Source organism: Pseudohalocynthiibacter aestuariivivens (genome assembly GCF_018457175.1).
Classification (GTDB): Bacteria; Pseudomonadota; Alphaproteobacteria; order Rhodobacterales; family Rhodobacteraceae; genus Pseudohalocynthiibacter; species Pseudohalocynthiibacter aestuariivivens.
The window spans coordinates 56,608-110,200 of sequence record NZ_JAGFNU010000013.1; the positions used below are offsets into that span (position 1 = coordinate 56,608).

At 51.3% G+C, this 53,593-nt stretch carries 55 protein-coding genes, 1 tRNA gene and 2 pseudogenes (1 of these 58 cut by a window edge); 31 read left to right on the plus strand and 27 right to left on the minus strand.

What is annotated here, in order from left to right:
* The 3 genes in view from mnhG to J4E70_RS16185 are tightly spaced (each overlapping or abutting the next) and all read right to left on the minus strand, a layout consistent with a single transcriptional unit that may run on beyond the window.
* A protein-coding gene (gene mnhG / locus J4E70_RS16175) for a monovalent cation/H(+) antiporter subunit G (RefSeq protein ID WP_213890688.1) crosses the window boundary here: on the minus strand, positions 1-34 show its 5' portion. Its footprint begins 332 nt before the window's first position; only the first 34 of its 366 coding nucleotides appear in the window; the start codon lies at positions 32-34; its stop codon lies beyond the left edge, outside the window.
* Positions 31-327, minus strand: a complete 297-nt coding sequence (locus J4E70_RS16180; RefSeq protein WP_246531808.1) for an MrpF/PhaF family protein — start codon at positions 325-327, stop codon at positions 31-33. The genes mnhG and J4E70_RS16180 overlap by 4 nt, the downstream gene beginning before the upstream one ends.
* Positions 324-806 carry a Na+/H+ antiporter subunit E gene (locus tag J4E70_RS16185; protein ID WP_246531809.1) on the minus strand — a complete coding sequence of 161 codons (483 nt, stop codon included), beginning with the start codon at positions 804-806 and terminating at the stop codon, positions 324-326. Before J4E70_RS16185 ends, J4E70_RS16180 begins: the two co-directional genes overlap by 4 nt.
* A gap of 390 nt (positions 807-1,196) precedes the next feature.
* Here J4E70_RS16185 and J4E70_RS16190 point away from each other — a divergent pair, with 390 nt between their 5' ends.
* From J4E70_RS16190 to J4E70_RS16215, 6 genes are all read left to right on the plus strand, one after another.
* Complete coding sequence (locus J4E70_RS16190) at positions 1,197-1,856, plus strand: ABC transporter ATP-binding protein (RefSeq protein WP_213890689.1); 660 nt, start codon at positions 1,197-1,199, stop codon at positions 1,854-1,856.
* Entirely contained in the window at positions 1,834-3,432 is a 1,599-nt protein-coding gene (locus tag J4E70_RS16195) for a KpsE/RkpR family capsule polysaccharide export protein (protein WP_213890690.1), read from the plus strand. Before J4E70_RS16190 ends, J4E70_RS16195 begins: the two co-directional genes overlap by 23 nt.
* Before the next feature lie 145 nt (positions 3,433-3,577).
* Positions 3,578-5,086, plus strand: coding sequence for a phosphomannomutase/phosphoglucomutase (locus tag J4E70_RS16200; RefSeq protein ID WP_246531810.1), 1,509 nt, complete (start codon positions 3,578-3,580; stop codon positions 5,084-5,086).
* Between the two features lie 92 nt (positions 5,087-5,178).
* Positions 5,179-5,253 (plus strand) — tRNA-Gln (locus J4E70_RS16205).
* A 465-nt stretch (positions 5,254-5,718) separates the two neighbouring features.
* Complete coding sequence (locus tag J4E70_RS16210) at positions 5,719-5,970, plus strand: hypothetical protein (protein WP_213890691.1); 252 nt, start codon at positions 5,719-5,721, stop codon at positions 5,968-5,970.
* A gap of 40 nt (positions 5,971-6,010) precedes the next feature.
* Positions 6,011-7,453 carry a hypothetical protein gene (locus J4E70_RS16215; RefSeq protein WP_213890692.1) on the plus strand — a complete coding sequence of 481 codons (1,443 nt, stop codon included), beginning with the start codon at positions 6,011-6,013 and terminating at the stop codon, positions 7,451-7,453.
* 466 nt (positions 7,454-7,919) lie between these two features.
* On the opposite strand, the gene J4E70_RS16220 is transcribed toward J4E70_RS16215, so the two are convergent.
* The 3 genes from J4E70_RS16220 to J4E70_RS16230 form a co-directional block, all read right to left on the minus strand.
* Positions 7,920-8,765 (minus strand): hypothetical protein, encoded by an 846-nt coding sequence (locus J4E70_RS16220; protein ID WP_213890693.1) that lies wholly within the window; start codon positions 8,763-8,765, stop codon positions 7,920-7,922.
* Positions 8,731-9,465: a hypothetical protein gene (locus J4E70_RS16225; protein WP_213890694.1), complete on the minus strand. Its 735-nt coding sequence runs from the start codon at positions 9,463-9,465 to the stop codon at positions 8,731-8,733. Before J4E70_RS16225 ends, J4E70_RS16220 begins: the two co-directional genes overlap by 35 nt.
* A 215-nt stretch (positions 9,466-9,680) precedes the next feature.
* On the minus strand, positions 9,681-10,133 hold the full coding sequence (locus tag J4E70_RS16230) for a hypothetical protein (protein ID WP_246531811.1): 453 nt from the start codon (positions 10,131-10,133) through the stop codon (positions 9,681-9,683).
* Between the two features lie 189 nt (positions 10,134-10,322).
* Here J4E70_RS16230 and J4E70_RS16235 point away from each other — a divergent pair, with 189 nt between their 5' ends.
* The 3 genes from J4E70_RS16235 (at position 10,323) to J4E70_RS16245 (ending at position 13,034) form a co-directional block, all read left to right on the plus strand.
* The gene (locus J4E70_RS16235) at positions 10,323-11,768 is read left to right on the plus strand and encodes a DUF2779 domain-containing protein (protein ID WP_213890695.1); all 1,446 of its coding nucleotides are present in this window, start codon (positions 10,323-10,325) and stop codon (positions 11,766-11,768) included.
* Positions 11,769-11,777: 9 nt separating this feature from the next.
* Complete coding sequence (locus J4E70_RS16240) at positions 11,778-12,305, plus strand: hypothetical protein (RefSeq protein WP_213890696.1); 528 nt, start codon at positions 11,778-11,780, stop codon at positions 12,303-12,305.
* A 225-nt stretch (positions 12,306-12,530) separates the two neighbouring features.
* Positions 12,531-13,034 carry a hypothetical protein gene (locus J4E70_RS16245; RefSeq protein WP_213890697.1) on the plus strand — a complete coding sequence of 168 codons (504 nt, stop codon included), beginning with the start codon at positions 12,531-12,533 and terminating at the stop codon, positions 13,032-13,034.
* Positions 13,035-13,159: 125 nt separating this feature from the next.
* Here J4E70_RS16245 and J4E70_RS16250 read toward each other — a convergent pair whose 3' ends face one another.
* The 4 genes from J4E70_RS16250 to J4E70_RS16265 all read right to left on the minus strand — a co-directional run bounded on the left by J4E70_RS16250 (position 13,160) and on the right by J4E70_RS16265 (position 15,082).
* A complete protein-coding gene (locus tag J4E70_RS16250; RefSeq protein ID WP_213890698.1) occupies positions 13,160-13,330 on the minus strand; it encodes a hypothetical protein in 171 nt (56 codons plus the stop codon).
* The gene (locus J4E70_RS16255; RefSeq protein WP_213890699.1) at positions 13,327-14,652 is read right to left on the minus strand and encodes a DUF6538 domain-containing protein; all 1,326 of its coding nucleotides are present in this window, start codon (positions 14,650-14,652) and stop codon (positions 13,327-13,329) included. Before J4E70_RS16255 ends, J4E70_RS16250 begins: the two co-directional genes overlap by 4 nt.
* Positions 14,653-14,734: 82 nt before the next feature.
* Positions 14,735-14,920, minus strand: a complete 186-nt coding sequence (locus J4E70_RS16260; RefSeq protein ID WP_213890700.1) for a hypothetical protein — start codon at positions 14,918-14,920, stop codon at positions 14,735-14,737.
* A gap of 3 nt (positions 14,921-14,923) precedes the next feature.
* Positions 14,924-15,082, minus strand: coding sequence for a hypothetical protein (locus J4E70_RS16265; protein ID WP_213890701.1), 159 nt, complete (start codon positions 15,080-15,082; stop codon positions 14,924-14,926).
* A gap of 316 nt (positions 15,083-15,398) precedes the next feature.
* Between J4E70_RS16265 and J4E70_RS16270 the strand changes: the two genes are divergently transcribed.
* The 4 genes from J4E70_RS16270 to J4E70_RS16285 all read left to right on the plus strand — a co-directional run bounded on the left by J4E70_RS16270 (position 15,399) and on the right by J4E70_RS16285 (position 19,059).
* Positions 15,399-16,325, plus strand: coding sequence for a hypothetical protein (locus J4E70_RS16270; RefSeq protein ID WP_213890702.1), 927 nt, complete (start codon positions 15,399-15,401; stop codon positions 16,323-16,325).
* A gap of 346 nt (positions 16,326-16,671) precedes the next feature.
* Entirely contained in the window at positions 16,672-17,331 is a 660-nt protein-coding gene (locus J4E70_RS16275; RefSeq protein WP_213890703.1) for a hypothetical protein, read from the plus strand.
* A 96-nt stretch (positions 17,332-17,427) separates the two neighbouring features.
* Complete coding sequence (locus tag J4E70_RS16280; RefSeq protein WP_213890704.1) at positions 17,428-18,363, plus strand: hypothetical protein; 936 nt, start codon at positions 17,428-17,430, stop codon at positions 18,361-18,363.
* 66 nt (positions 18,364-18,429) lie between these two features.
* A complete protein-coding gene (locus tag J4E70_RS16285; protein ID WP_213890705.1) occupies positions 18,430-19,059 on the plus strand; it encodes a hypothetical protein in 630 nt (209 codons plus the stop codon).
* 504 nt (positions 19,060-19,563) lie between these two features.
* Here J4E70_RS16285 and J4E70_RS16290 read toward each other — a convergent pair.
* Genes J4E70_RS16290 through J4E70_RS16300 form a run of 3 tightly spaced genes read right to left on the minus strand, consistent with a single transcriptional unit; the run spans position 19,564 to position 21,979 of the window.
* Positions 19,564-21,240: a recombinase family protein gene (locus J4E70_RS16290; RefSeq protein WP_213890706.1), complete on the minus strand. Its 1,677-nt coding sequence runs from the start codon at positions 21,238-21,240 to the stop codon at positions 19,564-19,566.
* Positions 21,237-21,674: a DUF2924 domain-containing protein gene (locus J4E70_RS16295; protein WP_213890707.1), complete on the minus strand. Its 438-nt coding sequence runs from the start codon at positions 21,672-21,674 to the stop codon at positions 21,237-21,239. The genes J4E70_RS16290 and J4E70_RS16295 overlap by 4 nt, the downstream gene beginning before the upstream one ends.
* Positions 21,674-21,979: a DUF3489 domain-containing protein gene (locus J4E70_RS16300; protein WP_213890708.1), complete on the minus strand. Its 306-nt coding sequence runs from the start codon at positions 21,977-21,979 to the stop codon at positions 21,674-21,676. Before J4E70_RS16300 ends, J4E70_RS16295 begins: the two co-directional genes overlap by 1 nt.
* Before the next feature lie 295 nt (positions 21,980-22,274).
* Between J4E70_RS16300 and J4E70_RS16305 the strand changes: the two genes are divergently transcribed.
* A complete protein-coding gene (locus J4E70_RS16305) occupies positions 22,275-22,454 on the plus strand; it encodes a hypothetical protein (RefSeq protein WP_213890709.1) in 180 nt (59 codons plus the stop codon).
* A gap of 8 nt (positions 22,455-22,462) precedes the next feature.
* Here the strand turns inward: J4E70_RS16305 and J4E70_RS16310 are convergent, their stop codons facing one another.
* On the minus strand, positions 22,463-23,785 hold the full coding sequence (locus tag J4E70_RS16310; RefSeq protein WP_213890710.1) for a hypothetical protein: 1,323 nt from the start codon (positions 23,783-23,785) through the stop codon (positions 22,463-22,465).
* Positions 23,782-24,834, minus strand: coding sequence for a hypothetical protein (locus tag J4E70_RS16315; RefSeq protein ID WP_213890711.1), 1,053 nt, complete (start codon positions 24,832-24,834; stop codon positions 23,782-23,784). The genes J4E70_RS16310 and J4E70_RS16315 overlap by 4 nt, the downstream gene beginning before the upstream one ends.
* A gap of 295 nt (positions 24,835-25,129) precedes the next feature.
* Between J4E70_RS16315 and J4E70_RS16320 the strand changes: the two genes are divergently transcribed.
* From J4E70_RS16320 to J4E70_RS16335, 4 genes are read left to right on the plus strand one after another with little or no spacing between them, the layout of a single operon-like run.
* Positions 25,130-25,696, plus strand: a complete 567-nt coding sequence (locus J4E70_RS16320; RefSeq protein WP_213890712.1) for a hypothetical protein — start codon at positions 25,130-25,132, stop codon at positions 25,694-25,696.
* Positions 25,693-27,060 (plus strand): 7-cyano-7-deazaguanine synthase, encoded by a 1,368-nt coding sequence (locus J4E70_RS16325; protein ID WP_213890713.1) that lies wholly within the window; start codon positions 25,693-25,695, stop codon positions 27,058-27,060. The genes J4E70_RS16320 and J4E70_RS16325 overlap by 4 nt, the downstream gene beginning before the upstream one ends.
* On the plus strand, positions 27,057-28,241 hold the full coding sequence (locus J4E70_RS16330; RefSeq protein ID WP_213890714.1) for an XRE family transcriptional regulator: 1,185 nt from the start codon (positions 27,057-27,059) through the stop codon (positions 28,239-28,241). Before J4E70_RS16325 ends, J4E70_RS16330 begins: the two co-directional genes overlap by 4 nt.
* Positions 28,219-28,836: a PIN domain-containing protein gene (locus J4E70_RS16335; RefSeq protein ID WP_213890715.1), complete on the plus strand. Its 618-nt coding sequence runs from the start codon at positions 28,219-28,221 to the stop codon at positions 28,834-28,836. Before J4E70_RS16330 ends, J4E70_RS16335 begins: the two co-directional genes overlap by 23 nt.
* 449 nt (positions 28,837-29,285) lie before the next feature.
* Here J4E70_RS16335 and J4E70_RS16340 read toward each other — a convergent pair whose 3' ends face one another.
* A complete protein-coding gene (locus tag J4E70_RS16340; RefSeq protein ID WP_213890716.1) occupies positions 29,286-29,519 on the minus strand; it encodes a hypothetical protein in 234 nt (77 codons plus the stop codon).
* Between the two features lie 83 nt (positions 29,520-29,602).
* Complete coding sequence (locus J4E70_RS16345) at positions 29,603-30,487, minus strand: LysR family transcriptional regulator (protein WP_213890717.1); 885 nt, start codon at positions 30,485-30,487, stop codon at positions 29,603-29,605.
* Between the two features lie 98 nt (positions 30,488-30,585).
* On the opposite strand from J4E70_RS16345, the gene J4E70_RS16350 reads away from it, so the two are divergent.
* From J4E70_RS16350 to J4E70_RS16375, 6 genes are all read left to right on the plus strand, one after another.
* Positions 30,586-31,341: a class I SAM-dependent methyltransferase gene (locus J4E70_RS16350; RefSeq protein WP_213890718.1), complete on the plus strand. Its 756-nt coding sequence runs from the start codon at positions 30,586-30,588 to the stop codon at positions 31,339-31,341.
* On the plus strand, positions 31,338-32,066 hold the full coding sequence (locus J4E70_RS16355; protein ID WP_246531812.1) for a DUF2306 domain-containing protein: 729 nt from the start codon (positions 31,338-31,340) through the stop codon (positions 32,064-32,066). The genes J4E70_RS16350 and J4E70_RS16355 overlap by 4 nt, the downstream gene beginning before the upstream one ends.
* A 1-nt stretch (position 32,067) precedes the next feature.
* Positions 32,068-32,484 (plus strand): DUF6326 family protein, encoded by a 417-nt coding sequence (locus J4E70_RS16360; protein ID WP_213890719.1) that lies wholly within the window; start codon positions 32,068-32,070, stop codon positions 32,482-32,484.
* Between the two features lie 82 nt (positions 32,485-32,566).
* A complete protein-coding gene (locus J4E70_RS16365; protein WP_213890720.1) occupies positions 32,567-33,817 on the plus strand; it encodes an MFS transporter in 1,251 nt (416 codons plus the stop codon).
* Between the two features lie 70 nt (positions 33,818-33,887).
* A complete protein-coding gene (locus tag J4E70_RS16370; protein ID WP_213890721.1) occupies positions 33,888-34,529 on the plus strand; it encodes a class I SAM-dependent methyltransferase in 642 nt (213 codons plus the stop codon).
* 384 nt (positions 34,530-34,913) lie between these two features.
* Positions 34,914-35,423: a hypothetical protein gene (locus tag J4E70_RS16375; protein WP_213890722.1), complete on the plus strand. Its 510-nt coding sequence runs from the start codon at positions 34,914-34,916 to the stop codon at positions 35,421-35,423.
* Between the two features lie 226 nt (positions 35,424-35,649).
* On the opposite strand, the gene J4E70_RS16380 is transcribed toward J4E70_RS16375, so the two are convergent.
* From J4E70_RS16380 to J4E70_RS16420, 9 genes and pseudogenes are all read right to left on the minus strand, one after another.
* Positions 35,650-36,948: an MvaI/BcnI family restriction endonuclease gene (locus J4E70_RS16380; protein ID WP_213890723.1), complete on the minus strand. Its 1,299-nt coding sequence runs from the start codon at positions 36,946-36,948 to the stop codon at positions 35,650-35,652.
* Positions 36,949-36,970: 22 nt separating this feature from the next.
* Positions 36,971-37,459 carry a very short patch repair endonuclease gene (locus tag J4E70_RS16385; RefSeq protein ID WP_343229472.1) on the minus strand — a complete coding sequence of 163 codons (489 nt, stop codon included), beginning with the start codon at positions 37,457-37,459 and terminating at the stop codon, positions 36,971-36,973.
* A complete protein-coding gene (gene dcm / locus J4E70_RS16390) occupies positions 37,425-38,654 on the minus strand; it encodes a DNA (cytosine-5-)-methyltransferase (RefSeq protein ID WP_213890724.1) in 1,230 nt (409 codons plus the stop codon). The genes J4E70_RS16385 and dcm overlap by 35 nt, the downstream gene beginning before the upstream one ends.
* Positions 38,655-39,068: 414 nt before the next feature.
* Entirely contained in the window at positions 39,069-40,481 is a 1,413-nt protein-coding gene (terL, locus tag J4E70_RS16395; RefSeq protein ID WP_213890725.1) for a phage terminase large subunit, read from the minus strand.
* Entirely contained in the window at positions 40,471-40,899 is a 429-nt protein-coding gene (locus J4E70_RS16400; RefSeq protein WP_213890726.1) for a DUF5681 domain-containing protein, read from the minus strand. The genes terL and J4E70_RS16400 overlap by 11 nt, the downstream gene beginning before the upstream one ends.
* On the minus strand, positions 40,896-42,209 hold the full coding sequence (locus tag J4E70_RS16405; protein WP_213890727.1) for a site-specific DNA-methyltransferase: 1,314 nt from the start codon (positions 42,207-42,209) through the stop codon (positions 40,896-40,898). The genes J4E70_RS16400 and J4E70_RS16405 overlap by 4 nt, the downstream gene beginning before the upstream one ends.
* A 472-nt stretch (positions 42,210-42,681) precedes the next feature.
* Positions 42,682-44,160 carry a 3'-5' exonuclease gene (locus J4E70_RS16410; protein ID WP_213890728.1) on the minus strand — a complete coding sequence of 493 codons (1,479 nt, stop codon included), beginning with the start codon at positions 44,158-44,160 and terminating at the stop codon, positions 42,682-42,684.
* Positions 44,148-44,444: pseudogene (locus J4E70_RS16415) on the minus strand (IS6 family transposase); the annotation flags it as partial. The pseudogene J4E70_RS16415 and the gene J4E70_RS16410, both read right to left, overlap by 13 nt.
* A 381-nt stretch (positions 44,445-44,825) precedes the next feature.
* The gene (locus J4E70_RS16420) at positions 44,826-45,698 is read right to left on the minus strand and encodes a class I SAM-dependent methyltransferase (RefSeq protein ID WP_213890729.1); all 873 of its coding nucleotides are present in this window, start codon (positions 45,696-45,698) and stop codon (positions 44,826-44,828) included.
* A 280-nt stretch (positions 45,699-45,978) separates the two neighbouring features.
* Here J4E70_RS16420 and J4E70_RS16425 point away from each other — a divergent pair, with 280 nt between their 5' ends.
* On the plus strand, positions 45,979-46,848 hold the full coding sequence (locus J4E70_RS16425) for an NAD(P)-dependent oxidoreductase (protein WP_213890730.1): 870 nt from the start codon (positions 45,979-45,981) through the stop codon (positions 46,846-46,848).
* 570 nt (positions 46,849-47,418) lie between these two features.
* Here J4E70_RS16425 and J4E70_RS16430 read toward each other — a convergent pair.
* Positions 47,419-48,291, minus strand: coding sequence for a LysR family transcriptional regulator (locus J4E70_RS16430; protein ID WP_213890731.1), 873 nt, complete (start codon positions 48,289-48,291; stop codon positions 47,419-47,421).
* A gap of 168 nt (positions 48,292-48,459) precedes the next feature.
* On the opposite strand from J4E70_RS16430, the gene J4E70_RS16435 reads away from it, so the two are divergent.
* From J4E70_RS16435 to J4E70_RS16460, 6 genes and pseudogenes are all read left to right on the plus strand, one after another.
* Complete coding sequence (locus J4E70_RS16435) at positions 48,460-48,870, plus strand: GFA family protein (protein WP_213890732.1); 411 nt, start codon at positions 48,460-48,462, stop codon at positions 48,868-48,870.
* 35 nt (positions 48,871-48,905) lie between these two features.
* Complete coding sequence (locus J4E70_RS16440; RefSeq protein ID WP_213890733.1) at positions 48,906-49,100, plus strand: DUF1059 domain-containing protein; 195 nt, start codon at positions 48,906-48,908, stop codon at positions 49,098-49,100.
* A gap of 97 nt (positions 49,101-49,197) precedes the next feature.
* Positions 49,198-49,848, plus strand: coding sequence for an MOSC domain-containing protein (locus J4E70_RS16445; protein ID WP_213890734.1), 651 nt, complete (start codon positions 49,198-49,200; stop codon positions 49,846-49,848).
* Between the two features lie 220 nt (positions 49,849-50,068).
* Positions 50,069-50,917 carry a class I SAM-dependent methyltransferase gene (locus J4E70_RS16450; RefSeq protein WP_213890735.1) on the plus strand — a complete coding sequence of 283 codons (849 nt, stop codon included), beginning with the start codon at positions 50,069-50,071 and terminating at the stop codon, positions 50,915-50,917.
* Positions 50,918-51,310: 393 nt separating this feature from the next.
* Complete coding sequence (locus tag J4E70_RS16455; protein WP_213890748.1) at positions 51,311-52,345, plus strand: IS110 family RNA-guided transposase; 1,035 nt, start codon at positions 51,311-51,313, stop codon at positions 52,343-52,345.
* 262 nt (positions 52,346-52,607) lie between these two features.
* Positions 52,608-53,450: pseudogene (locus tag J4E70_RS16460) on the plus strand (ketopantoate reductase family protein); the annotation flags it as partial.
* Positions 53,451-53,593: the final 143 nt, after the last annotated feature.

Below are 53,593 nucleotides of genomic sequence, written 5' to 3' on the forward strand. Positions count from 1 at the left end.
TTAAGCCGGAGACGACAATCTCCCCGATACTCATGAACTCTGCTCCTCTTCGGGCTCAATATGAAGATGGTCGCCGATTGCCCGGTAACGAAAAAATTTCAGGATTGCGATTGTGCCAACGAAGTTAATAAGAGCGTAGAGAAGCGCTATATCCAGAAAATCCGGCCGCCCAAACAGAAACCCCATGATCCCTATCAGCAGCACCGTATGTGTGCCAAAGGAATTCACCGCAAGAACACGATCATAGAGCGTCGGACCAGCGAACAACCGGAACAGAACCAAAACCATTGCCATAAAAACTGCAATTGTTGCGACAGAAAACATCATTGGGCTTCGCTCATTTCAATGGCGCTTACACGCCTATCCATATCGGCAAGGGCGTCAATGTCCTCGTCCGTATAGGCAACAGCATGAACAAGAAAATGCCCCGGTTCCGTTTCAACGGTGATTGTCCCTGGCGTCAGTGTAATTGAGCTTGCATAAATCACCTGTGCAAGATCGCTTTTCTGCGTGTTCTGCACAGAAAAAAGATGCTGCCGCAAAGGCATTTGGGGTGACATGATTGTTTTGGTAACGGCCCAATTCGCTTTTGCAATCTCGACAAAAAGCCAAAGCATGTATTTCAGAACCTCAACTGGGCTCAGTCGCAACGCAACCCGGTCTTCATCAAGCGCATCCATTCGCTTCACAACGAAGATGACAATCAGGACGGAAACAACGCCAAATCCGACGATAAGGGGTTGGTAAATGCCCGAAAGCAGCAGCCAAAGGCCAAGCAAAACCACGAAAGAACCTAAAAATCGCAAATTTCGCCCCTTCAACGTCTAACCGCCGCTGCGCAAGAAGTGTAAAAACATCCTGCCCCGTTCGCCTTTTCTTGCCTAATGGCAGTTTCATTAAATTGCAACTATCGGTAATAAATTCAATCTGAAAAAGTCGGGAATACGGAAACCCATATACCTCTGATTGCACATTGTAAGGCCTACAAAACCTTGTGAGGGGATAAATTGTAACTTCTTTCTCACAATTGATGCATTATGACTGTTTTTGCGGGTTTTTAGGGTGGTTTACTCACGGTTACAGTGTAAATCTTTGTGAAGATCGGACATAATGCGAACAAACATGGCGCTTACAGGTGTCGTTAACAATAATCCGTTAAGGGTAGCAGGCCCCATCAGGCAGTGCTGAGGCGAGTGATGCTCGAGTTTGTAGATGTGAGTAAGTCCTTCTGGACCGGGACACAGCGCAAGGTAATACTTGATCGCGCGTCTTTTCGTGTCGAGATCGGAAATTCGCTCGGCATTCTTGCTCCTAACGGAACGGGTAAAACGACGCTCATTAATATGATGGCAGGGCTTGAGAAGCCAGACGAAGGCATCATAACACGAACATCGCGAATTTCTTTCCCTCTTGGATTTATGGGGGGCGTCGTAGGCAAACACACGGCTAAGGAAAATTCCCGTTATATCGCACGTTTATACGGTCTGGACCCCGATTATATTGAAGCATTCTGTCGTTGGCTTTGCGGCCTGAAAGAATACTTTGACATGCCTGTTGGCACGTACAGTGCGGGGATGCGCTCAAGATTTAATTTTGCGCTTTTACTGGCATTGGATTTTGACATCTATCTGATAGACGAAGGCATGCCAGGCACAACAGATGTGGAGTTCAACAAAAAGGCAGGTGCGATCCTAAAAGACCGGCTTGCAAACACGACGATCGTGATCGTGTCGCATCAAGCTAAGACACTTGAAAAATTCTGCCGTTCAGCAGCAGTCCTGCGCGATGGCAGGATTTATATGTTCGACACCTTGGAGGAGGCAAGAAAGCTTTATGACTACCAAACCCAAGGCTAAAAAATTCCGCATCCGGCGCGCCGGTTCGCTGGGAAGAGGCGACACCGCGCCGGAATCCAGCCCGCAAGACGGTTCAGCGTCTCCAAACATGGGCGCAGGAGCAGGACAACAACAGGTTATGCAAGGCGAAATTTCGAGCGCAGCAGAAGTTTCTGGCGAAGAGGCGCTTGCCGAAATCAGGAAAGAAGGACTTACTGGTCGGCAATTACGTATGGCGCGACGTGTCGCTCAACGACACGGCATCGCCGCGACGTCCGATTATGATGCCGTACGCCTGTTACGTGCCCGCGGCATTGACCCCTTCCAGCGGTCAAATATGCTTGAATTGGTTGTTGCGGAAAGCAATCAACAACAAGCACAGGACAACTTGCCACAGACCGTTCAGCAAGGTCAGCAACAGCTCCCATCAACCAAAGTCTTAGACGAAGACACGCGCGCCAGAGAAATTCGCAAGATCCAGCAGGATATTGTGCGACGGCGTCGCCGGAAGCTGGCGCTGTTAATGACCCGCCTGGCATTTTTCGTTTTATTGCCGACACTTATCGCAGGTTATTACTATTACAAAATCGCAACGCCGATTTACGCTACGAAATCTGAATTTGTTATCCAGCAATCTGAATCAGCCTCCGCCACTGGATTGGGCAGTATATTGGGGCCACAATTTGCGACCTCTCAGGACTCAATAACAGTCCAAAGTTATCTTCAATCGCGTGACGCGATGCTGCGGCTGAATGAAGAGCTTGGTTTTAAGGAACATTTCAGCCAGCCAGATCTGGACCCGATACTTCGCTTACCGCCAGACGCGACAAACGAAGCAGCGTATCGCGTTTACAGTAAATACGTAGTGATCTCCTTTGACCCGACTGAAGGCATTATAAAAATGGAGGTTGCCGCAGCTGACCCAGAAGTCAGCGCAGCCTTTTCAGAGGCATTGCTTGGGTATGCTGAAAGCATTGTTGATAACCTGTCTCAAAGACTTCGCGAAGATCAGATGCGCGGCGCACGAGAGAGTTTTGAAGATGCAGAGGCAAAACGCGGTCAGGCGCAGCGCAGGGTCATCGAACTGCAACAGGACTACGAAGTTATCAGCAGTGACGTCGAAATCAGTTTGCTGACAGGGCAAATATCGACACTTGAAACAGAATTGACGCAAAACCGACTGCAGCTGATCGAGCTCATGTCAAACTCGCGCCCGAACCCGGCCAGAGTTGATCCGTTAAAGCGGAGGATAGAAAATCTGGAAAACGCGATCGCTGAGATGCGCTCGTTGCTTACAGAGGGCGCGAAAGACGGCACCTCGCTTGCAGAGGTACAAAGCCAGCTTGCCGTGGCTCAGGCAGATCTTGAAACCCGGAACTTGATGATGCAGCAGTCGTTGCAACAACTTGAATCGGCGCGCATAGAGGCCAACCGCCAGACGCGATACTTGTCAACCGGCGTAAGCCCAACTCCCCCCGATGAAGCCACCTACCCGCGCAAGTTCGAGAACACGCTGTTGGCGTTTCTCATCTTTTCTGGCATATACCTCATGGTTTCCATCACGGCCTCAATCCTCCGCGAGCAGGTGACGTCCTGATAAGGAACTGCGTTTGAAACGGTGTATCAAACCTGACATACAAACACCCTACCCCTTATCCTTTGGGGCGGACCAGTATTTGGATTAAACCCTCAAATCCGGGCATTGCTTCGCAAAACAATATTGAACGAAAAAGAGATTTCCTATGGCTAACAAGACACCCAAACCGGATCAAACCGTGCATCTCAACACTTGGGAGTTTTTACGCGATCCCATGATCGCTCCCACCGGATTCCGGGAATACGATGCGCGTTGGAAATACCCCGAAGAAATTAACCTGCCGGGGATGACAGCATTGGGGCTTGGCCTTGGGACGCAGATGCGCAAACGTGGTATCGAACCCGTCATAGCTGTTGGGAACGACTATCGTGATTATTCGCTTGCGATAAAAAATGCCCTGATTATCGGGCTTATGCAGGCCGGAATTCATGTGCGTGATATTGGCCCGGCGCTCTCGCCGATGGCATATTTCAGTCAGTTTCATCTCAATGCGCCTGCTGTCGCCATGGTCACAGCCAGCCACAATCCAAACGGTTGGACCGGCGTTAAAATGGGCTTTGACCGCCCACTGACCCATGGGCCGGACGAGATGGCCGAATTGCGCGACATCGTGCTGAACGGGCTGGGTGAGGCGCACGTTGGTGGCCGATACGAACGCGTCGACGGCGTCATGGAAGCCTACCTTGACGACCTCGTTGGTGATTTTCGCATGACGCGCGCGCTAAAGGTCGTTTGCGCAACAGGCAATGGGACAGCGTCGGCCTTTGCACCGCTGCTTTTCAAGCGTCTCGGTGTCGAGGTTGTCGATCTGCATACAGAGCTTGACTACACCTTCCCAAACTACAACCCGAACCCCGAAGCCATGGAAATGCTGCATGATATGTCAGATGCTGTAAAAGCGTCGGGTGCCGACCTCGCGCTTGGCTTTGACGGGGATGGCGACCGTTGCGGTCTTGTCGATGACGAAGGCGAAGAGATTTTCGCCGATAAGGTTGGCGTCATCATGGCCCGGGATCTGGTAAAACTTTACCCCGGATCAACATTTGTCGCAGATGTAAAATCCACTGGTCTTTATGCTTCTGACCCGGAGTTGCAAGCGTATGGCGCAAAGGCTGATTACTGGAAAACTGGTCACAGCCATATGAAACGTCGCGTGCGCGACATTGGCGCTTTGGCCGGATTCGAAAAATCTGGCCACTATTTTCTGGCAGAACCCATTGGTCGCGGGTATGATTGTGGGCTGCGCGTGGCTGTCGAAATCTTCAAGTTGCTCGATCGGAATCCTGACAAATCAATGTCTGACCTGCGCCGCGCGTTACCCAAAACCTATGCAACACCAACAATGTCTCCCTATTGCGCCGACACTGAAAAATACGAAGTATTAGAGCGGCTTGTCGCCAAACTGGTCGCCTTGCACGACGCCGGAGGCACATTAGCTGGTCGCAAGATCGCACAGGTTGTCACCGTAAATGGAGCGCGCGTCATTCTGGACAACGGTGCATGGGGGTTGGTGCGTGCGTCTTCTAACACGCCCAATCTTGTGGTCGTTTGTGAAAGCCCGGAAAGCGACGCCGAAATGCGCGCTATCTTTAACGATATCGATGCGGTCATCCGAACCGAAGATGCGGTTGGTGCGTATGACCAGACGATCTGAGGTTGGAATTGTTTTAGGACTCTTATTCGGTAATTTTTCACGATTGAGGGCTTGAACTGTACCGCCGTCCGGCGTAAATAGCCGCTCACTGTTGGGGTGTGGCCTAGTGGCAGGGCAACGCTTTTTGGTAGCGCAGATCGTAGGTTCGAATCCTACCACCCCAGCCATCTAGCTTTTCCACTCTGAACATCAGCTACTCAAGGTTTCAGCCTTTCGAAAAGGCCCCAAATACTGCCCCAGTCTCGGTGAGCGGGATTCAGGTGCTGCGGGCGGGTGCTGAGGGGGTTCCTAGAGCTCCGCTAACACCTCGCTACGCTCCTCACCAACAGGGGCTGGGGAATAGGTATAAGTAATGGAAAAGGTAAGGATGAAGAGGCATGAAGAAGGATAGGTTTACCTGTCCGATATTCCTCTTTATTCTTCCTTTTTCTCTTCTCTAGAAGCCCTGAAACGATCCCGCCGATAACAGTAACCAGCGGTCCTCTCCGGTAGTCCTCGTTGAGCATAGTAGCTATCAGCAGAGGGGTTACTACCGGTCGACATGAACTGATCTAGCCCGGGGAACTCTTGCGTAACGGTTAGTGGGCCACCTATGTAAGTAATGATAGTTAAATTTATTATGAGGAAAGAAAGTGCCTAGATTTACTGATGAAGAATACGAGGATTTGGTCACTCGTCTTGAGAACTCTCATGAAGAGTTAGTTGGAAAAAATTTCGAAATGAGCGAGCTGTATGGCGACGCTTGGACAAAAGTTTCCAAAACGCAAATGGGTATAAAATTAAGTGCCGAAATTTCTGATCGAAGAGACGGTCGAATTGATAGATTAGTGAAGGTTGAAGAGGAAATCAAAGCTCCATATCACATCTTGTACCGCATCGTTTAGTCAAATTTCTATCAACCCACAGCACTCTCGCCCCCTCGACGTGCATCGCTGGTCTTCCCACAAAGAAGTCAACGAGCTGGTCGACGGTATCTGGGAAGAACACTTCAAAGACCATCATGTTCAGGTTTCAGGACCAAAACCAAAGGCCCGTTTCAAGGACCAATTGAAGGTTGTTCTTCTCGATCTTTATGTTGCCTGGACAACCGATCCCAAGCTCTCCATCGGTGTTTCCATGTCATCAAATGCTTGGCAAACAGGTTCTAGGTACAACGCTCTTCACCTCTCAAAGATCATCGTCACCTTCATTCACCGGCTGGCCGAAGTGGGCCTGATAGACCTGTCGAAGGGCAGCTACTCAGGTCCCGGCGTGGTGACCAACCGTAGTACCAGAATACGGGCTGCGGAACCGTTGCAAGAGGCCTTTGCTGAGGCACGTTTCGAGGTTGCTGACATCGAGGTGGCGGAGGGACGAGAAACACTTATTCTTCGATCAGATGATGGGCATGGACATCGATCAGCTCAGATCGACTATGAAGACACTGATTTCACGAATTCAACACGAGAGTTCCTCGAAGCCTACAACGCCTGTCTTTCTCAGCACTTCATTGATTTACCCCAGCTCGACCATCCTTACATCGAGCGCCCAATCCATACCGGGCCAAGAGCGGGTGAAGTTCAGAGAGTGCCAATAGGACCCAACAACGCCTTCGTACGTCGCGTATTCTCTCGGGGAAGCTGGGACCTCAACGGGCGCTTCTACGGGGGCTGGTGGCAGCAAATCGACAAGGAGTCCCGTGCGTGTATTCACATCGATGATGAGCCAACTGTTGAAGTGGATTTTCGTGGTCTTCACGTGGCGATACTCAGCAAAGAAATGGGGATTCCGCTCGAAGGTGATCCTTACCTTTTACCCGCTGGATTGCTCCCAAGCATTTCGGACGAAGAACAAAGAACCTTTGTAAAACAATTGGTTCTAACCGCTATCAACGCCAAGAATGAGAAGACAACCTACAGTGCTTTCAGAGATGGCTTTCCTGCTGGTAGTAACGGCAAGTCACTGACGAATGCGAAACTGAGAAAACTGCTCGATGCTTTCGTAACCAAACACCCGCATCTAAGTGATTGCCTTTGTTCTGATCAGGGCATTCGGCTAATGAACGTTGATAGCAAGATAGCGGCTGAAGTACTTGCTCATTTCACCAACCAATGGGTTCCTGTTCTGTGTGTACACGATAGCTTTATTGTCAATCACGAGAAAACCAATGAACTAATCGATGTCATGCAAGCTGTCACCACCGCCTACATAGGTGGCCCACTAACCGTTACGCAAGAGTTCCCCGGGCTAGATCAGTTCATGTCGACCGGTAGTAACCCCTCTGCTGATAGCTACTATGCTCAACGAGGACTACCGGAGAGGACCGCTGGTTACTGTTATCGGCGGGATCGTTTCAGGGCTTCTAGAGAAGAGAAAAAGGAAGAATAAAGAGGAATATCGGACAGGTAAACCTATCCTTCTTCATGCCTCTTCATCCTTACCTTTTCCATTACTTATACCTATTCCCCAGCCCCTGTTGGTGAGGAGCGTAGCGAGGTGTTAGCGGAGCTCTAGGAACCCCCTCAGCACCCGCCCGCAGCACCTGAATCCCGCTCACCGAGACTGGGGCAGTATTTGGGGCCTTTTCGAAAGGCTGAAACCTTGAGTAGCTGATGTTCAGAGTGGAAAAGCTAGATGGCTGGGGTGGTAGGAAACCCTGTACAACGATGATACCCATCAACCTCCGCCGCAGAGGTTGTCATCTGGGGCAGTTTCTGGGGCCTTTGGATTACTGAGCATCGCGAGGGACTGGTGCGAACTGAGGACGACCGAGAGCAACGAGGGCTGGTGGCGAACGAAGTGAGTGTGGGTGCGAACGAGGTGAGTGTTGGGTGTCGGATTGGCCGGTGGTAAATCAAACTCGAACTCGAATATACGTCCTGTCGTCGAATGAGCGACTCCCAATCTTCATTCCCTTAGTTGCAAAAAATTTGCTAATACACAGAGGATCTTCTTGCAAAATTTTTTCTAAATACCTTTCAGATGCTTCTAGCGTAGCCAAAGTCTTAGGGTATCCATCTGAGCATAAAACCACATCGCATGGTTCGTTTGGCAACACCACCGTTTCTCTATGTATTTTTGGCACAAAGGCTCCGTTTATCGCCCCGAAAGAAAACGGTGAATCAGTGGCTTTATTCATAAACACGCTTTGATTTCTTAAAAGAGGCAGAACCAATTCTCTCCCGAGGTCTTTCTTCATGAGTTCTCCCACAGAAGAGCCCGAAAATAGCGCCACTTGGTTGTACGCAGCACGCACCGCAGCAATATGCTGTTCCAATTTTCTACTCTGATTAAAAATCTTGTTGTTTACTCTGAAATTGCAATCTCCAACTCTCCAGATTTCACGTCGGAAACATGACAGTACAACTATTGAAGCCGTCGCGGTCTCGTTATTTTCATTAGAACGTGTCGCACTTTGCAACTGGACCCGATCTGAAAAAAGCTCAATAGCTTCATCGCAGGTCGCTCGCTGAGGCAGCGCTTTCACAGCTTCAGACAATTCCTCAGCAATTAGTTTTCCTGGAGTAACTTTACCTAAAGTCGGGTACTTGCTAGTCGAACCATCGATTACCGCTATAAATTCCTTTGTAATAACAAGCGCATCTTCACAATCAAATAATTCACCAGATCGGGATGCTATTGTTTTTTCAACAACCTTCATTCTTTCAGGCTTTCTTTCTTGATCTTCGAATTTTTGCAATCTTTACTAATTCTGGTTGAGAAACGTGCCGATCAGTAACTCGAGCCTTAACTACAGCAACGAAATCTCCGTAAAAAAGAAACCGGATTTTGTTCATCTCTGTTACGAAATAACGAGCAGCAGCTGTCGTCCCGTAGGTATGTGTGCCAGCTAATAAAACAATAGTCTTCTTTGGATTATGGGGATTGCGAATGCGAAGTATAAGCCCGAAGTCTGTACTTACATCATCGTTCTCGTAAAGAGGTACGAATTCTTCAATACTACTAGCATCTTTCCATTTCAGCGCTGGTTCAAGTAATTCAACTGGGATTTCATTTTTTGCCATGTCCAAAATTTCTTTAGCGATGCGGTTGTTCTTAGGACCACCTAAAATAATTAGGTCTTGTTCCGCTCGGTCCCCAATTTCGTCATCCGACATCATAATTCTTTGAGTATCAATATCCCGATACGCTTGAGATAGTGATGGCATTAAAATGGCCAAAGCTCGAATCTGACCTAGTCCAGACGAAAAGCGAATATAGGTTTCCGTGATGGTTTTGGCTGATGTTGATATACAAATAACCAATTCTTCAGGCTTTTTTAGACGCCAAATTCGCTTTGCAGAAAAGGTCCTGCTTAGGCGTACGGCTAGGACAGTAATAACCATTAAGACAAGGCCGCCAATCAGACTGGCTGACGAATTAATTAGGTAATTGATCAAGACTTAATTCCTTTAAAAACTCCCGTAATTGTAGATCACATTCGGCCCCTATCGAAAACCAAATTCGTCACATGTTGTTTGGGATACGCTAATAGTCTGGGATCAGCGCCCACAGCAAACATTCAACAGGGTTTGGGAACTCGCTTAATCCACGAAAACATCTTTTACTTTAGTTCCAATATCCGCTCTATAACCTAGTCGCAGCTACAACGAAGTTAGTCCAAATTCTCGCACGCGGGAAGCTTAGACGAAACCATTTCTGGACTGGGCCTAATAAGTTCCGGAAGCTCCTGCAGAACTTCGTCCATGACCTCTGCTGTGATTTCGCTGACTTCGCACGAGTAGTCGCTGAATGTCCCCTCCGCGTTTTCTTCCTGCCATTGATAGTAATCGTAGGCTTCAAATGAAATTGCGACGCCGCTACCCAAGACCGGAACGGCAACCATCATCCTGCGAAGACGTCCCTTCGCCTTTTCCCTACTGATAGCCTTCGCTATCTGGCGTCGATGCCTGACTGCTGTTGACGCCGCCGAAGCGGTCATCGTTGCCACCTTGAGCGAGAGGTTCATGGCCCAGATACCCAGCCCGATAGCTGAGAAAGCCAATGAAGCTGAGAACCAAAGTAGAAAGGTCACGTTTCGAACGATCTTTAGAGTCCTGACAATCAATGCTTTTCCCTCTGTATCGCCTCGTTGGCCCTTTATTCCCTCTTTCCAAGCCAAATGCACAAAATAATTCTAGGCATCACCCCTGAACAATTGCACTGTCGTCAGAAGTTAGACGGTAGATTGAAACTAAATCGAATGAGGACCTAATTTCGATAGATCAGGGGTCAGTAGTCGAAAGACGGGATAGCGATGGCAGAGCCTAAACTAACCAAATCGGATTTCCTTGAATATCGCCACTGTGCGAAGGCATTTTGGTTGAAGAAAAACAAACCCGATGCTGTTCATTGGCCAACGCCTACCGCTTTCGACCGACTGTTGATGATGGATGGGCAAGCTGTTGAAGTGGAGGCTAGAAAGCTTGTCGAGAGCTGGGATGGTGGCCCCTACGAGTTTCAAGTAACCTTCGATAGCCCAGACGGATTGCTTGCTCGCGCTGATCTGGTTGAACGGTTGGACGACGGTCAGATTGATCTATTCGAAGTAAAAGCATCGACATCTCTCAAAAGTTCATCGGGTGCGAACCACATCGTGGATGCTGCATTTCAAACTCTTGTGGCTGAGCAAAGTGGTGCAAGTGTCAGGAAAGCATTTATAATTCATGTCAACGGTGACTACGTTCGCAAGGGCGATGTCGATCCAGAGGGATTGCTACGGATAGTTGAGGTGACCAAAGAGGTGCGCTCCCTCCTTCCCAAACTCGAAGACGAAGTAGTCAAAGCTTTAGCCCTCGTCTCGGAGGAAACCATCGATGAAAACGGCTGCTCCTGCCGGTTCATTGGTAGCCGGGAGAAGCAATGCGCCGCTTTCGATTATTTCAATCCGGATGTGCCCGATCTTTCTATTTATCTCCTTCCTAGAGTTTCGAAAACAGTGTTAGAGAAGTTCGTTGGCGAAGGAAGGCTGGCTCTCACCGACCTAGACGTTTCGGAAGTCACCAACCTTCAGAAACCCGTCTTGATGGCTGCTAAAACCGGGCAACCACAAGTAAACAAAAAACTGATAACCAAATTCCTGAATGCGCTCGAATGGCCGCTGTATTTCTATGACTATGAAACCTTTGCCTCCGCAATTCCGATGTACGAGGGGTTTAGCCCTCATAAAGCGATGCCGGTTCAGTATTCTCTTCATGTCTTAGAAGAGAACGGCGAACTCTCCCACAGGGAATTCCTATCTGACCGACCGGGGGAGCAAAGAGAACTCGTTGAACAGCTATCCAAAGAAATTGGTGATTTCGGTAGTTTGGTATCCTGGAACAAGCAGTTTGAGATCGGCTGCAACAAGTGCTTGGCAAAGATGTTCCCTGACTACGCTGAATTTTTAGACGCATTGAACGAGCGAACCGTTGACCTTATGACCGTTTTCAAGGCTAGCTACGTGGACATTGGTTTTGAAGGATCTACCTCGATAAAGAAGGTCCTTCCCGTGGTGTGCCCCGACCTCAAATACAATGAAGATGCTGTCCATGACGGGGGCGGCGCGATGGCGGCATGGTTGGCGCTCGTTGAAACGAAAGATGAAGAGGAAAGACAAGGTATTGCGACAGAACTGCGGGAATACTGCGAGCTTGATACGCTAGCGATGGTTGAAATTTATCGGTTTCTCGCGGATGATGTCCTCGGTGAACCAGAGCGCTAGGAGTAGGTTATGACGGAGGCAAACGCTACTCTCATAGACGGGCAAGTTTCGGAAGCCGATCACCGAATTGCCGCTTACGCAATCTATTGCGTCACGCACAAACAGTTTTCACTTGGCAACATCTCATTAAAGCGGGCGAACAATATAGTTGGGAATATGCTTGCTGCCACGCCATTCGGGTGGCGGGTGGTTGGAATTACACCAAGCGCGTTGAGTCTATTTCATGATTCCAATTTCCGTGTCAGGCCCAAGGGCATTCAAAGAGCGCATATTTTCAATCGAATAGACACAGTAAAAGAACTACTGAATTGTGATATTCCTGTTGAGCCGGAGGAATTATTTAGAACATGGGAATTGCGGGATAAAACCATCCTCTGCTTGAATAAAGAGAACCGGCGAATTTCTGAGCATAAGCATTTTAAAATAGCAAACCCAAACGGCCTCCACTTTACGAATGCGTATATTGGTTACTCTTACTCACCGCAGCGGGATGGCCAATTTCTAAGAGAACTTTGGGAAAAACATAGTGCTAGCTAACAAGGCACTGCAATACAACGATGCAAATTACTGGTTGGCTTAACCTTTCATGTTTCGACATCTGGTTCACCCCACACACCAGACACATAAAAAAAGCAAAGTGCCACGCCCCCGGCGACCGCTAGGGCAACCGAGGCTTGGTTGGGATGATCGGGAACTATCGCTGTGTTGAAGTCTTTGATTGAATACAGTCTAGTAGATTTCTAAAAACAATTAGGTGATTAAATGATTGATAATTTTTTGAATCAATTGGCTAACCTTAACGAATTTAGAGGCTTTTTCGCTGATCTTATTACAAGCTTTATCCCGGTGTTTTTAGGTGTATGGCTTTCTTTAAGAGTCGCACTGAAGAAATTCGTTACTGAGAAATGGTGGGAAAGAAAAGCACAGGCATACGAAAGTGTTATTTCGGCGCTCTACAGTTCATTTCGGTACTTCGATGAGGAACTTGAAGCAAACATGGGTGGTCGCGAAATCGGCGAAGAATTGAAAGAGGAGTTAGATCAGCAGTACAAATCTGGTGATAGAGATCTTACCCAAGCAAGGACAATTGGTGCATTACATCTATCGAAAGATGCGCTGAGTAGATTGCAAACATTCAGTCAGGAACTAAAAAATGCTTCCGAAACTCAGCATTTCGATGAATATTTACACGATACGCATAGTGCCTATACGAACTGCACAAGAGAAATGATAGAAATTGCTAAGCGGGATTTGGGAATAGAGTAAGCCGAAGCAAGATATATTTGCACTATTAGTAGTCACTAGTTTAAATTTTTTTAGGTTAGTACGCTCTTTGTTGTTTTTGCTAACGAGGGCTCCCCCGGCAGCCACAATGGCCACCGAGGGTTTGGTTACGTTGAGTTCCTGTTCAGCACGTAATCAGCGAGCCATTCCCAGTACTGCTCAGCGTTCTGGTAGCCCTGTGATTGGGCGGCCTTGTCCTCCGCCTGTTTTCGGCTGTAACCACAATCGTATTCGAGTATCGCAGCCCGCTCCTCGAAGGCGTCGATGTCCGGGATCATGACGGCAGCCTCACCTGATCGACGATGGCCCGTTTCTGCTCGTCAGAGATGCCCGCTGAGTAGATGCCGTAGGTCAGCTTGTTTTCTGAGCGTGCCGACTTATGGCCAACGAGGGACGCGGTGAAGTGCTCGGGAACGCCTGTACGTTCACACTGGGTGATGAACCACTTCCTCGTGCTATGAAACACCAGTCCTGGACGGTCTAACTCGAGTTTAGTTCTTAGTTCAGCGAACCGCTTGGTGACTTTATCCACCGTTAACTCGGGAAAAAGCTGTCCCTGTTTAGGCAACCGTGTCAGCAACTCCTCCAGCACAGAATGCAACGGCACCAGCCGCTCCGATGCCTCCGTCTTCAGCTCCCTGACTGAGTTAGGTCGAACGTGAGCAAAAACACCAAGATTTCCCTTATTCACGAGATCATCACGCAGCAATCCAGCCGCTTCCCCGGATCGCATCCCTGTCAAAAGACAGAACAACAACACATTGTAGATTTCGTTGTTGGTTTGGCTGAGCAGCTTGGTGACTTCCTCGTCGGTCAGCACAGCATAGGGGGCTGGCTTCACCCGCTGATCGAACAACACGGTCCTGAAAGGGTTCTGATTCAGCTGCCCCTCATAGACTGCCCAGTCGAGGAAGTGATTGACCTGTGCCCAGATACGCTTCTGAGTTCTGACGGTAATCGGGTTTTTCGCCCGTTGAGAGAACACCACTAATTGGTCTAGCCCCAGCCCCCTCGTGCTTTCCGACTTGCCAATGACACGGGACAGGACAGCGATGAGGGACAGAAAGAGCTGACCATCGCCACGCCCCAACGACTGAACAGGCCGGTCACCGAATTTGGAGTCGAACAGCCCCACCGAGTAGCGAACGCTCTTGTAGCCCCCCGGTCGAAGCTCCCCGGCACGTTTTCTGAGATAGGCTCGGGCCAGTTCCGCTACAGTGGTGGTTTTCCTCTTCGACCCGGAAAAGCATATCGGTGAAACATCCACGTGCTCACCGGCCATGGCTGCCCGCAGGAGGCTCACTGTCTCTCTGGATGCCTCTGCCCAGATTTCTTCCGGTTCGGCTGTCAGCGACGCTCTCTGCGGCACTGTGGCAGGATTAGAGGCCAGAACCACCGATGCACCGCTCCGGGCCCTCTCAACGGTCTCAACGTACTTAGAATTGACCTCAGCAGCCCGTGTCTTGGCCACCTTGGGGTCGCCAGTCCTCAGGGATTGCTTCAGGGCCTGAACGCCAAGAATAACGACAACGTCCTTGGGATAGTTTCTTCGGTAAATCCAAGTGTGTTCTTTCAGGTAGGCGTACTTGATTTTAGACATAGCTGTCTCCTCCGGGGCAGTGCCCCAGTTAGAATTTCTGATTGAATTATTGGGATGGCTGGGATGCTGAGCATCCTTGCCGTCAGCGTTGGTAGACTCTGACGATCATTGAGAACTCGGGCTCACCGTAGGACCCAGCTAGTGGGCCAGTCACAGCGATACCGGTCACGCAGTCTTCCTGGACGGTCTGGATTTCAAATAGATGCTCCGGCACCTCGTCAAAGGCCCGGATCACGACGATTGTTCCCTCTCGAAGTTGCTCCAACATCGGTCAGAACTCAAAGTAGGAAAGAAGAACGATCGCTATGATGAGTTGCAAGAACACATCCAGATCGGTGTTCTTGGAGCTGCCCTTGGTCTTGAACAGTGAGCCACCGGTTGCCCAGATGACACCGCCAACAACGGCTAGGATTAACAGAGTTTCGAACATGAGATTCTCCTCGTATCTATCTCGTTTTAGATACGTGGAAGAGCTCGGTTTCATTTGGTGAGTGGGTATGGCTGCTTAGCGGGTTCTTGAAAAGCTGCGTGAAGCGGCCTTTAGCTGATCAAATTGACCATGTTACATTCTACAGTACAGTTTTCCTGAGTTGGACATTGGTGTATGTTGTTGCATGTTCGGGACACGAATGACGGCGACGTAGGACAATCTTGACGTTTTCGCTATCGCGCAACCGGCTGCTTTTTGGGTAAGCCATAAATATAAGAATAGTAAAAACCCCGAAACAGAGACCCGTGTATCAGCTATGATTACCAATGTGCCTTCCGCAAATGACTTGAACAAATCGGCTCTGACGGCGTTCTTTGCAGCATGGCATCCGCTTATTCAACTTTTCGACGATTTCAATCAATCCTTTGGCCTTGAAGACCCTACCTATGCTGAAGAACTTGAAGACTATTATAAGCATTGTCAGGCCGAGCTAGAGACTATTTACGCGCTTGCTGCCCAAGCAAGCGAACTTGCTATGAAAGCGCGAATTTGTGAGGTAAGTCCGTTTCTTCTTTTATTGGGAAACGGTGCATCATTCGGTGAAACCGCTTCGAACATAGATTTCTCTGAGCTCAGGACGATTGATGCGGTTGATTTGCCGAACGCCGTCAACGCGATCTGCCCCATAAAAGTATCAGAAAGCTTCAAACAACGGTTCACCGAAATTCGAAAACTTAGAAACAAGATCACGCACTTGGGCGGTGCAGGGAAAGACTCAGCTCCACGAGACGTTATGAGGCTTCTTGTTGAACAGTATGCCGAATTATGGCCCGATTCCTATTTCCTCAACAACTGGATCGATTACATTGATTCTAGGAGATTTTCATTCTTCCATGATGGCAAGTGGACATCCGCTGAGATGGAGTTTGCCGATATTCAAGAAACTTGTTTCTCATTGTTGAGCAAAGGCGAGTTCAAGAAACTCATAGGCTTCCCGAAGGCCCAACGCCGATACATCTGTCAGAACTGTGTGTATTTAGGGGGGCTTCACAGAAACGACATGGGTTTTGGTGATCTCACCACAGCGTTTTTGCTCGATGACAACACACTTCAATGCCAACTGTGCACTATAACCAGTAAAATTGAGCGCAAGGCTTGTTCTCAAGAAGACTGTAAAGGCAATGTTATCTCGATAGAAGAACCGTTTCCTGGGCAATGTCACACTTGCGGTATGGATCAGTAGCTGCCAAGAACCGCGACTGGCTGCAGCAAGACACTTGGAACGAAACTGGAGACCTATTGGTTTCGAAATTCTCCTCTAACCAGTAAGCCCAGTCCTCTGGATCACTACCGCGAGTTCGTTTGACGGTTCGCCATTGTTGGCCGATTTAGTGATCGTTCACAAATTTTTCGCCTACCTGAGCAATCGGGGAAGTTGGCAGAAACCTCGAACGAAACAGTCAACGTCGTGTTGCTCATCAATTAAAGGGCTTGGTATTGTGTTGCGAAGCAAAGTTCGCATGCGTGACCTTGCCCATGAAACCCGCTACTTTGGTTAAAGCTTTGAGAGTTAATAGGTAGGGCGCATATTGAGTGATTCAGAAAAACGAGCTCAAAGAGTTTCATTGCTTCGCGTTGAATTCGAGAAACTTCTGCAGTTTCACGCAGAGAGCTTCCGTGAAATAGACGCCAAAGCTAAGTATTGGCTCACAGCCTGTCTTTCTGCATTCCTTGGTTTAATGGGCTATGGCTTTCAAAACGCTGAAATTCTATCGATTTATTTCGTTGTAGTATTTGCCGCTGTTAACACTAGCTTGCTAATTGCGATTTATTTTTTTGCTTCAACATTGGGTGTGAAGATGGTGTTGAGCGGCGTGCTTTTACCTGGAACTCGTAAATTCAAGGACATCGAATATTTCTTGGAGAATGACAAGCACTGGGCCGAACTAGAAGTTGACCAGACTCAACAAATCTTAGACTCAATTGCCTCAAATGAACGCCTCAACGCGGCTAAATCTCTAAGCGTTAGATACGCTGAAATCTCACTTTTTCGTGGTGTTCCCGGTTCCGCGTGTTTGGCCGCTGTTGGTACCTTTCTGTACACCGCTGCCTGTCCAAGCTGGCTTGCCGCCGCCACCATCGTTCGAAGCTCCGCTACGACCGGAGCCGCCGTTGTTGCTGGAGCCGTTATTGGAGCCGGATTTTCCGGTGCTTTGATCGTCGTTCGCCATTATCGTGACCCTAAGTAAAACTACACCATAGGTAGTATCCGATTCACCGATCTGATACAATACCTTGGCAGTTAGTCAAATGTGCCCTTCGCCGGTACAACGTTGGAGAACGACTTGTCGGATAACTTACCAATAGAAGTTAGACCTGAAGATTCAGATCTAGAGTCGGGATCGGAACCACGAATTCCTCGTTACAGTAGGGATGTTAACCCAACAAACCTGGTTCTCTCGTCAAATGATCTAAAAGAATTTTGCGAACTGATGATCGAATTCAATGAAGGCGCAAAGAAGCTAGAGTTTGATAGGATAGACAAAACTCAATTTGCGTCAGAACAAGAAGCTTGGGATAGAATCTGTGACCTTCTCCCGATTGAGTACAACTATTTTGCAGCAAACGGAGACTCGGTCACCGGTATAGGTTTGCCAGATGTTGACGGTAGGGCATTTCCCGAAGAGCTAACTTCTTTTTTTGTTTCTAACTCGGCTTACGCTCGGAGAGCAGTAAATGAAAGTCCTCTGAATCAAGTCGAGGCATTTATTGCTTTCGATAAACCGCCGTTGAAACTAGATCTACTAACACTGCCTTCTAATCCCACTGAAAATCGAAGTGTCATCAATATAAACGGTACAGATGAAGCTTGGGTGATTGCGACCACTGAAAAGATTAACGAATTCTTCCGAACACGTGCAGTTACGAGGCCAGTGATCCATGGATCAGGTTCTTATGATTCTTTCACTTTTCTGGCTTTTCTACCTGTTCTTCTTTGGGTTTACTTTCATTTTGGAAGTTTGCTCGTTGACGGATGGTTGGAAAAGCAGTCCATATTTCTCAACGTGATAATTGCAATTTATGCGCTTCTTGTGTCATTGATCGCAGGTAGGTTCGTTTTCCAGTACATTCGGTGGCTATTCCCACCAATGGAGTACTATAAGAAAAGCAGAACCGGGGCGTTTATTCACCGAAGCATTGCCAGTGTGGTTCTTGGCGGAGCATTCCTCAGTGCATTTTATGACATCGGAAAATATGTTCTTGGAGCAATATTCAAGTAGAGTGCAGTCTCGGTCGCCAATACCAGACAACTGCATCATTACTGAGAACGGTAAGGACACAACTGAATGACGAACTCACCTAACATCTGGAGTTTCTTAACGAGCTTAGGAAAGCAGGGGTTTGTTATTTTCATGGGTGCAGTCACGACTACCATTTTGTTGCTTTGGTTCCTTATTCATTTTGTAGCGGAGCCCGGTACTGAAGTTGGAATTCTTGGGCTATTTTCGTACACAAAGCCACTCGATCGACCGAGTGAGTTCGAACAGCTACAACAGCACCTTGTTTCTTATGCAGCATATGAAGATATCTCCGTCCGCATCGCAGAAGATTGCGGTCTTTATTATTTTCGGGATGAACGCGGACAGAAAGTCTACGATATTCTTCATGATGATGTAATTTTGGAGATGCGCAATTTCTATATTGTCGTTGATGGAGCGCCAATCCCTGAAAATCTTCCTACATTTGTACCTATCGTCAATGACGAATTAAACGCGGTGATCGCTAGGATTCGCTACCTATGCAATCGGCAGTTCCTTGAAGAAAACCCAGGCCACCAAGAAGATTTTTGGGAAGAAGAAGAGGTGATTTTCGAACCAGTGATGGCCGAACCAGTGATGGAAGAAGAGATGATTTCCGAACCAGTGATGGCTGAACCCGTACTGGAAGAACCTGAAATCGTTTATGAAGAACCATAGTGGACTACCTTTATGTGCCAAGGGAGGGGCATTTAGAATCCCCTGTAGTCTCGATGGACGATGTCCAATTGAGTGTGTTTCTACACTCAGCCCTCGGTAGTCACACCTCGCTACGCTCGTTACCAACACCCAGACACCCAGCCCTCGTTGCTCTCGGTCGTCCTCAGTTCGCACCAGTCCCTCGCGATGCTCAGTAATCCAAAGGCCCCAGAAACTGCCCCAGATGACAACCTCTGCGGCGGAGGTTGATGGGTATCATCGTTGTACAGGGTTTCCTACCACCCCAGCCAGCACCGCTAACATATTGTTATTACTGTATAATTTACGATTTTCACACGTGTTTTCCGAGGCATTTTGGGGTGCCATAATACCGCAGACACCCTTTTCGCCGGTATTCCTGCTCTTTTCGTGAAAAGTCTGGAATCGCCATTTCCGCGCTAGCAGTTTGCCAGGGCGTCCATCGGGTTTGTTCTTCAGTTAGGAATGTTGCGCTGTGGCAGTAACTCAGAGTGTGGCGAAAACTTCGCGCTGTTCTGACCAGATTGGTGAGAAAGCATGCCGCATCAGCCAGTCGGAAGTGATGCCGGTCGGTTGTCTGCCATCCCGGACAGAGCGGATAACATCCGGAGCCAGGAAAGCCAGTTCGATCAGTTGTTGAATGCGGCGCTTCGAAACACCTTCGGTCTCTGCGATTTCGTCGAAGGTTTTGCCGGAACGAACCAGATCGAAATAGCGGTGTGCGCGCCCAATGTTGCGCAGCAGCGTCTTGTCGATTTCTGCTGGTTCATTGCCGATGATGAGTTTTGTCTCAACACCGCGTTTGCGATGCTGAAACGAGGACGTTATTTTCAGGAGTTCTTCGTCGATACGGATTTGATCCGTGTTGAGGACCCCGGCGAGACGTTCCGCTGAAAGGGCCATGCGGACTTCACCTGGGGCAATGTCGATGCGTTCGACAAATGCCAGATGGGGAACGTGAGCGTTATCTGTTACGCCAGAGTCCAGCTTCCCAAATGATGAAAGCTTTGTACCGAGCTCAGCTGTCTCATCCGTCGTCGCATCGCAGATGATCCCCGCACGGAAGTCAGGGCGATCCATATGCCGTCTTATCAGTTCAGCAACCTTTGTCTCAAGCTCCGGCGCCGGCAACCGCCAGCCTGAGGGATCGCGTGGCGAAGATCCACGGACCAGCCGATGGGACACATAGTACCGGAGCTTTCTTCCCTTGGAAGTCTTTGAATGGCTTGGCGTGAGGCGATCCCCCGTCTGATCGAAGACCTTGCCTGCAAGCGGCGAGACTGACGCTTGCGCACCATCTCGATTGCGCCTGATGAAGGTCCGCCCCTTCGCCGAATTCGATTTGAGCTGTTCCTGAATATCGTCCCAAGTTTCAACTTTGATCAAAGGTTCATGCTGGCCGGGATACACTTTCGCATGATGGCGGATGCGCCCGGCATAGACAGGGTTGGTCAGGATGTAGTGGATGTGTCCATAGCTGAAAGGCGCCCCGCCTTTCACTCTGCCCGAGCACAATGTCCGGACCGGCGTTTTCAGACCCTGTGCATCTACGGCCTCCTTAACCAGCCGGACGTTCTGATGCCGAAGATAGAGATCATAGATCCTGCGTATGACATCGGCATCGGGTTCGGTGATTTTCAGCGACCGGCCGTCGGCGGCATAGCCAAGTGGCACGGTCGCACCCATCCACAGACCTTTTTTCTTCGAAGCCGCGATTTTGTCGCGGATACGTTCCGCGGTCACCTCGCGCTCGAACTGAGCAAAGCTCAGAAGGACATTGAGTGTCAGCCGTCCCATGCTTGTCGCCGTATTGAAGGATTGGGTGACTGATACGAAGGATGCCTCTGCAACATCAAGCCGGTCGACCAGCTTAGCGAAGTCGGCCAGCGACCGGGTGAGACGGTCGATCTTGTAGACAACGATCTGGTCAACGCGTTTCTCATCCACAGACTTCATCAGCCGGTGCAATGCCGGGCGATCAAGGTGTCCGCCCGATATCCCACCGTCATCATATCGAACCGGGAGCAATACCCAGCCCTCATGTTTCTGGCTTGCAATGTAAGCTTCACAGGCCTCCCGCTGGGCATCAAGAGAATTGAATTCCTGTTCCAGCCCCTCTTCCGAACTCTTTCGGGTGTAGATGGCACAGCGGATCTTCCTCATTTGCCCGCTCCTGGCCGAGTGTTAAGCCCGAAGAACCGTGGCCCCGACCAGTTGGTTCCGGTGATACGCAAAGCGATAGCCGACAATGATCGGAAGTGTTTGCCGTTCATCCGGAATCCATCCTCCACGGCTTCCACCTGATATCGCCGACCGTTCCATTCCCGCACAAGCTGCGTACCCACACTGATCTGCTGCACCTGAGTCCGGACTGTTTTACCATCGGCAGCCGCTTTCAACGCCCGCCTGAGGTCGGGTTTGAGGCCTCCGATCTTCTGGCACTGCGCGTGCCAGATCAGGGTTTTACACATGAAGATCATCGACAAGAAATGTGGCGGGGCGTCTTTAAACGCCTCCGCCCATGCCACGCGAAGGGCGGCCCGGTCCATCTGACCGAGCTCCGCCCAACGTCCGCTGATGCCATCAACTTCAGTCATCAAGCGGTGCCCCCGGCCGGTTCGGCTATGACGCGATAGCACGATGGTTTACCGTTTCCCGGCTTCTCCGCAGAAATTTCGAACCCCGCCTTGCGCAGGCCTGTCAGCGCCGCTCGTGTTGTATGCGGCAGCCAACCGAGCTTCTTGCTGATACTGGGGACATCGGCCCCCGCTTTTCGGCTCAGCATCTGAATAAGCTGAGCTTTCTTTGTTGTGCGGGGCTTGTTTGCTCGCGGCCTCGATTTACCGACCTCAGTCGTTTTGACTGCGTCCCGGCTACTGGCTTTGGCTGCTTGTGTCGTCATCATTTTCTCCTATCTCATCGCGCAGGAATAAAGTAATCCTGCTACTGACAAGAACCCGGCATTCCGGGCGGAGAATGTGGCACCTGCTTCTGGGTGCGTCGTAATGACAGTACCGCTCTGTTCGACGGTGAAGTCCAGTCAAAATTCCCAAAAGTCTCTGATATTATTGTGGAATAATCTTCAACATCGAAAGATGTACCGTAGGTTCGAACCCATCTTGCCCAGTCAAACACTTCTTAAAATAGAGTCCGTATTAACCTACCGTGCTATTGTGTCGCGTTCTTTGGGGTTTGACATGAAACTCATCACAAGATTTGAGCTTGCTGCTCTCTCAGAAAACGAACTGCGCGGCTTGCTGCGTAAAGCCTTTAACGCCTTGGTGCAGTCACAGGCGAATAGTCCAGATCGTCGCAATGCGCTGGCTTCATTGGAGAATATTCAGGCTGAGTTGGTTGAGAGAGCGCCAAGTCCTTAGTAGTCCCCTCATCCTAAAGATTCCTTGAGCATCCTTCTTGCAATGGCTTGAACCTTAGTTGGATCTTTAGCGATCGAAGCACTCAACAAATCCTTACTGTATTTTTCAGACAAACGGGATGCGTCCAAATCAAGGCTTCCGATCAAAGTCATCCAATTATTAAAAGGAGATGGTTCTCCGAACTTAGATAAAATTACTCGATCTTGCACCAGCATCTCGTTCAAGTAAAAATACCAACGTTCTTTTGAAAGCCCAGCGATCACCTTATCGGCAGGAGATTGGGCCAAATGAGAAGTTCCATAGTAATTGCCGAGCTTAACGCACAGTACAGCTGTCATGCATTTTGCTAGAGCGGGGCTTGGAATGGAAGTGCCCAAACTTGCTAATTCATTCATTGGTCCCGGCTCATTGTAGAAGTTATTCATCCCCTGATGCGCGGAAATTACCGAGCTGGCGACCTGAATGAATGTCGTCGATCTCAAGTTCTCAGGAACGTAATCAAACCCTTTCACCGCAATTAAAACTGTATGCAAACCCTTTACGGAATCCTTACGGCCCTCACTAAACTCTTGCGCGTATGCCTGCCCAATCTGCCACCTCTCAGGAGCCTTTAACCTGTCCCAATATGTAGGAATTATTAATGCAGCATTTCGAGCAGTATGTTCAAGCTGAGCACCTTTTCCGGACTTAAATAGGGACAATAGAATGCTAACAGCCGTCTTTAGGAAAAAATATGGTGACGACTGCAATTTAAGAAACTCAGGAGAATTGGATGTGAATGTCTCCGCCTCCAGTTTCAGGCGAAAACTCTTAAAATCCTCTGCAACCGCGACGCTTTCATGCCCCAGAACTCCCTGAACACATACGCGAAGGCAGGAGATTGCCTCTTCGCGTGTCATCTCATCTCCATGGTCTTCTGCAGGGTCATTGCCTAACGCGGAAAAATGGGACACAGTTTCTTGAGACTGCATAAGCCTCATGGTTTGCACGGGCGTCAAGATTCCTAAGTCACGCGCAAGCGAGACTGCTTCCGAGTCAGACAAAGATGTGGCGACATCGCTATATTCATCAAGATCAGGGCGTTGTAGCAACTCACCGAGGAATTCCATCCCTACTGAAGCTAGCTGTTTTTTCAGTAGAGCCATCGTTCTGGCCCAAACATACGTCGAGGCCATCTCGAAGTATCCAGCATCGATATTTGAAGTGATTTGCATCTTTTCACGAGGACGAAGTTGTCGCGCCGCAGAAGCAATATCGGCAGGAGCCGACACAGTATCACTTATGGCTACTGTGGTTGGTGCAGCCCACAATTGTACATTTTGATCGTTCATTGCTCACCACCATAGAAAAGAGTATGCCCGTCTTGAGATCGGAACAGGATGCAATCGAGCTGAGTACCAACTAGCGGTTTAAGACCCTCAAAAGCCCTGCGTCGCGCGCCACCAACTACTTGTTCGTTTGCGTCATTTGCTGCGTCTGCTGGTCTGAAGAAAACGCGGTAAGCCGAAACGCGTCCCAGTCCGTCCATCACAATAATTCCGTCGCATCTTAAGAAACCTTTCAGCAGTTCTTCACACTGCTGCAAGGACAGAATGGATTCCGCCGAATTTGTAGTTTTAAGTTCAGAAAATGCACTGAAAAAATCTAACAACGGTTCAACATGGACGGCATCTTGCAATTCAATAGCAGCTTCGAAGTCTAACTCATTTCCGCAAACCAGTATTGTACCATGGCAAGAAGTAAGCAGGGCATCAAGCAACCGAAAGAAGTAAAGTGAAAACTCAGTTTGAAGCTTTTCGTTTTCTATTTGTGTTCCACACTTGTCAGCAAATTTCGAGATTGGCTCTTCCGAATTTGAAAGTTCTCTCAGTGTTGAAAAGAGAAGTATCAATCCGTGACCCCTGGACCCACGAATATCAATCGTATTTGTACTTGCTTTACGGATTAACACACTGAACTGATCGGGGTTTATTCCAACGCCCTCGTGAAGTGGAATTGCTGTTGGTGTTTTAAAATAGGTAAAGACACCATATCTTACTTTATCATTTCCTTCATCTCGTTCGATGTAGATGTACCAGTTCGTTCCCGATAGCGGCGCACAGTCTTTTAAAATTCTAGGCCCTGCTTCAGATGCCAGGTTAGCCTCCCCAATCACATGATGTATTGAGCCTGGAAATGCGGTGAGAAATTCATCTACGGAGTTGCAAAGGACGATTGAAGGCAAAAACTCGACGCCCTCTTCCTTATAGCTAAGCAAAGCTCCGGCAAGATATGATAACAAGTCTTGGCTACCAGCACATGAAAGCCCTTCATCGTTTAGTAGATCACTTATCCCTCCAGTTGTCTGAGCTCGAAAGCTGACAAGATTAGGTTCAGGCATAACAAAATTCTCTTCAATGACTGATAGATTAATTTGAGCCTAACATACATATTTTTTGATTTAATACAAATGTTTGGAGGAATAAAGGTAATCATAACCGGCTCCTTGCGCCCAGCCTTACGAGTTCATCTGCAAACTCATGCTCGGTCCATAGGCAATCTCCAAGATGCTCCGCTCGCTGCCCCAAGCTGCCCGCTTAGTCTCTTCTGTAAATCAGGAGACCTGTAAGCGCCAGAACAATTGGATTTGACAATGTCAGCACTATACTATAAAAAAGCTGACATGGATATGTTTCATGAGTGATGGACCACATAGAAGCCTACCTATGCGCAACTACTGGAAGCGCTTGGCGGAGCGCGCCGATAAAGCCGCTTACTCAGTTTACGAGGTGTCTGAGGCTTTGCCCGTCGCTTTGCGGCAGGAATTTCGTGAGGCTCCTGTGGAGCAGCTGAAGAAGGCCCTAGGCGCCGATGATCAAGGCGCGCTCTTCTCTTTGCAAAACCCCCAAGAGTTGGATGCACTCCGAACAGAATGCCCTGGCTCAGCCGCAGGAAACGCGCTGATTGACTGTGCGAAAGAAGCCGTCGCAAGCGGCCTGACAGGTGAGGAGGCCTGCGAACGGGCTGTTGAAAGCGCGCTCGATGAATGTTCAAGATCAGCGTTTCGGGGAATTGAAGAACACTACTACCGCGAAGCACCCGATCATCGCGCACAATTCGTTAGGTCTCGAATGGATGAAGCCCGACGTCAATGTGATCTCAATGCTCTGGCCAAGACTATGCTCAATACACCTCCCAAAGGCAATCTTGGCAGGAACCTTTCAAAGCATGACGGTCTAGATGAAGGACCTGAATTGCGATGAACCATGTTTTACAATCATCGAGTATCCGCGAACTAAAGGTTGCTGTTGTGGAAGCCGCCTCAAACGGGGCTGCCCGACCGGATGTTTTGGTTCTTGGAAAAGACATAGCATTCTCGACGCAGGATTTGGAATCCTATGCAACATCCAACTGGGACCCGGTCGTGTTTGACGCGATGGTTGTCGCCGCTGTCGTTGAGTATTGTGATCGCAGCCTAAAGCGCTTGTCTGCTTCATGGGCGCGCAATTTCAAGATCAAAGTGCCCGTTCATGATCCAGATCGCTGGAACCAACCTGAGGTTTACGATGCATTGCACGATGCGCTTGGTTTTTTGACGGGTGACAGTTGGCATTTCGCATTCTCGCAAAGAAAGGAAATTGAGCCGCCACCGCGCCAAGGAAGCCTTGAGATCCCACCTAGAACAGAAGCTACGCTCGCATTCAGTGATGGCATGGACTCACGTGCAGTCGCGGGGCTGGTTCGGGCTGATCTTGGCCACGCATTAGTAAGAGTCCGGCTTGGTTCGAAGCGCTCGGACAAGCCGCCCAAGGGGCAACCGTTCACAGCCGTCCCCTATAAGCTCAAAAAGAAGGCCCATAATCAAGAGACAAGCGCACGAAACCGCGGTTTCCGCTTCGCTCTTGTTAGTGGCCTCGCATCTTACATTTGCGGTGCATCGCGCATCATCATCCCCGAGAGTGGCCAAGGGGCGTTGGGGCCTGTACTCGCACCTGTGGCACACGCTTATCCCGACTATCGAAACCACCCGGCCTTCTTGCGTCGCATGCAACGGTTTCTCAATGCGCTGCTAGGCGTTGATATCGCGTATTCGTTTCCGCGCCTTTGGTACACGAAAGGACAAACACTGCGTGCATACCTTGCCCTTGGTATCGACAGAGATGAGTGGAAGACAACGCGGTCTTGCTGGAAAACCGCGCAGTGGAGTTCGGTTGATGGGCAATTCCGTCAATGCGGGGTTTGTGCAGCTTGCATGCTGCGCCGCCTGAGCGTTCATGCAGCGGGGCAAGCCGAACCAGATGAGACATACATTGCGCACGATCTGAAAGCTGCGGACCTCGCGCAAAGCGTCCCTGCCTCGTTCGATAAAATGAACGATGCCTTTCGGGAGTATGCCATCGCAGGCGTGCTCCACATGGATCATCTGGCTGATCTTGCTAAGGAAGACGGGCGCGCTGGTCTGCGGCGTCAAGCATTCGAAATTGCCGACACGCAAGGATTGTCGGTCGAACGGACAGAGCAGAAAATCAAAGAAATGATCTCACAACATGCAGATGAGTGGAGCGCGTTTACAGCTTCACTTGGAAGTGAGTCTTTCATTCACAATTGGGTTCGAGGTGGCCGATGAGCAGCGCAACAAAATCATCACTTGACGAGGTAACGGTCGGCGAGCGGCTGCGAATTGCCCGCGAGAGCGCGCGGATAACGCAAGCGGATTCCGCCAAATCCATTGGTGTCGCAAGAACGACAATAGTTGCCATTGAAAAAGGCGGGCGGCGAGTCCGCACGAACGAGTTGCAAAAGCTCGCTTCTTTATACGGAACTTCCGCAAACGCATTGCTACGCAGTGAAGCCGTACATCTCGACCTCATCCCGAGGTTCCGTAAGCTGACGCAAAGCGCGGAAGATGATGTTCTTGAGACGGTGATGCTCTTGAATGATCTGGTGCGCTCCGAAGTGGAACTTGAGGATGCATTGGGCATTCAGCGGCAACAAAACTATCCGCCAGAAAGACCGCTTCTGCCAGGCAACGCCAAGGCGCAGGCTGAACAGGATGCGCAGGAATTGCGTGACTGGCTTGGTCTTGGCTCAGGCCCCTGCTTCGACATTATTTCGATACTGGAGCTTCAGATCGGCATTCGTGTTTTTCTAAGGCCGCTCCCGCCGAAAATATCAGGCTTGTTTGCGTATGATGAAAAAGCAGGAGCATGTATGCTCTTGAATTCTAGCCACCCGCCGGAGCGCATTATCCAGACGGCGCTTCATGAGTTGGCTCACTTCATCTCCGCACGTCGCCAACCAGAAGCGTTACTGTCTGAGCAAGATCACAAGTCGCGCGATGAAATCTATGCGAACGCTTTCGCGCGGTGTTTTCTGGCGCCTTCACGCGCTGTACGGCAACGCTTCGCAGAGCTTACAGCGGGTCAGTCCCGCCTCACACGCCGCCATATCATACTTCTCGCTCACACTTTTGGTGTTTCTCGGGAGGCAATGACGCGCCGCCTAGAAGAGCTTGGTCTCGCGAAGCGTGGAACTTGGGATTGGTTCATCGCAAATGGCGGTATTTCGGATGAACAGGTCAGGCAGGTTGTCGGTGATGGATCAGAGAGGGCGATTGCCTTCATGCCGCCGCGCGGGCCGATACCACCACGCATAGGGCTTCTTGCGAAAGAAGCCTGGAAGCAGGATTTGTACAGTGAGGGCCAGCTCGCCAGCTTGCTCAAGTTGAGCCGCTTCGACATCCGTGCATTGGTAGATGAAAACAACAGCGAGGAAAGCGAGGCCGATGAGTTCTTCAAGCTTTCCTGATTTAGGCGGTTCGGGCGTTATTGCTGATACAAGCGTTTTGATTAATCTGGATGCGTCCGGTCATGCAGGTGCTATCATTCAAGCCACATCAGGAGTTCTTCTGACGACCAAGAATGCGGTTGAGGAACTTCTAGAAGGTGAGAGGCGCGGGTATTCAACGGCCACCGAACTGCGAACACTTCAAACTCGGGGCGTGGTTAAAGTTGTGGAGTTGGGTGAAGCCGAGGAATCAATCTACCGCACGCTGATTGAAGGCCCTGCAGCCCAGACTCTCGGTGATGGAGAAGCCGCAACGATTGCCTATGCCGTCCATAACGACGCGGTTGCATTGATTGATGAAAGGAAAGCCAAGCGGATATGCCGCGACCGATTTAACGGAACAAGGGTGACTACAACGACGGACATGATGCTGCATTCGAACGTCGCTCAAGCGCTTGGCCGATCTCATGTCGAAGCAGTCCATGCCGCTCTGAAATATGCTCGGATGCATGTTCCGCCTGAGCGCGTTAACGATGTCGTTCGGTTGTTGGGGAATGATCGCTCAGTAGAGTGTCCAAGCTTACCCCCAAAGTCCATCGCACAGGCATCCAGCTGATCACTCTCGGTCTCAATCGACGTTTCTGGCAAATCCAATCTGCATGGGTTGGTCAATGTGCTGGTTCCAAGGTAAGGGCAGCTGTGAAATGCTCCCTTCCTGGTCTCGATGAATTCGTCTCCATGAATATGGTCTGGATGAAGTCCTCATGGGGAGGCAAGCGAGCCTACTTTCAAACTCCCTTGCTTGACATGAAAAGGGGGAAGGCGCTGCCTTCCCCTGCCCAATTTGCGGGATTGGTCGCCCGGCTGTTGGTGGTGACGGAAATGAAGACCGACGAGGTTACAAATCTCTGGGTCAAAGTCAGAGGAAAAAGGCCGTCGGCATTTGCACCAGATATATGCACCTGCTGAGTCGCCTTATTGTCATGACCGGTCCGAGCTGTTGCAAATATCATGAATTGCCCAACACATAGCCGATAGCGGCCGTTCATGCTCCGTGCGGCGAACTCACACTTTGAGCCCATACCAGACCTGTTCATTTTGCGCTGCCTGCGCTCGCAGCGCAGAAGATGCTGCGTCAATGTCAAATTCGTTGCTACCGCGCAGCGCGAAAACCAGCCATTCATGTAGTGTGCAGCATGGATCAAAGGTCGCATTCTCAGACAGCGGGACAAAACGGCAATTCGCTTTGCTTGCTCCAATGCCCGTAATTGACGTTTCGTCTGTGCTGGGACCTCCCATCCGATAGCCCATTCCGGGGGGTGTTTGGAATAGCGGCGGCTTTGGCCTTCCAGCCACAACCCGGCAACGGAGCTTCGATGTTCTTAACCAATACCCTCTGCCAAAAGATCAAAAACCACGCGAATGCGTAGATTTGTCTTAAGCTCGCGGTGGGCCACTAGCCATGTCTCAATACTGATTGGCTCAAACTCTGAATAAGGGTTTTCGAGTTCTGGACAATGCTCGCTTATTTCGGTTGGGAGAAGGCCAATGCCAAAGCCCTGCCGGACAAGTTCAAGTGCTAGGGTGGCACTCGACGTCGAAAAATTAAAATTCGCGGTGGTTAGATTCACGCCACGTGATGCCATCAATCCAAGCCGAAGTTCTGGTTGGTCAAAACCAACAAATGTCAATTTTTCAAGATCAGCGAGCGTCTCTGGACGGCCAACCTCGTCAAGGTACTCTTTCGAAGCGAAAAGATGTGCCTTCTTGTCGTGGAGCCGTTTTGCAAACAAAGCCGCGTCATTAGGTCGACTATGACGGACTGCGATGTCCGCCTCACGCCGCCGTAGATCGCTCAACTCATTTGACGCGATGATCTCGATCTGAAGATCCGGCGCGGTTCTGCGCAACTTCTTGAGGACTGGCGGTAGCAAATACCTTGCCATCAGGTCTGTGGCCGAAATCAACACATGCCCGGTCACGGCTTGGGATTGGCCTGTTGCTGCAAGGGATATATTGTTTGCCGCATCGCCCATCGTCCGAAAATCTGCAAGCAACTTTACGCCTGACTGTGTCAGCAAAAGTGCGCGCGATGTCCGTTCAAAGAGGGTCACACCAAGAGCCTCTTCGAGGCCCGCGACCTGTCGGCTCAGCGTTGGTTGCGTCAGCCCAAGAGCGCGCGCTGCGGCAGACAGCGACCCTTCTTCAGCGGTAACGAGAAACGCCCGCGCTTGGTTCCAGTCAAAAGCTGATCGTTTCCACTCCATTATTTTCGTATACCAGATCAAGAGAGAAGCGCAATTCCGTATCGATAGGCTGCATTCTATATCTTTGCCAACGATCAAGTTTAAGCAGGTAAAAAGATATGACGCCGCCAAGAAAGAATGGCCATAACGCATCGCGCAATGCCGCGATGGAACAGGCTATCCCCATGACTTCTCGTCGTTTTGGCTCTTGGGAAGTTGTCATTAGCAGGCGTGTGCTCTCCAGCACGGACCTTGCCAGTCGCTACGACGCGGCTTCAGGCAGATGGGCGCGGACGGCGCGTCGTTTTCGATTGAATGCCGCATATTGCGAACCCCTTTTGGCATCTCGGGTTGTCATAGATCTTATGCAGGTTGAGCCTCAGGCGCGGATCCTTGATTGCGGCGTCGGAAATGGGAGCCTTTCGATTGCGCTTGCTAGCCTCATGAAGGGTCCGGCCGACTTTCATGCAATTGATACCTCTGCTGAAATGCTTATGCAGGCCAAGAGCGTGATGCAGCACGCCGGGCTGGACCCGCACCTTCAACAGGCTGATGTTTTGTCATTGCCCTATGAGGATCAGTCTTTTGACGTCGTAATGGCCGCGCATGTCCTTGAACATCTGCCAGATCCGCAACGTGCCCTTGCAGAGATGGTTCGCGTTCTAAAGCCGGGTGGGATGGTGTTCCTTTGCGTGACGCGCCCCTCACTTTTTGGCGCACTCGTCCAACTTTTGTGGCGTACTTGGGCGATCACAGAACAAGAGGGGATCGCCTGGTTAAATGCATCCCAGCTTGTCGATGTCGGATACAGACCGGTCCGGCTCAGCTCCGCTGGCTTCGCAAGCACTGCCTTTTGGGCGCGGCGGCCACAATGATGACTGCAAATCGAAAGACTCCCAAACTTCGCATGGGAAAATCCGAGTGGGTCGTCCTTGTCGTAATCTTGGTCTATTCGTTCATTCCGGTCGTTGGCGGGGTGATACGTGTTCTCGAGCTTGCAGGCGGGCCGCAGATCGCACCAGAGAATCCGCGGGCATTACTTGCCCCAACACCCATCATTCTCCACATCCTTGGCAGCAGTCTGTTTTGCGTGCTCGGCGCGTTCCAGTTCTTGCCGAGTCTGCGCCGCCAACGTCCCGCAGCGCATCGCGCCATCGGTCGGGTGGGCGCGGCGGCGGGATGTGTTTCTGCGCTCACTGGCCTTTGGATGACGCATTTTTATGCTTTTCCCGAAGTGCTTCAGGGGGCTCCCCTTTATTGGGTGCGGATGTTGTTGGGCACAGCAATGATTGCACTCATTATCTGGGCGGTGATCGCAATCAAATCCCGCAACGTTTTCCAACACAGCGCGTCGTTGATGCGGGCCTATGCCATCGGTCAAGGTGCTTCGACCCAAACCGTTTTGGGTATTGCTTGGATCATTGTTGCCGGCTCCGAAGCCATGGGACCTTTGCGCGACGGGCTGATGATCTTCGCATGGGTGCTCAATCTGCTGGCCGCAGAAATCTTCATACGCGCAATGCTGAGGCCGCCAAAGCGTCGGCAAAAACATCTTTCAAAACCTTCTATCCGGCCTTCCACACCAAGAAATGAGACTTGAAATGACGTACAATATTGCCAATCCCCGTATCCTTTTGTCGGTCCTGTGGATCTTCATTATTCTGAATTTCTTTGCACGCGATATCCATGAGTTGATCCGCCCCGGCATGCTGGAACAGATGATGTCCGGCACAATTGACGGGGTCGTCGTCACGGAAGTGTTGATGCTGTTAGGGTGGCTCATGATAGAGATCCCGATCTTGATGACAATCCTCGCATTGCTGTTGCCCCATGGGATAAATCGATGGGCGAACATTGTGGTGGGCCTTTTGACGATGGCCATGATCGTGACGATGAACCTCAAGCCCGACCTCGACAACGTCTTTTTCATGGGTATTCAGTTGATCGCCCTAATCGCCATCATCGGGATCGCTTGGCAGTGGCAAGCACCTGAGCGGACAGATGTAATAACATCTTAAATGCGCGGCGCCTGACCGCTTGGTTCAATAACATTTCTAGAAAACTTACGGGCAAGAATTGTTCGAAGAACCGGAGAACAATATGCCTATGGGATTTGACCGAGCAACGGCTGTAATCTGCACAATCGCTATCCTGAACACGATGGGTCTCGGCCTCATTATGCCAGTCATGCCAGAGCTACTTGCCGGGTTTCAAGGTGGGTCAATTGCCAGAGCTGCGGCGATTGGCGGATACCTTTCATTGGTTTTTGCGGCGATGCAGTTTGTTTTCAGTCCGATCTTGGGCGCGTTGTCCGACAGATACGGCCGCCGCCCGATCTTGCTGGGCTCATTGGCACTCGCTTCGGCGGACTATCTCATGATGGCAATGGCACCTTACCTTTGGGTGATTTTCCTTGGCCGAATGTTGTCCGGGGCCAGTTCGGCGACGTTTTCAGTTGCCAATGCATACTTGGCTGATCGCTCGTCCAAGGAAGACCGCACCAAGTTCTTCGGCTACGTGGGTGCGGCAGCCGGAATCGGCTTTGTCATGGGGCCATTCATCGGCGGACTATTGGGCACCTACGGACCCCGTGCTCCATTTTACGCAGCCTCGGCTTTGTCATTGTTGACTTTGGTGGGAACGATACTCTATGTACAAGAGTCGCTGCCTGGCGAGAACAGACGGCCAATAACCTGGAAGATCATCAATCCGCTTGGTCCTTTGCTGTCACCATTGCAAGGGGTGTCGTTGGCACTGCTCGCGGTGTACTTTTTTGATGCTTTAGCAGGTTTTGCCTTTTCGGCAGTTTGGGCGTACTTCGGTGCCGCGCGATACGGATGGAACAGCACCACGATTGGTCTTTCCTTCAGTATCATTGGCATATGCTTTGTGTTGACACAGGCCGTGATTTTGGGACCGGTCGCCAAGCGAATAGGCAACCTGAATGTGGCTGCGTTGGGGCTGTCGCTTGGAATTGCAGGTTTCCTAACACTTGTTTGGCTGCAATCAGGGTTGTTCGCATTGATGCTCCTGCCAGTTTTCGCGTTCAGAGCGATTGTTGGCATTACGATTGTTGGCCAAACCTCAGCGCAAGTCGATCCTGATCGGCAGGGCGAGTTGCAAGGAAGGTTTGCAAGCCTTGGCGCTTTAGCGTCTTTGATTTCGTTCCCAATGATGACCCAACTTTTTGCCTCTCAATTGTCAAACGGGGGATCGGCAAACACTTGGCACTCCGGGGCACCATTTTTGCTGGCCGCTGGTCTGGGAGGGATAGCTTTGTTGCTACTGATTGTGACCATCAAACCGGGCCCCGCAACAACGGGCTGCCAAGCAAGTAAGAAGGCGCATTAAGGCATTGATGCCGTCCTCACGATTGCGACGAAGCGCTGCACGATCACGTTGAAAATACAGGAAAGACAGAATGAGCAAATCGGAAAAGTTTTGGGACCAAGCCGCTAGCAACTATGACAACACTGAAGAGAAATTTGAGTTTATTCATAGTCGCAGCCGCGAAAACACAAAAAGATATCTGAATGATACCGACATTGTGTTGGACTACGGATGTGGAACAGGTACGACCGCCTGCGAGATTTCCGGCTTGGTCAAGAGCGTCCGCGCGATTGATATTTCAACTGCGATGATCGAAATCGCAAAGGGAAAGGCCGCAACAGCTGGCGTCGTGAACGTTGATTTCGAACAAGCTGACATCTTCGATGAGGCGTTCCAGAATGGTTCATTCGATGTGGTGTTAGCATTCAACATGCTGCACACAGTGCCTGATCCGGAAAGTGTTGTGCAAAGAACGGTTGAATTGCTGAAGCCCGGCGGGTTGTTTATTGCTGTAACACCTTGCTTGGGCGGAAAAAAGTCAGCCTTGGTTTCACTGCAAATTCTGCTGGTCAGAGCGTTGTTAAAGTTAGGGGTTATCCCGATCCCCATTCGACAACTCAAGAGTGCAGATTTGGACGATCTGATGGATGATGAAAGGTTGCAGGTCATTAAGACTGAGGCAATTTTCAAGGGTGCATCTAGCTATTTTATGGTTGCAAAGAAGCTTCCCTAGTCTCGTGTCCTGAAGACCAGGCCTGGAACGCAAACGAAGGTATGGATACCCTCCGAGATTGTAACTTTAAACGACCGCTTCCACGACGCAGACTGCATCCCAGCATAGAAACAGCAGCAACTGCGAAAAAATGCTGCGTCAGCAATAGCTGCAGGTGCATAAGGCCGCTTAGTCCGCTTCTGAGACATTCGTCTAAAACGCAGCGAAGGTCAGCTTTCCACCCGACTTGCTACTGATCAGCCTTCAGATACCTGACGTTGTGCCCGTTGTTAGGCTTTTTTACGTGCAACTACTCTTCAATCGACTTACTCGCTTTACCTGTTTTAATGTAGCGAAGCCTGTTTTCGGACGGCAAAGTCTTCAATAGCAAAGGAGGCTACAAAGATGAGTGAACAATTAACGCTTGCGACTGCTATTCATGAGGCAGGTCATGCCGTGGCTTGTTTTCGTCTGTTTCCGGATCGAATGACTGGCACACTTTCGATTTTGCGAAGTATAAACGAAGGCCTCTTAGGGAGCCATGAGTCAGAAAAAATTCTGCTTCCACGTAGTACCGGAGACGATGATGCAGAGCGGATTTTTGAATCGGACGCTGTTTATACGTGTGCCGGATATGGGGCCATGATTGCTCAAGGCTTTCCGGAAGAAGAAGCAATAGTTGGTTGCGAGCAAGACTTTGAAGAAGCCAGACCCCGACTGAAAGCTGCAAAAGTAAAAGCGGTTAAATTGATGTCGTTAACAGAGAACATAAAAGCAGTATCCAGACTCGCAGAGGAGTTGGTGCGCTTCAAATCAATGCAGCCAGATCATGTGGAGGTGGTCATCAACCTCACGCAAGGAGAGTGCAGTGAAACTGAATATCGGGAATTTCTGGGCAATCTTGGCCTAGTGTAGGTATCTTTGTCTGGCAAAAGTAGCACAGCAAATGGGTAGCTGGAGCTAAATTGCAAATTTTCAGAAACTTACAGGATTCGATTAGACCTGTCGAAAGAGTCCGTTTTCCAACTTTACCTGTCCATTTTTTTTCTGTGTCGGCAGTTCCTAATTCTCCTCGCGATCAGCCCATCCAACCCTGAATGTTGACTGTGCGTTTCCCTCCGTTGGTGACCCTGTAAATCAGTCAGGCTCCAACCGAAACTGTCTCATATTCACGATACAGCGCTGCCAGATCGGGATGTTTCACCCGAAACTGATTGCGTCGCTTGATTTTCAGCGCCGAACTATTGGCGGCTTCCATTTTCACAGCCGGATCCACGTAGATCTGCCCCCTGGCCACAGCGGCCAGGAACAGTAGAAAATCCGTACCTTCACAGAGCTGTATCCGTGATCCGTATTGATACTCAGGCGGTGGTGCTTGTTTGATCGACGGCACATAGGCTGCCTTCGCATGTTTGCGGTTCCAGTGATCCAGCATCCCACGGAATCCCCAGGACGCGGCGACACGGTCGCCTCGATCGACCAGCGTCAGTGCCCCATCCAGATCATCCATCTTCCCGGTTCCGACGTCATACCCGTTCATTGAGAGCTTAAGACCGGTATCAGCATGGAAATCCCGCCCGATGGCATAGACGCCACCAAAATTAATACGCCCCACTTTTCCGGATTTGTCGGGGTAACCGTATTGCATCAGGAAGGCCTCAACGCCGTTATCGCGATACGTGCCGCCAGTCGGTTCAGGGGTCATCAGAGTGACCGGGCTCTTTGGGCGATGGTTGACGAAATCTCCCACCCCATACTGCTTGATTTCCCATCCGAGAAAATCCGGCTCCGCATACCCGTTCGGCGACACACCAAGCTCGGCCTCAAGAGTATAACCTCCGCCGTTCTGCGCTGAATAGGGTGCAGGGCGACCATCCGAGCCGATCTTCTGTGACGGGATCCAGCCCTTTTGATGAATACGTTTCAGGGTGGCCAGCAACACGGACCGTGAATCTGCGCCGCCTGAAAGGAACACTTCGAGATCCAGAAACACACCTGTCCGTTCCAACTGGCCTGCCGCTGCCAGTTCCCGGGCGACCGGTCGGTCAGCCGCGGAAGCATACCCAAGCACACGTCCGTCAGGGCAAATCCCGAAAATCAGAATTCTTCCCTCCGCACGCGATCGCATGAGGTCGTTCGGTGCACGCCTGCACCCCTTCAGAAACCCCGACATCCGGACCTCAGGGTATTTGGGATAAAGGATGAGCTGGGCATCGGGTGCCTCTGACAGGCCCTCCTCATCGATCCAGAAAAACTTCACATCGGCCTTGTCACGCTTACGTACACTGCCAGCCCGAACGGTGACATCTGTTGTAACCGCGTCATGCGGAATGATGTTCAACGCGCCGAACCCACCTCCGAGATAGACCTGGTTTTTGGAGTTGTCATTTGGCGCAAGCTGCTTTGCGTAGAACCGGTTTGCGCCGTGGCTCTGCATCATCGTCAAAAGCTTACTCAGCGATTCAATCAACTAACCGGCTTTCTACGCAAAGATTATTTGCATCAGAGGACAGCCATGTTGCCACCGTGTCAATGACGTCGCCCGTATCCCGCCTCCATTTGCCCTTCAGAGCGCATTCCCAGACGACCCCAATGCGCCAACCAGCGCTTTGCAGATCAGCGGCGTTTCTTTGATCCCGTTCCACATTGCCGCCGATTTTCGTACGCCAGAACTCTTCGCGGGATTTCGGCCATTTGAAAAGATGGCATTCGTGACCGTGCCAGAAGCAGCCGTTCGCGAAAAGAACGGCCCGATATTTGGGAAAAACCAAATCGGGTTTGCCTGGCAGTTTCTTGTGGTGGAGGCGGAACCGAAAACCACGTGCATGCAGCCCGCTCCTCAGGATCAATTCCGGCCTGGTGTCCTTGCCTTTAATCGCCGCCATATTGCGGCTACGGGTTGCCGTGTCGTGGACGTCAGCCAACGCTTGCCAGGCATTTCTCGTTCGCACTCTCAATAACCGAAACGATATGGGGCAGCATGACACGTGCCACTTCAGCAAAAACAGGGACAGCGACCGAGTTGCCAAACTGTTTGTAGGCTTGCGTATCCGACACCGGGATACGGAACTCTTCGCTATACCCCATAAGCCGGGCGCATTCGCGCGGTGTCAGACGCCGGGGGTTTTTGCCCTCACCCCGGCTCACAAGGATTTCTGAGCCGTCTTTATAGTAACGGGCCGAAAGGGTCCGCGAGATACTGTCACCATCCACAAGGCCAAACCCAAATCCGTTGCCGGCCGCTTTGTGCTTGGCTGCATAGCCCTGAAGGTAGGCCCAGAGCTTGTCCGAAAGTATGTATTTGTCGCTGACCTTGGCGTCGGGGCCGAGTGTAAAATGTCCCTCCGGCTCTTCAGTCCCGTTTTCCGGATGGAAGATATCGCGCATGCGTTTATGACCCCTGAGCGGGATCATCATATCCTCAAAGCTGAACGGCACCGCATCCCGAAAGCCGACCATGACGATACGCTGACGGTGCTGCGGCACGAAATGCGCGGCATCAATAACCTGCGTGTGCAACGTGTAGCCCAGTTCTTCAGTCAGCTTGCGCCGGATGACGCCGAAGGTCTTTCCCTTGTCGTGGCTTTTCAGGTTCTTGACGTTTTCAAGAAGAAATGCGGCCGGGCGGTGGTGCTTCAGAACCCGCAGCACATCAAAAAACAGGGTGCCCTGGGTCTCGTCATCAAACCCATGCGCGCGCCCGAGAGAATTTTTCTTTGATACCCCCGCGATCGAAAACGGCTGACAAGGAAAACCTGCGACAAGCACATCATGGTTAGGTATATCCGCAGCATCTACTTCACGAATATCTCCAGCCACAGGCCGGTTATCCGGGAAATTCGCCAGATAGGTCTGTTGCGCATACTTGTCCCATTCAGACGTAAAAACACAGCGTCCGCCAACACCCTCCATCGCTTTGCGCAGCCCCCCGATACCAGCAAAGAGGTCGATAAAGCGAAAGTCACCAGCGTCAGAATGTGACTGACGGCTTTCAATCTCCATCTGTAAAAGCCGGATCACACTGTCGCGCGGGGTTTCCTCACCGCGTTTCCATCGATATATGTGACCCTCAGAATATCCCAGCAGTTTTGCAGCTTCAGGGACGGTGTGACCGGCCTTCTGCAACAACAGGTCAAATTCAATCATACTGCTTTCCCTCTCTTCACCGCCATTAAGTCTCGCGGGGAATTTTTTTGACACTATGGATTTTTTCTTCCCTATTTCCAAGAACAAATGGCAAACAATTGTCTAAAATCAACGAAGGATGAGATGAGCAACGACTGAACAACGTGGTCAAGGCAGGCGATATGGTTCTAATCAAGCTATCCGGGTAGCGCAGGTTTGACTGGACAAATGTGCGAGCGTTGCAAAGGAGCCGGAACGAACCCTGCAAATGCATGCCAAATTCAGGTTTGCTTTACTTCCCTTGACCAGCGCATCCTGCAGGAACTTTTTACGTTTTACAGAAGCGGAATTAGTAGATTTAAGTAATTATTCCAATGCCAATACCTGGCCGACCCCAGAGCCCATTCGCCGCAGATCAAAATTCAATCGCTGTCATCAGTATCTGCCAACTAGGACCGTAGGTTCTGGCTGGGTAAACCATCCCAGAAACTGGGAGAGACTGTCGACCTGATCATCATTCCTGCCCTTTGGGAAGAGAGATATCTCACGGCGGAACTCAGCCAGCCATGACCCCTCTTTCGGGATTGCAACGCGCCCGCCTTCGATAACAGGCGTCACTGCGAGAAGCCGCGTTGCCTTGTCTAGCTTTGGGACAATCCCTTTCACATTGAACCCTGTTCTGCGTTGGAGATCCTGAATGAGCTGGATGCCGGATCCAGCGCGTTCAATGAGGATCAGGTTCGCTTTCCATCTTCGAGCCTCACCTTCAACCTGACGCCGGAGTTCCGGAAACTCCAGTTTTGCGCGGTAGATATTCAGAAGCCAGGCTGACTGACCGCGCACCTGCCACGTTGTGCAAACAGAGTAATCGCTTGCCTCTTCTGCCGTCGTGGCTGTGTCCCAACTTTGAACAATCCTATCACCTCCCTGACGGTCGGGCGCGCGATCATACGTCCGGAACCAGTCCCACTTAACGATACCACCACCAAGCGGCGCAGGGCTCTGCTGATACTGGGCGGCAAACACATAGGACCCAAGCTCGTCTCGCCTCCGATCCAACAAGTCCCGGGGCAGTCGATCAGGATGCAGAAGGTCTCCCTCACGCCTCAATTGGCTTCCGCGCAGGCCTAAGTCGATTTTGGCAGAATACTCTGCAATCGCAGGCAGATCGAGATGGAACCACCCGCCCTGCTCGAGCAACACGCCGGCCAGATCTTCTTCATGCACCCGCTGCTGGATCAGCACAATCGGGCTGGTCTGCGGGTCGTTGAGGCGGCTCAGTAGCGTGGAGCGATACCAGTCGAGCACCGCAACGCGCTTCACCTCTGACCCGGCGTCCTCGGGTTTGTGCGGATCATCAATCAGGATGATGTCACCGCCCCGGCCCGTCAGCGAGCCGTTCACCGAAGTTGAGAAACGACCTCCCCCTTTTGTCGTTTCAAAATCACTGCGTGCCCCCCTGCCCTTCGCAACCTGAACCGTTGGAAAGCAAGCGCGGTACCAGGGTGCCTCGAGCACCTTCATGCAATCAAGCGCCAGCTTCTCTGAAAGCCCTTCGGCATAGGATACCGCCAGGATCCGCATGCGCGGGTTCTGCCCCAGAAGCCAGGCCGGAAAGGCCACAGATGCCGCGATCGATTTCAGGGATCGCGGCGGCATCGTGATGATCAGCCGCGTGATCTCACCTCTGGCAACCCGATCTAGCTGACAGGCGATCGCATCAATATGCCAGTTATGCAGGAACGGACTTCCCGGATCGACTGTTGCGAATGCCCGTGCAATAAAACTCGAGAGGTCTCTGCGCAGCAGGGCATTGAGAAGTGCAAGCCGGTCATGATTAACTGTCATTTTGCGCGTCCTTACTGCCAGGCGAAGCCAATGTGTCTGCTGCGCGACGCAGTAGATCCTGCTCGAACCGCGCGAGGATATCCTGTTCTGAAGCCGCCAGCTCTCGCTCGGTCGCACGTGCTTCCCGATCCTCGAAGCGCTGCTGTGCAAAACCCAGCAAACGATCCAGTGCACGCGCGTCCCCTTTGAGGGCTTTCTCCCGAAGCCTCAGCAACATGGCCATCTGACTGCTCACTTTCTTTAGCCGACCATTCTCAGTTATGGTCATCGGCGCATCCAGGATCTTGTCGAGATCCGCAGTGAAGTTACAACTGCCTTTTCGGCGTCCCCTGGGGTTTCCCGATTGGCCCTTCCGGAACCGCGTCTCCTTCGGAGGTTTTCCGTAGCCGGTTTTTTCATCCTTATCAGGATCTTTCATTGCCCTGCCTCCGCCAATTGATTGGCCTCAAGCTCCGCGAGGCTGCAACTATCCGAAGCCCGGACTGGCTCCCCACCGGTCTCATCCCGCCAACGTCGCAGAATCACGTCGATATATGCCGGATCAATCTCGAGCCCCCGCGCTATACGCCCGCTACGTTCAGCCGCAATCAGCGTGGCTCCGGCGCCGAGAAAAGGATCAAGCACCAGATCACCTCGTTTTGAGACATCGAGGATCGCGTCTTTGATCATCTCGACAGGCTTTGCGGTCGGGTGCGCCGTCAGTTCCTCCATGCGCCCGGCCCTAAAGGTATTAACCCCGGGATAGGGCCAAAGATTTGTCCGGTTGCGACCGAACTTACCAAGCTGGACATTGTTTCGATGACTTAGCCGTCCTTTACGGAAGACAAACACCAACTCGTGCTGCGAGCGGTAAAGTGAACCCATGCCGCCGTTGGTTTTGGCCCAGACACAGAGGTTGAGCCAGGCATCGAAGACCTTTTCTCCTGCCCGCTGCATCTCCGCGATATGGCGCCAATCGATACATGCAAACCAGACAGCGCCATTACGACTGTGACGGGCTGCCAGATCGAACGCAGCACTGAGGAATTCCTCAAACTCATCGGAACTCATCTCGCCTGAGGCCTCTGCGAACTCGCGATGCTTGACCCGGCCACCGCCACTTACATGGCCGACGATAGGCACATTGTAGGGTGGATCAGTAAAACCCATATTCGCCTGCTCACCATCCATTAGAACGGCATAGTCGTCAGGGTCTTTTGCATCGCCACAAAGAACACGGTGTGCTCCGAGCAGCCAAAGATCGCCACGCCGGGAGATCGGCGGTCGTGACCGGTCTGGCAATGGTGCTTCTTCAGTTGTGGTGGCACCAGCTTCAGCCTGCTCTGCGATGATCAGATCGATCTCGGCGACCTCAAACCCGGTGAGATCAAGTTCGAAGTCAAGATTCATCGTTGAGAGATCTGCAAGTTCCGTAGCAAGCAAGTCGACATCCCAGTTGGAATTCAACGCGATCTTGTTGTCGGCCAGCATCAACGCGCGTTTCTCAACGTCGGAAAGATGTGTAAGACGGATAGCGGGAACCTGCTCAAGCCCAAGCAGCAGAGCCGCCTCGAGACGGCCATGTCCGGCGATGAGTATGTTCGCTTCGTCAACCAGAACTGGGTTTGCAAATCCGAACTGCCTGATACTTTCGGCAATCTGGCGCACCTGTCGACGCTCATGGGTGCGGGCGTTTCGGGATGATGGTTTCAGTTTTCCGGGTTCTATATGTTCAATGGCAAGGTACATAGTGTTCTCCTAAAGGGCATCGCATACATATTCAGGCACACGATCGCGCTATCTGCGGCACCACATGGTGCGTTGATTTCTTTAAAAATGAGAGCAACTGCGCCATCCAGCGCGTGTTGCAATTGCCCTATCCGGGGCGTACCGCCATCTCTCATCCGAGACATGGACTTCTGCAAAGCGCACAGGGAGCCGTCCGGCGATCAGACCGGCCGCTTTGCTACCGGAAAGGTCATACCCATACAATATATGGTATATGTGAAAGCTACTGTGTCAAGCCCTGCTAAAATTGGAGTCGTTTAGGTCGCGGTTTCGTAGCCTGGAAATAGACCTCACCGGGCCTGTTTTACCCTTACGAATTGATGTCAGACTGATGCGAAACGGGCCGTACCTGCGACCAATTGAGCAATCGTTCCATTGGCAGGCAAGGTCAGCAACGAGGGGCGGATTCAACGGGTGGACTGAGCGGTCGAATTCAGAGTTCTTCGAATACCAACTCCGGAACGATGACTTCCCAAGCCTCTCGCCTGATCGTGTGATAAAACGCTTCGTCACTATCATCTTTACGCCAGCAAAGGATCGCTGCGATTTCTCCGCGCACAAACTTTGTATTGGCAGGTGGAGAGAAGCTCTTTGCCATGCGACCAAGGCTCCGGCCTTTGGCATCCGTCAATTGCCAACGGTCTCGATCGCGAATAAGTGTCAAAGCGTCGCCAATTCGAGCTTCTGAAGTCGCGACGAGTACTGGGTGGCTGTTACCTTGGCGCCCGGCGAAAGATAGGTCGACCATGCGCGCCTCCGCTGACTGAAAGTATCTTCTCGGCCTGGGGAAGGAAGCTAAATCGGGCTTAACAGTCCGACTTACAATCGCTTGAGACTGCGTCGGTAGATACTCGTGATTATCATTGCTCATCACGGTCAGGTTTCGTCGTGCACGTGTCATGGCCACATAGAACAGCCGACGAGGTGCGTCCTGATCTTCATTCCTGCTGGGACGCTCCCAGCCGCCGTCGAGTATCACCACATCGTCAAACTCAAGCCCCTTCGCACGGTGCGCTGTAAGAAGTTTCAGTCCGCGCTGTTCGCCCCATGTCTCGCCCGCCCATTCCGCGAGCCACTCGATGATGTCTTCCGAGGGAAGACTACGGCCATCAATTTCTCGCGCGAGAATCCCCAAGCCTTCACCTATTAGTTTCGTCCATCGGGAGCTTGGAATTGCGTTCAGCTTTTTGGTCAGGTCAGCCACTGAGAACAGTTGGCCGCGATCCTCGCGAAGTGTGCCGATGAACTCTTGCATCTCCCGCATTCGCCACAGGCCCGGGATCTGTTCATTAGCGATCTCGACGGGAACACCAAGGGCCTCGGCGTAATCCCGTAACGGAGCCAGTTTACGCCAGTCTCGCGAGATGATTGCTGCCTTTGACCAGGTCCAGTCAGGGATCAGGCGCGACAAACGAAGCAGCTCGTCCAGGGCTGCCATCGCTTGTGCGTCATTGCCGGGCGGACACTCAAGGATCTGCACTCGGCCCTGTACGACAGGGTCTAGTGCCGCCATTTCTCCGCCGGGTGGCTCTTTGCGACGAGCTTGGTCGACAGTGATGTCATGGCCAACCTTCATCCTGTCTGCGGCGTGCTCAATGACGGCGTTCGCAGCAAAGATGATGTTTTCGGCCGAACGGTAGTTGTCTGTGAGAAAAACTGGTTTCGCCGAGTAGTCCTGTTCAAATTGCCTGATGTGCCGGACTGAAGCGCCAGCAAATGAGTAGATATTCTGATCGTCGTCTCCGACCGCAAAAAGGCTTATGCGAAGGTCAGGATCATCCAGACTTCGACCAGCCACCGCAGAAATCAGAGCATACTCCTCAGGGCCCACGTCCTGGTACTCATCGACCAAAAGCCAGCGGTATCCCTGGACTAGAGTATCTCGCAACGCTTCTGCCGCCGCTTTGTCCAATGCGTTTCGCCGTTGATCTTCACAAAGACCTCATCAAGATGCCACTGCCAGTTTGAGAATGCACGCAGTCGGCTGACCCGATTTCTGCGGATCTCTGCTGCGAACATCGGTCCAAATCTATTCCACCAAAACCGAACCGTCTCGTGGCTGATATCGATGCCACGCTCGTGCAGCAAATCTTCAACATTCCGAAGCGAAAGTGGAAAACGGACATACATCATCACCGCCAGGCGGATGATTTCAGGGCTGGTCTTGAAATAACGAAAGGGGCTGCGTTTTGTCATCCGGCAAAGCTACGAAACCGCCCTGCCCGCCTCAAGGCCGTTTTGTCTGACAATGCCCTTGGGTCATCGCCAACGGTACCGGAAAGTTTGAGGGTATGACAGGGGAAGGCATCGCGACCACCGGCGTCGGGATTATGTTCAAGGCGATGCCTCTGAGACAAACTCACATTGTGGGAACCGTCGACATTCCAGTTGAATAAGTAAAGCCGGATTCAGTTTATACGTCCGCTTTGCCCCGCTCAGCGGACATCGGGCAGCCGATTTTGCTTCGAAAACTGATTGAAAGCGTCTGATGACCGCTTTGAGCCCTATGCGGACTCAGTTTTCTCTATCTTAAACCTAATGCAAGATTGTCGGAGCGGAACCGATACTAAATTTCGGTCAAGCGGGATTGCGTGCGGTTATCACCCATGATGAGGTGGGTGCCCAAATGCCATTTTCGTCCCGTTCTTGGTTCTCAAAGAAGCTACGCATCTCACTCTCGATCTCAGGGCGCTTGGCCTCGGCAAGCTTCTCTCCTGCCTCTCTGAAGACCTCTCCACCTGGGCCGATTGCCAACGCGAATTCGATGCATTCTTCTGGGGTTGTCCCAACCATGATCTTTTCGTCCACGCGAGTGAAAGTGACGTCCTCGTAACCTGCGCTCTTCATCATGAGGCCCACCATCTCCTGATTGCCCATCGAAAAGGGACCAGGTCCACAGGTATCAGCGTCTTCACCCGGAGCCGGAAGGTGTCGAAGGGTAATGTTCTTTGCTTCCTGCCATGCCGGATTGTCTTCACGCCGACGCCAGACAATATGTGTCATTTGCCCGCCCGGTTTGAGTGCCACACGCATACGTCGCAATGCAGCTACCGGATTTGTGAAGAACATCGTGCCAAAACGCGCAACCACATAGTCGAACTCATTCTCTGGTAGAGCGACCTCGGCATCGCCGCGGGAGAACTCGGCGTTCAATAGTCCTCCTGCTGCGGCGTCTTTCCTACCCTCGTCCAAGAACGCGTCGACGCAATCAATGCCGACAACTCGACCCTTTGGTCCAACAATCTCAGCCACTTGGAGCGACATGTCTCCCCATCCGCAGCCGACATCCAGCACTGACATTCCTTCTTTGATGGGCAAATTTGGGATCACTGCCGCGGAATGGCGTGACAACCCACCCTGTAAGATGTGCCGGTACTTTGTGAATTTGGGTTCCAGAACCGTGTTCCAGAATTTCACAAAATCTGTGTCGTCTTTATTGTCCAAAGCCATGCGGTACTCTCCTCTTTGTGTGAACAGTATCACAGACATGGTAGCTTCCCCAATCGCCATGAAATTTCTCTGCTTCGACAATTTGGAACGGCGCTTCACTGGAGAAAATCTCTCTTGCTCGGAGTTCGCTCTGTCCCGCACAAAAGTCATTCGACACCCGTGTAGCGAACCGCAGGTCGGGGTCGGTTAAAGCACTTGAAGTATTGAGGTAAACGCCTTTTTTCGTGACGCCATTGCCATTCTAGTGTTTGTTGGTGGCCTAAATTTGGGGGGTGTTGAAATGACGAGCGACGTTACAGTAGTGGGATTGGGGGCGATGGGAACTGCGCTGGCGCGCGCTCTTTTGGCAGCCGGGCGCGAAGTGACAGTCTGGAACCGCACGGCTGAAAAGATGCAGCCACTGGTGGACCGGGGAGCGCGGCCAGCATCCGACCTCAGCGAGGCGATTGCTGCCAGTCCGCGGTCGGTAATCTGTCTTATGAACTATTCAACCACAAACAGTCTGTTTGAATCATCGCAGGTTTCAAACGCAGTAGTCGGGCGCAACATTGTTCAACTCGGCACATCCACCCCTCAGGAATCTGAGGACAGCCAAACAAAGTTCAATGATTGGGGCGCAGGTTACATTGATGGAACCATTATGTGTTGGCCCGGAAACATCGGGACACCCACTGGCCGGATCGCGGTCGCCGGGTCAAAATCCGCCTTCGCGGATTGCGAAACCGATCTTGGGATTTTGGCGGGTGACTTGCGATACGTGGGTTCGAATGCCCGTGCGGCGGCAACATTGGAGCTTGCATTTCTGTCGCGCCTTCTTGGCATCATTTTCGGGTCAATTCACGGCGCGCTGGTTTGTGAAGCCGAAGGGGTGCCCGTATCGGAATTCACCTCTATCCTGCCGCCGGGTGACAGGGCGATTCCGCTAACCGAAACGATCCAAGCCGGCTCCTTCGACAGGATTTCCAAAGGCGGCGCGTCGGTTGATGTGGCTGGAGAGGCAGTCACTGGCCTGTATAATCACGCGGTTTCTGTTGGCATCAACAGCGAACTCCCGGCATTGATGCGCGAATGGGTCAAGAGAGCACAAGCCGCCGGATACGGAAAACAGGAAACTGCAGCGGTCATTAAAACGCTCCGGCAAAACAACTGATTGTTCATTGCCCGATTACAGCAAGCATAGGTGGTTGGAAATCGCCAGCAAAACGTCCTTGGTTTTGCAATGTTCCCGTTGGGCAACGAACGGAAACAAAGTCCCGCTCAACAGCCGTTGGATGATCATGCAAACAACGGCTGGTTTGAGCCCTTAGCTACCAAAATGGCCATGACGTGCATTAAAAAGATAGATGTATTTTGCTGGCTAAGATTCGGCCCATTGCTTCCATACTTCTCAATCCTGACCGTGATCCTTAAATACCCAAAGTTGTCAACGATGCACGATGTCAATACGGGCGAGTCGGAGGTATCTTGCCAAGTTCAAAGCGGCCGCTTTGTCCCGCTACCGCGGTCATTAGTGCAGAATGCAGCAAACTACCGCTTTGAGCCCAAACTGCCAATTTAGCATGCCTCAGCGAACGTCTGGTTTTCTGATCTCGCGAAACCCATCTGACGCCTAAGTTATGAGAGTTCGAATTCAAAAGTTGGTTTTGAGAGGAGTTAGTAGCTTGCCCGACAACGAGGCGCGGGATTCTTGTTAACTCCGGACTGGCCAGACATTGCTTGCTCAAGCCGATACTGTCTCCGCTTTGGATTTGAGCCAATCCAAGAATGTCCTGGTAGCCGGGCGTTCATATTCTTGTGGCGTTTGGATGTAGTAAACGCCGAATAGAGTCTCGGAAAATAACTCGACGACCTTTCCAGCTTCGAGATCGTCCTTGAAAAATGCACGCGCTGTGTAAGTGATACCGTCGCCGCGACGAACCGCAGACATGATGAGGTTCCCTGGCATGTGGTTTACGGTTAACGGCCGATCCGGGACCACACCGTGAAAGGTGAACCATTCCGCAGCTTCGTTTGTACCTAGCTCCTGGAGCCAGGGTAGGTCGGACAAAGAAGCCGGGTCGCTCAGGTCCCGATTACCGATGAGCGATGGTGCCCCAATCACAATCATGTCCGAGATCAGCACTGGCTCGATATCCGGACCAGGTCGACGTCTGTCGCGATATCGGATCGCGACATCAATTCCACCGGACTTCAACTCCACAACATCTGACGTCGGGTTGAGCATGAGCGTGATCTCTGGGTTTTCCCGTTGAAACTCCGCTATCCTTGGCATCAGCCATTCCACCGCAAACGCCGGAGACATTGTTACCTGTACGGGACGGTTTGCTGCGTCTTCAGATAGGCGCTCCACGCCTCGGCCAATAATTTCAAATCCAAGGTCCAGTTCCCGGGCAAGAAGAGCTCCCGGACCTGTCAGCTCGATACCTCGCCCTATTCGTGTAACCAAGGCGATACCAAGGCGTTTTTCAAGTATCTTCACTTGCTGGCTAACGGCGGCTTGCGTTACGTTGAGCCGATCCGCCGCAAAGGTGTAACTCCTTGTTTCAGCGACTGCTGAAAACGCACGAAGGCTGTTTAAAGGGGGAAGGTTCATCCAGTCCATACAATAGAATTTCTAATGTTTCGATACAATTATTGAGTCGCACGTAGACGTGAAAAAAGCAATACTGACATTGTGATGAATCTGAGGGCGAAGCCGATTTCCTCCCATATAGGCGGGAGATTTAATTGGCTATCGAGTAGAAAGAGGATGCGCGAAGCTATGCAAAAATTCGGAGGTGGATGTTATTGTGGCGCAGTCCGCTATCAAATTGTCGGCCCGCCTGCTTGGTCCGGTCATTGTCATTGTCGTTCGTGCCAATTGGCGCTCGGCAGTGCCTTTGTCACTTGGGCCAAGGTCGCAGCTGACGATTTCGTAGTAACTAAAGGCGAGATCAAGATTTTCCAGAAGACGCCGGGAATAAAACGGGGCTTTTGTGGGGATTGCGGGACAACGCTGACCTACGCTGCCGAAAACGAAGTCGAGGGCCAGGACTGGAGCGCTGACGCGTGGTTCTCAGCGGCCACTCTCGACGATCCCACCATTGCCAAGCCCAAGACCCATGTCTTTGTTTCCCACCAGCAACCCTGGATCAAATTTGCCGACGAACTTCCTACATTTCCCGAATTTTAGGCCATGCCGGATTCAAAGCTGAGAAGGAGATCAAGATGAGCACTGCATATTCATACGCCTGCAAGGATTGCGAAGGCATGGAAGACTGCCCGGGCAAGGTTGTTGCCGCGACAGAGGATGAAGTTTGGAAACTGATGGAGCTCCACGCTGTCGTTGCCCATGGCGAAGATCCCAGCTCTTGGGACGGCGAAACACGGGAATACCTAAAGACCTTAGTTACACCCGAATGACAGCCGGGTAGGAACTGCGAGATTAGAATTTGTTTGGCTACTGTGATATGCATGGCTCTCAGATCGGCCTTCGTTGTGCGCCGGGGTTGGAGGGAGAATGCGTGTTCTGGCAATCAGTGTTGGCAAGCCAAGAACGATCCGGTACATGGGCAAGGATGTTCCTACGGCCATCTACAAAAAGCCAATTGACGGGTTGTGCATGGTCCGTCGGACTAATCTCGACGGAGATGAACAGGCCAATCTGAAGGCACATGGCGGGCCGGATAAAGCGGTGCTCGCCTCGCCGGTCGAACATTACTCCTTTTTTAATGATCTCTATGGGCAAGAGCCGTTTGAATTCGGACACTTCGGTGAGAACCTAACCATAGAGGGGTTGGTCGAGAACGAGGTGCGAATTGGCGATCAACTCAGCATTGGTCAGGCTGTGTTCGAAGTTACGATGCCACGTATGCCCTGCTTTAAATTCGGAGTTAAATTGGGCTCATCCAAAGCACTCGAATCCTGTATAGCCACTGCGAAAACCGGATTTTATCTTCGTGTGCTTCAAGAGGGCTCGATTGAGGCTGGAAACACGATTGAGCGCGTGAAAACCGACGTAACAGCCCCCAGTGTTGAAGAAGTTCACCGGCTTCGTTTTTTTGACAAGCGAAATGTGGGTGAAATGCAGCGCGCCTTGCAGAATGCTGCCTTGTCAGGGGTCTTGAAAAACTTATTTGCAGAGCGAATTTCGGAATTAGAGGCCAATTAAGTGGCTTCGGCATAATGGCGTTCGATTGTCTGGATCGACGCCGTTCGGCTTCACGATATTGACATGTATCTAGGCAATGGCGACCAACTCGTCGCAAAGCTCGGAGCCGACAAATAGGACAGTCTCTCGAGGTCTGCTATGTCCGCAACGGGAAGTGAATGTCAATGAACTCGTTTTCAAAGTGTATGCTTTGATGAGATCTCATAGGAAAGTTATCAAGATGTCTTTCGATGCAGACGCCTACAAAAAGGCCGTAACTGAGGAATGGGGACGTGCGGCGAAGGGTTGGCACGCGTGGATTCCTGAAATCAACGAATGGCTGAAGAACGCAACTGAAAGAATGCTCGATGCTGCCCACGTTGAGCACCGACACAAAGTCATCGACATCGCTGCCGGTGACGGCGGCCAGTCGATTGCAGCCGCCGAACGCGTTGGCTTACATGGTGAGGTTCTGGCAACCGACATAGTGCCTGAGTTCGTAGAGATCGCTACATTTGTCACCACGAAAATGGGGCTGAAGCAACTAAAGGCCGCAGTCATGGACGCTGAAGAACTCAGCGTGCCCGACAAGCACTACGACGCGGCGATATCTCGATTAGGCTTAATGTATTTGCCGAACCTGCAACGAGCGCTCGCAGAAATCGGTCGTGTACTGAAACCTGGTGGACGGGTTTCTGCAGTTGTCTTCACAACTGCAGATAAAACTCCGTTCTTCTCAATACCAGTTCGTCTTATCCGCGAAAGGCGCGGTCTATCCGCCCCAATCGCCGGCCAGCCGGGACCATTCAGTCTAGGTATGCCCGGCATACTCGCGGACCAATTTGAACGAGCCGGCTTTAGCGAGATTGAAGAAGAAGTTTTCGACGCACCTCTACGATTCCGGTCCGCCGAAGAATGTGTCAGGTGGCGTCGCGAGGCATCAGGGACAATGCAACAAATGCTGAGTGGCATGGATGATACCGCCAAAGCCGCGATTTGGTCAGAGATCATTGAGGCACTAAAGCAGTTTGAAGATGAAAGCGGCTTCGAGTCGCCCTGCGAGTTGCTCCTCTGCTCGGCGACCAAGTGAATTGGCGCCTTTGATGAATCATTTTTTACGATAATTGGCAGTTGCCGACCAATGTCCGTTTTGTCCCGCATAGCAGTCATTTGAAGTAAGCGCAGCGAACTACCGCTTTGAGCCCGAAGCGGATGCAAATAATCGCTAGTAAAGAATCTCATTGCCCCCCCGAAGATCAAAGTTAGGCACCATTTAGGTGGAAACACGACCTATCGGCGTCCTATAATGAATGCGCGAATGTCTTTTGGAGGTCCAAATGCGAATTGCGACTGTAGCCACCGGCGGGATCGGAGGATTCTTGGCGGTTAAACTGGCCCAGAGCATGCGTAATTGGGCTACCTCTGTTCTGAGGTCGAGCTCCCGATAGGATCACAGGATTGCTGTGAACAAGGGAGATAGATGATGGAATATTTTGTTGGACTGGATGTATCGCTGCGGTCATGCGCTCTTTGCGTCGTCGATACGAGGGGCAAGGTTGTCCTTGAACGTGAGCTGGCCTGCGAGGTTGATGACATCGCAGAGTGTCTTTCTCATTTTCAATATCCGATAGAACGCGTTGGCTTTGAAGCCGGAACGATGAGCCAACATCTTTACTTTGGACTGAAGGCAGCAAACTTTGATGTCGTTTGTATGGAAGCCCGGCAGGTGAACGCTGCCCTGTCAGCGATGAGAAACAAAACCGACAAAAACGATGCACGGGGCATCGCTCAGGTTCTGCGTACCGGCTGGTTCAGTCCTGTTCATATGAAGAGCCGCGAAGCCCATGGCCTTCGTGCGTTGCTGAGTACGCGCAAGGCACTGCTCAAGAAGACGATGGATTTGGCCAATGAAGCTCGCGGATTGCTGAAGATATTTGGCATTCGTCTACCCAAAACCGTCAAGCATGGCAGCTTTGATGGTGTCGTCCGACCTATAATCGAGATGGATGATGTTCTCGCACATGCCCTGGTGCCCCTGCTCGACGCAAGGGTGGTGCTTTATCAGCATTTTTTGGAACTGGATCGACGAGTCAAACGTGCGGCAAGCCACGATGAGGTCTGCATGAGATTGATGACGGTTCCCGGGGTTGGCCCCATTGCGGCATTGACCTTTAAGGGCGCCATTGATGATCCCACACGGTTCAAACGGTCCCGCACTGTTGCAGCGCATTTTGGACTTACACCACGACGATACCAGTCAGGGGAGCACGATAATCCAGGTCGTATATCGAAAGCAGGTGACCGAGATGTCCGCGCGACGCTATATGCTGCTGCAAATGCATTGCTTATGCGAACAATGGCAGGATCGCGGATCAAGTCCTGGGGCATGCGGCTGATGCGCACCAAAGGTCGCCGCAGAGCTGTTGTCGCTGTTGCACGCAAGTTGGCTGTCTTACTGCATCGTATGTGGATCGACGGCACGGAATTCCGTCAGGAACAAGTGGGAGGCATGGCATGATCTAAAAGTCGACCACCCAACCTAACGGGGTCGTCCTCACCGGACGAGGTTCGTGGATGAAGCCGAAAATGTCTGCTGCGCAATTAGAAGCGCGTCTCAGAGCGGGGCTCTCAACTGCCAATCCGACATATGCGTGCAGCGGTGCAATCACAGCATCAACCAGACTGCGAAGAGAAGCGTGACCCGGATGAGCGACAAAAACCCAAAAGAAAGAAGGAAAACGAGCTTGACCCAAACACCCAATTAGAGAAGCGGGCATCAGGTTGCCACGATTGCCAGAGGGTCACATCTTGCATCGATAGCTGAGAATGGGCTGAAGCTTGAGAGCCCGTCAGGTGTTGAATGCGTTCACCCATGGATCGCGACAGATAACCCGTCTGAAGTCGGGGAGGTTGACGCAATTATCTTCGGTGTCAAAGGTGATGCGTTGGATACTGCTGCAAGGGCTTGCATGCCGATGCTTGGTGCCGACACTGTTGTTGTGCCATTTCTCAACGGCGTTGAGGCATCAGATAGGCTGGCCGAAATCTTACCTGAGCACAACGTTGCAAACGGGATGGCGCAGGTGTCGACAACAATTGCCTCACCGGGCGTTATCAAGCAAACGGGTGAGTTCAATGTGTTCACTTTTGCTGAACGCGATAGCAGACCTTCAGAGCGCATTGACTCCTTGAGAAATGCGATTAACGGGGCGGGATCATCAGCACCCCCGACGGGTGATATCGAACGCGATGTTTGGTCCAAATTCATTCTGTTTTCGGCCGTTTCAGGTGTCACCGCCGCCAGCCGGTGCACCATGAATGACATCAAAACTAATCCGCAACTCAGCGAATTGTTCCGGAGAGTTGTCTCGGAGACGGCGTCTATCGGCCGCGTCCTGGGAGTCTCATTGCCTGACAACATCGAGGATAAAATTTGGTCGGCTGCACTAGCACTGCCACCGAAAATGAGGGCTTCAACGGCGATCGATTTAGAGAATGGTCGCCCTCTTGAAATCGAATGGATATCCGGAGCGGCGGCGAGGCTTTCAAAAAAAGCTCGCATCGAGGCACCTATCAACTCGGCTCTATATGCTCTTCTTCTGCCTCACAAGAATGGCAGATGAATGGCACCTTTGTCCCTGTGGTTTCAACTGATCGCCGCAACACATGCTTCAAATTTCTCTGCTGGCGTTTGGTATTGCAAGGTCTTTCGAGGTCGCTCGTTGAGTTGACGAGCGACGGCGCTGAGTTTGGCTTGACTAAAGCC

Excerpts from the sequence above, each read along its gene's own strand:
- J4E70_RS16180 (WP_246531808.1), bottom strand. The coding sequence starts at position 327 with ATGATGTTTTCTGTCGCAACAATTGCAGTTTTTATGGCAATGGTTTTG.
- J4E70_RS16190 (WP_213890689.1), top strand. The coding sequence starts at position 1,197 with ATGCTCGAGTTTGTAGATGTGAGTAAGTCCTTCTGGACCGGGACACAG.
- J4E70_RS16195 (WP_213890690.1), top strand. The coding sequence starts at position 1,834 with ATGACTACCAAACCCAAGGCTAAAAAATTCCGCATCCGGCGCGCCGGT.
- J4E70_RS16200 (WP_246531810.1), top strand. The coding sequence starts at position 3,578 with ATGGCTAACAAGACACCCAAACCGGATCAAACCGTGCATCTCAACACT.
- J4E70_RS16235 (WP_213890695.1), top strand. The coding sequence starts at position 10,323 with ATGGCAGAGCCTAAACTAACCAAATCGGATTTCCTTGAATATCGCCAC.
- J4E70_RS16240 (WP_213890696.1), top strand. The coding sequence starts at position 11,778 with ATGACGGAGGCAAACGCTACTCTCATAGACGGGCAAGTTTCGGAAGCC.
- J4E70_RS16245 (WP_213890697.1), top strand. The coding sequence starts at position 12,531 with ATGATTGATAATTTTTTGAATCAATTGGCTAACCTTAACGAATTTAGA.
- J4E70_RS16250 (WP_213890698.1), bottom strand. The coding sequence starts at position 13,330 with ATGATCCCGGACATCGACGCCTTCGAGGAGCGGGCTGCGATACTCGAA.
- J4E70_RS16255 (WP_213890699.1), bottom strand. The coding sequence starts at position 14,652 with ATGTCTAAAATCAAGTACGCCTACCTGAAAGAACACACTTGGATTTAC.
- J4E70_RS16260 (WP_213890700.1), bottom strand. The coding sequence starts at position 14,920 with ATGTTGGAGCAACTTCGAGAGGGAACAATCGTCGTGATCCGGGCCTTT.
- J4E70_RS16265 (WP_213890701.1), bottom strand. The coding sequence starts at position 15,082 with ATGTTCGAAACTCTGTTAATCCTAGCCGTTGTTGGCGGTGTCATCTGG.
- J4E70_RS16270 (WP_213890702.1), top strand. The coding sequence starts at position 15,399 with ATGATTACCAATGTGCCTTCCGCAAATGACTTGAACAAATCGGCTCTG.
- J4E70_RS16285 (WP_213890705.1), top strand. The coding sequence starts at position 18,430 with ATGACGAACTCACCTAACATCTGGAGTTTCTTAACGAGCTTAGGAAAG.
- J4E70_RS16290 (WP_213890706.1), bottom strand. The coding sequence starts at position 21,240 with ATGAGGAAGATCCGCTGTGCCATCTACACCCGAAAGAGTTCGGAAGAG.
- J4E70_RS16295 (WP_213890707.1), bottom strand. The coding sequence starts at position 21,674 with ATGACTGAAGTTGATGGCATCAGCGGACGTTGGGCGGAGCTCGGTCAG.
- J4E70_RS16300 (WP_213890708.1), bottom strand. The coding sequence starts at position 21,979 with ATGACGACACAAGCAGCCAAAGCCAGTAGCCGGGACGCAGTCAAAACG.
- J4E70_RS16305 (WP_213890709.1), top strand. The coding sequence starts at position 22,275 with ATGAAACTCATCACAAGATTTGAGCTTGCTGCTCTCTCAGAAAACGAA.
- J4E70_RS16310 (WP_213890710.1), bottom strand. The coding sequence starts at position 23,785 with ATGAACGATCAAAATGTACAATTGTGGGCTGCACCAACCACAGTAGCC.
- J4E70_RS16315 (WP_213890711.1), bottom strand. The coding sequence starts at position 24,834 with ATGCCTGAACCTAATCTTGTCAGCTTTCGAGCTCAGACAACTGGAGGG.
- J4E70_RS16320 (WP_213890712.1), top strand. The coding sequence starts at position 25,130 with ATGAGTGATGGACCACATAGAAGCCTACCTATGCGCAACTACTGGAAG.
- J4E70_RS16325 (WP_213890713.1), top strand. The coding sequence starts at position 25,693 with ATGAACCATGTTTTACAATCATCGAGTATCCGCGAACTAAAGGTTGCT.
- J4E70_RS16330 (WP_213890714.1), top strand. The coding sequence starts at position 27,057 with ATGAGCAGCGCAACAAAATCATCACTTGACGAGGTAACGGTCGGCGAG.
- J4E70_RS16335 (WP_213890715.1), top strand. The coding sequence starts at position 28,219 with ATGAGTTCTTCAAGCTTTCCTGATTTAGGCGGTTCGGGCGTTATTGCT.
- J4E70_RS16340 (WP_213890716.1), bottom strand. The coding sequence starts at position 29,519 with ATGGGAGGTCCCAGCACAGACGAAACGTCAATTACGGGCATTGGAGCA.
- J4E70_RS16345 (WP_213890717.1), bottom strand. The coding sequence starts at position 30,487 with ATGGAGTGGAAACGATCAGCTTTTGACTGGAACCAAGCGCGGGCGTTT.
- J4E70_RS16350 (WP_213890718.1), top strand. The coding sequence starts at position 30,586 with ATGACGCCGCCAAGAAAGAATGGCCATAACGCATCGCGCAATGCCGCG.
- J4E70_RS16355 (WP_246531812.1), top strand. The coding sequence starts at position 31,338 with ATGATGACTGCAAATCGAAAGACTCCCAAACTTCGCATGGGAAAATCC.
- J4E70_RS16360 (WP_213890719.1), top strand. The coding sequence starts at position 32,068 with ATGACGTACAATATTGCCAATCCCCGTATCCTTTTGTCGGTCCTGTGG.
- J4E70_RS16365 (WP_213890720.1), top strand. The coding sequence starts at position 32,567 with ATGCCTATGGGATTTGACCGAGCAACGGCTGTAATCTGCACAATCGCT.
- J4E70_RS16370 (WP_213890721.1), top strand. The coding sequence starts at position 33,888 with ATGAGCAAATCGGAAAAGTTTTGGGACCAAGCCGCTAGCAACTATGAC.
- J4E70_RS16375 (WP_213890722.1), top strand. The coding sequence starts at position 34,914 with ATGAGTGAACAATTAACGCTTGCGACTGCTATTCATGAGGCAGGTCAT.
- J4E70_RS16380 (WP_213890723.1), bottom strand. The coding sequence starts at position 36,948 with ATGATGCAGAGCCACGGCGCAAACCGGTTCTACGCAAAGCAGCTTGCG.
- dcm (WP_213890724.1), bottom strand. The coding sequence starts at position 38,654 with ATGATTGAATTTGACCTGTTGTTGCAGAAGGCCGGTCACACCGTCCCT.
- terL (WP_213890725.1), bottom strand. The coding sequence starts at position 40,481 with ATGACAGTTAATCATGACCGGCTTGCACTTCTCAATGCCCTGCTGCGC.
- J4E70_RS16400 (WP_213890726.1), bottom strand. The coding sequence starts at position 40,899 with ATGAAAGATCCTGATAAGGATGAAAAAACCGGCTACGGAAAACCTCCG.
- J4E70_RS16405 (WP_213890727.1), bottom strand. The coding sequence starts at position 42,209 with ATGTACCTTGCCATTGAACATATAGAACCCGGAAAACTGAAACCATCA.
- J4E70_RS16420 (WP_213890729.1), bottom strand. The coding sequence starts at position 45,698 with ATGGCTTTGGACAATAAAGACGACACAGATTTTGTGAAATTCTGGAAC.
- J4E70_RS16425 (WP_213890730.1), top strand. The coding sequence starts at position 45,979 with ATGACGAGCGACGTTACAGTAGTGGGATTGGGGGCGATGGGAACTGCG.
- J4E70_RS16430 (WP_213890731.1), bottom strand. The coding sequence starts at position 48,291 with ATGAACCTTCCCCCTTTAAACAGCCTTCGTGCGTTTTCAGCAGTCGCT.
- J4E70_RS16435 (WP_213890732.1), top strand. The coding sequence starts at position 48,460 with ATGCAAAAATTCGGAGGTGGATGTTATTGTGGCGCAGTCCGCTATCAA.
- J4E70_RS16440 (WP_213890733.1), top strand. The coding sequence starts at position 48,906 with ATGAGCACTGCATATTCATACGCCTGCAAGGATTGCGAAGGCATGGAA.
- J4E70_RS16445 (WP_213890734.1), top strand. The coding sequence starts at position 49,198 with ATGCGTGTTCTGGCAATCAGTGTTGGCAAGCCAAGAACGATCCGGTAC.
- J4E70_RS16450 (WP_213890735.1), top strand. The coding sequence starts at position 50,069 with ATGTCTTTCGATGCAGACGCCTACAAAAAGGCCGTAACTGAGGAATGG.
- J4E70_RS16455 (WP_213890748.1), top strand. The coding sequence starts at position 51,311 with ATGGAATATTTTGTTGGACTGGATGTATCGCTGCGGTCATGCGCTCTT.